Genomic DNA, 57,300 nt, shown 5'->3' with positions numbered 1-57,300 from the left:
ATAGCACTCGTAAGGCTGCGCCTTGCGCAGGTCCCAGGCCGCGCCGGAGCCGCGCACCATCACGCCCGAAAAGCCCCACTCCCAGGCCTGCTGCAGCGTCACCACGCCGATATCGACGTTGCGCTGCTTGAAGATGCGGTTGCCGGTCAGCAGCGTGTCGAGGTCGGCGACGACCTGCAGGAATGGATCGCACCAGGCGTCGATATCGTCGATCAGTTTCTGCGGCAGATCCTGGTGCACGCCGCCGACGCGGAAATAAGCCGCATGCATGCGCGAGCCGGAGGCGCGCTCGTAAAATTGCATCAGCTTTTCGCGCTCTTCAAATCCCCACAGCGGCGGCGTCAGCGCGCCGACGTCCATCGCCTGCGTGGTGACGTTGAGCAGGTGCGACAGGATTCGGCCGATCTCGCAGTAGAGGACGCGGATCAATTGGCCGCGTCGCGGCACCGTGATGCCAAGCAGCCTTTCCGCCGCGAGACAGAACGCGTGCTCCTGGTTCATCGGCGCGACGTAATCGAGCCGATCGAAATACGGGATCGCCTGGAGGTAGGTCTTGTGCTCGATCAGCTTCTCGGTGCCGCGGTGAAGCAGCCCGATATGCGGATCAACGCGCTCGACGACTTCGCCGTCGAGTTCCAGCACAAGCCGAAGCACGCCGTGTGCAGCCGGATGCTGCGGCCCAAAGTTGATCGTAAAGTTACGAAGGTTTTGCGGTTGCTCGTTCATGGTCAGGCCTTCGGCTCAGCCTTCTCATCGCCGGGCAGCGGATAGTCCGCGCCTTCCCAAGGCGAGAGGAAATCGAATTTGCGGAATTCCTGGTTGAGGCGGACCGGCTCGTAGAGCACCCGCTTCTCCTGGTCGTCGTAGCGGACCTCGACGAATCCGGTGAGCGGGAAATCCTTGCGCAGCGGATGGCCGTCGAAGCCGTAGTCCGTCAGCAGTCGCCGCATGTCGGGGTGGCCGGTGAAGATCACGCCGTAGAGGTCGTAGGTCTCGCGCTCGAACCAGTCGGCGCCGGGAAACACGTCGATGATCGAGGGCACCTGCGTGGTCTCGTCGGCTTCCGCTCGCAGGCGGATGCGCTCGTTCAGCGTCGGCGACAGCAGATGATAGACCACGTCGAAACGCTTCTCGCGGCTGGGATAGTCCACCGCCGTCACGTCCGTGAAGTTGACAAACCGCAATAAGGGATCGTCGCGCAGATACTTGACGACCTCGACGATCTTGCTCGCCTCGACCGTGACGGTGAGCTGGTTGAACGCGACCGTATGGGCAGTGGCCGCGCCCGGAAGCGCGCTAACAATCGTCTGCCCAAGGGTGTCGAGCTTGCCGTCGTCCATTACCTAAAACCTTAGCGTTCGATGGTCCCGATGCGCCGGATCTTCTTCTGCAACAGCAATATGCCGTAGAGCAGCGCCTCCGCCGTGGGCGGGCATCCGGGCACGTAGATGTCGATCGGCACGATGCGGTCGCAGCCGCGCACCACCGAGTACGAGTAGTGATAGTAGCCGCCGCCATTGGCGCACGACCCCATCGAGATCACGTAGCGCGGCTCGGGCATCTGGTCGTAGACCTTGCGCAGCGCCGGCGCCATCTTGTTGGTCAGCGTGCCCGCCACGATCATCACGTCGGATTGGCGCGGCGACGCGCGCGGCGCAAAGCCGAAGCGCTCGACGTCGTAGCGCGGCATCGACACCTGCATCATCTCGACCGCGCAGCAGGCGAGGCCGAACGTCATCCACATCAACGAGCCGGTGCGCGCCCAGGTGATCAGATCGTCGGCGGCGGCAACGAAGAACCCTTTGTCGGAAAGCTCGTGATTGACCTCGAGGAAGAACGGGTCGTTGGCCCCGACCGGCTTGCCGGTCGAGGGATCGAGAATGCCCTTTGGTGCCTGCGCGATCGCGGGCGAAGAGCCTATAGTTGTCGGGCTCAATCCCATTCGAGCGCGCCTTTCTTCCACTCATAAGCAAAGCCGACCGTGAGGACAGCAAGGAACACCATCATGGACCAGAAGCCGGTGGCCCCTAACTTGCCGAACGCCACCGCCCACGGGAACAGGAACGCCACTTCGAGGTCGAAGATGATGAAGAGGATCGCAACCAGATAGAAGCGGACGTCGAACTTCATGCGGGCATCGTCGAATGCGTTGAATCCGCATTCATAAGCGGAGAGCTTTTCCGGGTCCGGCTGCTGGAACGCGACCAGGAACGGTGCGATCAGGAGCGCCAGACCGATCAGGCTCGCCACCCCGATAAAGACCACAAGTGGCAGGTAATCTTGCAGGATGCCGTTCATCGGCGGTGCCTTTTCCTGCGGATTTGGCCGCAGATTCGTTAATTGGAATTATTCTTGGCTTAGCGCAGCGCAACAGAGGGCGCAAGACGAGCCGGTTTCACGTCTCCGTCCGCCGTTGACGTGTCGGCAGAACCCGAAAAAGTGTTGCGTTCCTGCCTCGCCCGACCAACGCGGGTCGGGCGGCATGGTGCCCAAATTTTCACTTCAAATCCTTTTCGTCGGCGAGCATTTGGGCGGCCGTGTCGGTCAGGCGATCGATCTGGTCGAACAGCACCGCCAGCTCTTCCTTGCCGAGCTGTTCCAGCAGGCGCCGGTTACGCTCCTGCGCCCCTGCCACAATTGCATCATGGGCGGCCAGCCCCGCCTTGGTCAGGCAAACCAGCGTCTCGCGGTTGTCCCGCGGGTTGACCGCCTTGGCGACCAGCTTGCGGGCGACCAGTTCCGCCAGCGCCCGGCTGATCTGGCCCTTGTCCATGCCGACCGCCTCCGCAAGCCGGATAACGCTCATCGGCGGCCGCCGCCCCAGCGAGGCCACCAGGCCGAATTCCACCGAGGACAAGCCCGCCAGCCGCTTGTAGCGCAGGATCGCGCCGCGCTTGAGCAGATTGGCCAGCACCATCAGCCGCGACGACATCATCGCGGTGATCGGCGCCAACTCCGCGACATCGGCGGCCGCAGGCGATGCCGCGGTCTGCTTTTCCGGCTTCCGGCTCATTTGCAACCTCTGCCAACAAAGCGTGCCGGTGCCAAGGACCATCGAGAACGATCATCAGATAAGCCCATCGAATGGGGTCATCGAATAGTTCTATCGAAATCGTTGATATTGTCATCGATCTGCATTTCACTTCCTAAAACAAGTCGAATGACCGCCGCACCAAAGCCGCGGCGGGAGGAAAACGGCATGACCATTACGCAGCGGGATCGCGATCTCGGGACTGGTTACGCCATGAAGCCATCGACGACCCGGACCGAGCTGACCTCGGTCGGCCGCGGCACGCCAATGGGCGAATTGCTGCGGCGCTACTGGCACCCGATCGGGCTCGTGTCCGACGGCACCAATATCCCCAGAAAAGTGCGCGTGCTCGGCGAGGACCTGGTGTTGTTTCGCGACCGGCATGCCCATGTCGGGCTGCTACACGCCCGCTGCTGCCATCGCGGCACGACGCTCTATTACGGCAAGGTCGAAGAAGACGGCATCCGCTGCTGCTATCACGGCTGGAAGTTCGACACCGAGGGCCGTTGCCTAGAACAGCCCTGCGAGCCCGAGGGTGGCCTGTTCAAGGACAAGGTGCGGCAGCCCTGGTATCCGGTCGAGGAACGCTACGGCCTGATCTTCGCCTATCTGGGGCCGGACGAGAAAGAACCGGTGCTGCCGCGCTACGAATGCCTGGAGAACATGGACGATGGCGAGTTCGTCGAGGCGGACGATTCATCGATCGGCGGCGGCGGTCCGGCCGTGATCCCCTGCAACTGGCTGCAGCATTTCGAGAACGTCGTCGATCCCTACCATGTGCCGGTGCTGCACGGATCGTTCTCGGGCCCGCAATTCACTGAATTGATGGCCTCGATGCCGCAAGTGAAGTTCGAGATGTCGCCGCGCGGCGTCACCGTGCGCTCGATCCGGCATCAGGACGACGGCAAGGTGTTTTATCGGGTGACCGAAGCCGCCCTCCCCACGCTGCGCGTCGTGGCCAATCCGCGGGTCGCGCAATTCGCCCGCGTCGAGTCGATCGGCTGGACGCTGCCGATCGACGATACGTCCTTCCGCATCTACGTCGCAGGCCGGGTGAAGAATTCAGGCGACATCGGAAGGATGCGCTCGAAATTCAACGGCAAGTTCTGGTGGGAGATGACCGAACAGGAGCACCAGCAATTCCCCGGCGATTACGAGGCGCAGGTCGGCCAGGGCCCGGTGACGCTGCATTCGGAAGAGCATTTCGGCCAGAGCGACCGCGGCATCCTGATGATCCGGCGGATGCTGAGCGAGCAACTCGCAGCGATCGCCGCCGGCCGCGATCCGATCGGCGTCTCCTTCGATTCAACCGCGCCGCCGGTCGAATTCGAGGCGGGCAATTTCATTCGCGAGGCGTGAGCGGCAGCTTCAGCAAAAAAGAACATTCAGGGGAAAGCATGGTTGATGTCGCGCCGCAGGCGGCCGCTCAAGTGGAAGCCACCGCAAGGCCCTCGCTCCGACGCTATTACGTGCTCGCGCTGTTGACCGTCATCTACGCGCTGAACTTCCTCGACCGCACCATCTTCAACGTTCTGACCGAGCCGATCAAAAAGGAATTCGCGCTCAGCGACACCACGATGGGGCTGCTGGCGGGCTTCGGCTTCGTGCTGTTCTATTCGCTGCTCGGCATCCCGATCGCGCGCATCGCCGACCGCTTCAACCGTCGTAACATCGTCGCAATCGCGCTGGCGTTCTGAAGCGCGATGACGGTGTTTTGCGGCACGGCCCAAAGCGTGGCCACTCTGGCGTTCTCGCGGATCGGTGTCGGCATCGGTGAATCTGGCGGCACGCCGGCCTCGCAGTCGATCATCGCCGATCTCTTCAGCAAGAACGAACGCCCGCGCGCGCTCGGCATCTATGCCATCGGTACCTATCTCGGCGTTTTTCTCGGCTATTTCATCGGCGGCTACGTCAACCAGCACTACGGCTGGCGCATGGCGTTCTATACCGCCGGCCTGCCCGGCCTCGCGCTCGCTGCCGTGCTGTGGCTGACCGTCGCTGAACCAAAGCGCGGCGCGATGGCGGAAACATTCAAGCCGGAACCGATCGGGCCGACGCTCGGCTTCCTCGCCTCTCAACGGACCTTTGTCATCGTGCTGATCGGGTTTGCCTGACGAGCTACACCAATTACGCCACATCAGCCTGGATTCCGCCGTTCCTGGCACGCGTGCATCATCTCTCCAGCGCCGAGATCGGCACCTATGCGGGCACCTTCAAGGGCCTGAGCGGGATGGCGGGCACGCTGGTCGGCGGTCTCGTGGTCGCGCTGGTCGGCCGCCGAGATGACCGCTGGGATTATGGGCGCCCGCGATCATGTCGGGCCTTGCGGGCCCGGTGTTTGCGCTGTGCATGCTGACGCCCGACTTCACCACCATGGTCGCGGCGCTGCGCTGACCTCATTCCTGGTCGGCTTCCATCTCGGGCCGATCTTTGCGGTGGCGCAGACCGTCGCCAGGTCGAGCATGCGGGCGCTAGCGTCGGCGATCGTGCTGCTGACCGCGACCTGCTTTGGCCAGGGCGTCGGTCCGCTCGCCGTCGGCATGCTCAACGACACCTTGAAGGTCGATTTTGGCGCGGAGGCCGTGCGGTATTCGCTGCTGTCGGCCGCGGTCACGACCACGCTGGGCTCCCTGTTGTTCATCTGGGCGGCCCGGACGATTCGCGGCGACATCCAGCAGGCGAGCTGATCCAATCCGGTCGCCACCGGCCCTTCCCTTTGTTTTTATTGTTGTTTTGATCCGCTAGCCCCGGTGTGAGCCGCGCTCGATCCCGGCCGCGTGGTCTATATGTGATCTACATCACGGATAATCGGGCGAAAAACCGGCCAAAAACGAGCCGAATGAAACCATTTTGCCGAAACCGCGAAACGATCCTGAAACAGACGGGGCGTACGTCTCTTTCCAACACAGGACGCCAAAGGCGTCCGGGAGGCATCACATGAACCACTCCTTTCACTCGGCGGATCGCAGTACCCACCTGAAGATCGTGGTTGTCGCATTGGTGGCCGGTATCGCGGTTGCGGCCTTCGGCATTTCGGCTCGGACCGGTTCGGAGTACAGCCAGACTGCCCAGGTCGTAAAAGCGGGCAAGCCGGTCGTCGTCACCAGCTCGAACACCTCGACGGTCCGTTAAGCGATATCGATATCGTTGGAATAAAAACGGCCGCCCTCGGGCGGCCTCTTTGTTTGCGGCAGTCTCGGAGATCAACGTCAAGCCATCGGGAAATGGCGCGAGAGACGGGACTCGAATCCGCGGCCTCCGCCGTGACAGGGCGGCGAAAAGCCAGCAAAATCAATGAGCGGCAAGACTATTTGAGGCCCACATTGCGTCAAGATGACCGAAAGTATTTCGCTGTTCCGGAGGGCCAACCGAGGCGGCAGCCAAATAGCCAAATATCGGTGTTGTCCTGAGGACGCTCGGGGAACTGAAATTAGGGTGGGCATGGAACCTGAAGTTCCCCAAAGAGTCGAATCCGCGCTTCCGGCTTTATAGCCCCCAAGCCCCAGCCGGGAGTGGGCGGCCCCGGTTAAAGTGCGCCGGGGCCGTTCGCCTTGTTGATTTACCGCGGTCAACGTGAAGTTAAAGGACACGACAATGGACGATGGATGCACCGAAAGCGGCGCTAAGATCACGATCGAACGTCGAGGACGTATCCTTCTGATCGGGATCAACCGACCTTACGCTCACAATCGTATTGACCCCGAGGCATATCATGCTCTTGCAAAAGTCTATTACGACTACGATCACGATAGTTCGCTGAGAGCGGCCGTCCTTTTTGGGCAGGGCGAAAACTTCTCGCGCGGCGTTGATGTCGACGCATTCACGGAGCTTGCCAAGACTGGAAAGCCGACCACACTCGTCGAAGGAGAGCTGGATCCCCTCGGAAAGATCAAGTGCCTGAGCAAGCCGCTGATTGTGGTCGCGCATGGCGATACATGGAACATGGGGCATGAACTCCTGCTCACCGCAGATATCCGGATCGCTGCCGCCGATGCTCGATTCGGCCAGGATGAAAACACTCATGGCCGCTTTCCGGGTGGTGGTGCGACGGTGAGGTTCGTCCGCGAGGCAGGTTGGGCGAACGCGATGAGATACATGCTGACGGGCGACCATTGGGGAGCGGACGAAGCGCGCCGCATTGGGGTCGTTCAGGAGATCGCGCCTGACCGCGAGAAGGCGCTTGCTCTTGGTATCGAGATCGCGGAACGGGTCGCTGGCTGCGCGCCGCTCGGCATCCGAACGACGCTCGCATCAGCGCACCTAGCGATAGATGGGGCAGAGAACGCAGCCTACCGCGAACTCGATGCACAATATGGCGCGCTATATCGCACGAACGACTTTCTGGAGGGGCGCAAAGCCGAGGCGGAAGGCCGCCTGCCGATTTATGTCGGCAACTAACGGGCGCCTCATCCATCGATCATTAGATGCGGTGGTTCGGCAGCGCTACCTGACAGTTCAGGCCAAAACCCGCCAGGCCCGGACGGGGAAAAATGCTGGCACAAATCGCACTACGGGTTTTGTAAACCGAAAGGTCGGGATTCAATAGAACAAAACCCAGCCAAAAGTATTTCCGCGGAGCCTATGGAAATACTTTTCCAAAAACGGGAACCAGCTAAGCCATCGAGAAAATGGCGCGAGAGACGGGACTCGAACCCGCGGCCTCCGCCGTGACAGGGCGGCGCTCTAACCAACTGAGCTACTCCCGCGGATGCCGTAATCAGATCCTGATCCGCGCAGAACCGACGGCATAAAGGCCCGCTCCCGCTTAGTCAAGGACGTTGCGAATCCCCGCGTCAGACGGGCGCTTCTGCGATTCCTGTGCAAATAACGGCCTGATTTCAGGTAAAACAGCGCCGGCGGCGATTATCCGAATCGTTTAAGGCCTGCTACGCTTGGGTTTCTTGAAATCCTCTCCGCTCCGGTCGTACCGGAACCGCGGATTTCAAGTCACCACGAACGCATTTTCCCCGCGCGGACCGGCATCGACGAACGCGCTCAAAGCCATTCAACCAATGAGGAGGGCCAGACATGGCGAAGAAAGCGGCGGCTCCAGCCACCATCACACTGAAGCATCTGGCAGCAGCTCTCGCCGAGGAACATGATCTGTCGAAAAAGGCCGCCGAGGCGATCCTGACCGACATGGTCGGCAAGATCACAAAACACCTGAAAAAGGGCGAGCGGATCAGGATCGTTGGCCTCGGCATCCTCCAGGTCCGCAAGCGCGCCGCCCGCACCGGGCGCAACCCCGCCACCGGCGAACCGATCCAGATCAAGGCCAGCAAAAAGGTCGCGTTCCGCGCAGCCAAGGAACTCAAGGAAGCCGTCTGACCCAACGCGTCCCCGATCGCACCAGAAGCGTCATTCCGGCGGGACCCGGAATGGCGCTTTTCTGTTATAGAGCGCTTTCCTTGCTCAACTTTTCCGGATCGTCATGCCGCGTTCGCCCATAGCCTTCACCCACGACGTCACCGAGCGCCTCCTGGGCTATGTCGTGATCGACACTCAATCCGATCCGGCCTCGCCGACCTGCCCGTCCACCGAGAAGCAGAAGAATTTGGGCCGCCTGCTGGCATCAGAGCTGCAGGCGATGGGGCTCGCCGACGCCCATCTCGACCAGCACGGCTATGTCTATGCGACGATCCCGGCCACTACCGAGAAGAAGGTCCCGGTGATCTGCTTCTGCTCGCACATGGATACTTCCCCGGATTGCACCGGGGCCAACGTCAAGCCGCACATCGTGAAGAATTATCAGGGCGGCGACATCGTGCTGCCGGGTGATCTCACCCAGGTGATCCGCTTTGCCGATCATCCCGCGCTCGCCGGCCAGATCGGCCATGACATCATTACGACCGACGGCACCACGCTGCTCGGCGCCGACAACAAGGCCGGCCTTGCCGAGATCATGGATGCGGCGCGGTTCCTGATCGAAAATCCGCAAATCAAGCACGGCACCATCAAGATCCTGTTCACACCGGATGAAGAGATCGGCCGCGGCGTCGACAAGGTCGACCTGAAAAAACTCGGCGCCGACTTCGCCTACACGATGGACGGCGAAAGTGCCGGGCATATCGAGGACGAAACCTTTTCAGCCGACGGCGCCACCATCACCATCGAAGGCGTCTCGACCCATCCCGGTTTTGCCAAAGGCAAGATGGAGCACGCCATCAAGATCGCGGCGGCCATCATCGACCGCCTGCCCAAGGATACCTGCTCGCCCGAGACGACTGAAGGCAAGGAAGGTTTTCTGCACCCGATCGGCATTTCGGGCGCGCTGGAGAAAGCCACCATCGGCTTCATCGTGCGCGATTTCACCGACGAGGGCCTGCAGCAAAAGAAAGCCCTGCTCGAAGGCATTGTCAAAGACGTGATGAAGGATTATCCGCGCTCGACCTACCGGATGGAGATCAAGCCGCAATACCGCAACATGAAAAAGGTGATCGACCGCCACCCCGAGACGGTCGAGTACGCCATCGAGGCGATCAAGCGCGCCGGGCTGACACCGGTGCGAAGCTCGATCCGCGGCGGTACCGACGGCTCACGGCTGTCGTTCATGGGTCTGCCCTGCCCCAACATTTTTGCCGGCGAACACGCCTTCCATTCGCGGCTGGAATGGGTCAGCCGTCAAGATATGGAGAAGGCGGCGGAGACCATCGTGCATCTGGCTATGATCTGGGAAGAGCGGTCGTAGCGAGTCCGCGCACCGCTCTCTCCCCCGTCATTGCGAGGAGCGAAGCGACGAAGCAATCCATTTTTCCGTTCTGCGGCGCTATCTAAGGATTGCTTCGCGGAGCCTGTCATCCGGCGGCGCCTCGCGCCGACCGGGTGGCTCGCAATGACGGAGGTGAACTACGACGCCCTTGCGGTCACAATCCAGACCGACGCCGGCAGCAGCACTGCGTCGCCCTTCGCGAACGGCGTGAGCGCTTCGCGAATGGAAGCGGCGACGGCAGCGCGAGCTTCTTCCGGCTGGCCGTCCAGCGCACGGCTCACCGGACCGATCTCCAGCGCGCCCTGCACTGCGCCGTCGAGGCCGCGGCCAATCGCTGCATCCAGCAACAGCGGACACGCTTCCATTTCGACGCCGGTAAAGCCGGCCGCGTCGAGGATACGGCGCACGCGCGCCTCCGAGGCAAACGCAAACGGCCCGGGATCTTCCGGCCCAAGCTGCGGCAGCTTTGGCACGTGCTTGTAGGCGGCCGCAAGCGGCGCCATGAAGAACGAATTTTCGCGCGGCTCGCGCCAGCAGGCGAACGCCATGCGCCCCGTCGGCCGCAGCGCTTTCCGCATGTTGGCGAACGACAGCGCGGGATCGGCAAAGAACATCACGCCGAACCGCGAGGCCAGCACATCGAAGCTGGCAAGTTCGAATGGATAGACGGTGGCATCCGCCAGAACGAAATCGATCGGCAGATCCTTCGGTGCAGCCTGCCGCGCGCGCTCCAGCATCGGGCCGGATACGTCGATGCCGAGCACATGGCCCGATGGCGCGACCTTCCGCGCAAACGCAATCGCGGTGGCGCCACTGCCGCAACCGATATCAATGACGCGGTCGCCCGGCTTCAGCCTGGCCCGGTCGACGACAAGGTCGGCGACCGGCTTGAGCAGTACGTCCTGCGCCGCCTGCCGCTCCGCCCAGCGCTGTCCGGCCGGACCGTTCCAGTAGGCGACCTGGTCAGCGTTTTGTTCGTGGCTTGCCGGTGTGTCCATGTGCGCGTTCCTTTTTCAATTTCGAACGTCCGTCGCACCTGTGCCAGGCCGTTGCCGTATCATTGCCGTGATGCCGCTTCGTTTGTTCATCTACCCCGAGATTTACAGCCATAGCTACACTTTCCTGGATTTCCTTCGGAACGATATCCCGCCTTTTGCGTGATCTATTGCCGCAAGGCACTGACCGGCACTAGCACCTGGAGGGATCAAGATGAATGGAACGCGCAAATATGCGTTCGGCGCCGCAGCGGCGGCCGCTCTTTTTATAATTCCGATTTCGGCCTTTTCTCAATCCATTGAGATTGGACCGGGAGGCGTCCGAGTAGATCGAGGAGGTGGGCGTTGCGAGCAATTAAGGCTTGCCTGCGAAAACAAGGACGCGCTGGGGGAGCGGGGCGAAGGCAATTGCCGTAGATATCGGGAAGCCTGCGGGCGACCCGTTCGCAGGGATGTGTGCGCCGAATTGAGATATGCTTGCCTCAACAAGGATGAGTTGGGTGAACGCGGCGAAGGAAATTGCCGTCGGTATCGCGAAACTTGTAGAGGTCGTCTGTAGAGGTCGCTCGCGGGATGGTCCGGCACCGCCCCGCGCTGGCCCGCTGGACCGTGCCAGTGTGCGACCTGATCGGCATTGCGAGCGTGGCTGGTGGCGACGTTGCCCCGCTCTTTTGTCGTGATTCAACTTCGAAAGAGTCCGCCTACGCTCTTCGAGCTTCGGCGAGACAGCCCTCGCCCTGCGCGCAAAGCATCTGCGCCACCACTTCCGCGAATGCTGGCATGCCCAGCGAAGCCCGCAGGGCGAAGGCTGGTAGGCGGCGAGAGATTCGAACTCCCGACCCTCTCGGTGTAAACGAGATGCTCTAACCAGCTGAGCTAGCCGCCCGTAAGCCGCCTGTTTAGCCTCTCAACCCCCTTTGGTGCAAGGTGGGATAACCGCGCTTGGTTGCTCTAGTCGCCCGGCCGCCCGGGTAGCGCCTCAAGATCGTGGATCCACGGCGCGGCGGAGCGGCACCAGATTTGCCGTGCCGGCTTGAGCCGATTGCGCTGGCGAATGCTGCCCCAGCGGATGCCCCAATCGTCCGGTCCGCCGTCTCCGCTGGTGAACAATGGCGAGCCGCAGACTTCGCAAAAGTGCTGAAAGCGCGTTCGGCCGTTATCACCCTTCTTCGGATAAACCTTTGCCGGCGCGCCGGTCATGCGGACCTGCTCGGCCGAACAGATCACCGTCACCCGGTACGGCGAGCCCGTCAGGTTCTGGCAATCGGTGCAGTGACAGATCGACACTTTTTCAGGGTCGATATCGGCCCGATAGGTCACCCGCCCGCAATGGCATTGCCCGTCGATTTCCATCCCTCATCAACTCCGTCCGCCGGGCCGAGGTTCAAGACGAAATCCCATCCGCACCAAACAAAAACGGCGCCCGAAGGCGCCGTTCTATCGTTTCAGTTCGATGATCCGTGGTGACCGATCGAGCTCAGTGGGCCGTCAGGCCACCGGCCGCTTCGTCCGAGGCATCCTGCTTGACCGGCACTTTGGTGTCCTCTTCCCAGACGATCGGCACTGGGGCGCGGACCAGCGCCTTGGCGACGACGTCATCGAGCCGAGCAACCGGGACGATATCCATACCGCCCTTGATCGCATCGGAAATCTCCGTGAGATCCTTGGCGTTGTCCTCGGGGATCAGCACTGTCTTGATGCCGCCACGCGCGGCCGCGAGCAGCTTCTCCTTCAAACCACCGATCGGCAGCACGCGACCACGCAGCGTGATTTCGCCGGTCATCGCGACATCGTGCCGGACCGGAATGCCGGTCATGACCGAGATGATCGCAGTGGCCATCGCGACACCCGCCGACGGTCCGTCCTTCGGGGTTGCGCCCTCCGGCACGTGGACGTGGATGTCGCGCTTGTCGAACAGCGGCGGCTCGACGCCGTAGTTGATCGCCCGCGAGCGGACGTAGGACGCCGCCGCCGAGATCGACTCCTTCATCACGTCGCGCAGGTTGCCCGTGACCGTCATCTTGCCCTTGCCGGGCATCATGACGCCTTCGATCGTCAAGAGCTCGCCGCCGACATCGGTCCAGGCCAGACCCGTGACGATACCGACCTGCGGCTCGCTCTCGATCTCGCCGAAGCGGTACTTCGGCACGCCGAGGAAGTCTTCGAGAGTCTTCTCGGTGACCTTGACCGACTTCTTCTTGGAGATCATCAGCTCCTTCACCGCCTTGCGGGCGAGTGTGGAGAGCTCACGCTCCAGGTTACGCACGCCCGCTTCGCGGGTGTAGCGGCGGATCATCAACAGCAGAGCATCGTCGTCGATCGACCATTCCTTGGAATCGAGGCCATGCTTGGAGATGGCGTTCGGGATCAGGTGCTTGCGCGCGATCTCGACCTTCTCGTTCTCGGTGTAGCCGGCGATCCGGATGATCTCCATGCGGTCCATCAGCGGCCCCGGAATATTGAGTGTATTCGCGGTCGTGATGAACATGACGTTCGACAGATCGTAATCGACCTCCAGATAGTGGTCGTTGAAGGTCGAGTTCTGCTCGGGGTCGAGGACCTCGAGCAGCGCCGACGACGGATCGCCGCGGAAATCGGCGCCCATCTTGTCGATCTCGTCCAACAGGAACAGCGGATTCGAGGTCTTGGCCTTGCGCATCGACTGGATGATCTTGCCGGGCATCGAGCCGATATACGTGCGGCGGTGACCGCGGATTTCCGCTTCATCCCGCACGCCGCCAAGCGAGACGCGCACGAACTCACGGCCGGTCGCCTTCGCGATCGACTTGCCAAGCGAAGTCTTGCCGACGCCGGGAGGCCCGACCAGACACAGGATTGGTCCGGTCAGCTTGTTGGCGCGCGACTGCACGGCGAGATATTCGACGATGCGGTCCTTGACCTTCTCGAGCCCGTAATGATCGGAGTCCAGCACGGCCTGGGCCTGCTCGAGGTCCTTCTTGACCTTGGACTTCTTGTTCCACGGAATCGACAACAGCCAGTCGAGATAGTTGCGCACGACGGTGGCTTCCGCGGACATCGGCGACATCTGGCGCAGCTTCTTCAATTCGTGCTGCGCCTTCTCCCGCGCTTCCTTGGAAAGCTTGGTCTTGGCAATCTTCTCTTCCAGATCGGCCAGTTCGTCGCGACCTTCGTCGTCGCCGAGCTCCTTCTGGATCGCCTTCATCTGCTCGTTCAGATAATACTCGCGTTGGGTCTTCTCCATCTGGCGCTTGACGCGCGAGCGGATGCGCTTCTCGACCTGCAGCACCGAGATTTCGCTCTCCATCAGGCCCAGCACCTTCTCCAGGCGCTGCGTGACGGACAACGTCTCCAGGATGGCCTGGCGATCCGCGATCTTGACGGCGAGATGCTGCGCGACCTGATCGCTGAGCTTGGCGAAGTCAGTGATCGCCTGAACCACGCCGACGACTTCGGCGGAGATCTTCTTGTTCAGCTTCACATAGCTTTCGAAGTCGGACACGACCGAGCGCGCCAGAGCCTCGGCTTCGACCGAGTTGGCGTCGGTATCGGCGAGCGCGATCGCGGTCGCCTCGTAATATTCGATGCGGTCGGAATACTTTTGCACACGCGCGCGCTCGAGCCCTTCGACCAGCACCTTCACGGTGCCGTCGGGAAGTTTCAGGAGCTGCAGTACGCTGGCGAGCGTACCGACTTCGTAGATGGAATCCGGGCTCGGATCGTCGTCGGACGCGTTCTTCTGCGTCGCGAGCAGGATCAGGGCGTCGTTCTTCATCACCTCTTCGAGGGCGCGGATCGATTTCTCGCGGCCGACGAACAGCGGCACGATCATGTGCGGAAATACGACGATGTCGCGGAGCGGCAGCACCGGATACGAATGGCTTTCGCCGAGAATAATGGTTGGCCGGGTTTTTGGAGTCGTCATGGCCTATTCCTTTTGTTTTGCCCCCTTGCACGCAGTCCGCATCGCTTGCGCAACCGCCACAAGGTGCTGGGAGTTCCGGGCCGGTCGGCCGCCTTCGCTGCCGCCTCTCACCGGATGATCTTTGCGACGAATCTCGAACGTGATTTCCGCCACCATGGGCATTAGGTGGCTATCGGGTATGGGGGTGTCAAGTCACGGAAAATGACCGCAAATTGCGGATCAGACGCGCGAAAAACGCTTACGCCACAGCGGCCGCCGAAAGGCCCGGCAGCCGCGCTATTGTAAGTGCTGAGTTCTGGCCAGCGCGAAGGTATCAGGCGCTGGCGCTGCTCTCGACGGCCCGGTCCGAACGGTCCGCATAAATGTAGAGCGGACGGGCAGTTCCCTCGACAACTTCGCGCGAGATCACAACCTCTTCGACACCTTCCAGGCCCGGCAGATCGAACATGGTCTCGAGCAGGATGCTTTCGAGGATCGAACGCAACCCGCGCGCGCCGGTCTTGCGCTCGATCGCCTTGCGAGCGACCGCGCCAAGCGCCTCGTCGGCGAAGGTGAGTTCGATGTTCTCCATTTCGAACAGTCGCTGGTATTGTTTCACCAGCGCGTTCTTCGGATCGGTCAGGATCTTCTTCAGCGAGGTCTCGTCGAGATCCTCCAACGTCGCGACCACCGGCAGGCGGCCGACGAATTCGGGGATCAAGCCGTACTTCAGCAAGTCTTCCGGCTCGACATGGCGGAAGATTTCGCCGGTGCGGCGGTCTTCGGGCGCCAGCACCTGGGCGGCGAAACCGATCGAGGTCGAGCGTCCGCGTGCGGAGATGATCTTCTCAAGGCCTGAGAACGCGCCGCCGCAGATGAACAGGATGTTGGTGGTGTCGACCTGCAGGAACTCCTGCTGCGGGTGCTTGCGGCCGCCCTGCGGAGGCACGGAGGCGACCGTGCCTTCCATGATCTTCAACAGCGCCTGCTGCACGCCCTCACCCGACACGTCGCGGGTGATTGACGGGTTGTCGGACTTGCGGCTGATCTTGTCGATTTCGTCGATATAGACGATGCCCCGCTGCGCGCGCTCGACATTGTAGTCGGCCGACTGCAACAGCTTCAGGATGATGTTCTCGACGTCTTCGCCGACGTAGCCGGCTTCGGTCAGCGTCGTCGCATCCGCCATGGTGAACGGCACGTCGAGAATCCGCGCCAGCGTCTGCGCGAGCAGCGTCTTGCCCGAACCGGTCGGACCGATCAGCAGGATGTTCGACTTCGCGAGTTCGACGTCGTTATGCTTGGTCTGGTGATTGAGGCGCTTGTAGTGATTGTGAACGGCAACCGAGAGCACCTTCTTGGCATGGCTCTGGCCGATCACGTAGTCGTCCAGCACCTTGCAGATTTCCTTCGGCGTCGGGATGCCGTCGCGCGACTTCACCAGCGAGGACTTGTTCTCCTCACGGATGATATCCATGCAGAGTTCGACGCATTCGTCGCAGATGAATACGGTGGGACCCGCGATCAGTTTGCGGACTTCGTGCTGGCTCTTTCCACAGAACGAGCAATACAGCGTGTTCTTGGAGTCGCTCGTGCCAACCTTACTCATTCCTGTCTCCGTCCGCCGTTCGATCCGTTACCCGATCGACCCATTCCGGCACTGTCACCGGACCTGAAGGTAGATAGAGCAAATTCCGTACCAAAAAAGCCCCTAACTCAATTATGCACCGTGCGAATCACGGCGTCTCGATTCCCCCGCGATCTTAACCCAATCCACACAGCCAACCATGCTGGCACCCGACTATCAAGAATTCGCTAATCGGGCTCGGAATTGCTACCCGTGACAATACCGTGATTTGTGGCGTTGGCACGGGGAGAAGTTGACGAAATCGACCGAGCGTTGCGGTATTGCCACGCCGCAAAACCGGCACGAAAGCGGAACTTTCGGCCTACGCGAGGGCATAAGCGCGGCTTTCGGCCCTATTTGCCGATTCAACCAACCGTTAGGGTCAACACGCGGTGTCGCGATCCGTATCCTTACGGGACCCTCACCGGCGTCACTTCTTCGGGGCGCTTGTCGATCACCTTGTCGACGATCCCGAAGTCGTGGGCCATATCGGCGGTCAAAAATTTGTCGCGCTCCAGCGCGTCCTCGATCGCCTTGTAGGTCTGGCCGGTGTGCTTCACGTAGATTTCGTTGAGACGCTTCTTGAGATTCAGGATCTCTTGCGCGTGCAGCATGATGTCGGTGGCCTGGCCCTGGAAGCCGCCGGACGGCTGATGCACCATGATGCGCGAATTGGGCAGCGAGAAGCGCATGTCCTTTTCACCAGCCGCGAGCAACAGCGAACCCATCGAGGCCGCCTGCCCGGTGCACAGCGTCGACACCGGCGGACGAATGAATTGCATGGTGTCGTAGATCGCAAGCCCCGATGTCACCACACCGCCGGGCGAGTTGATGTACATCGAGATTTCCTTCTTCGGATTCTCCGCCTCGAGGAACAGAAGCTGTGCGACGACGAGCGTCGACATGCCGTCTTCGACCGGACCGGTCAGGAAAATGATGCGCTCCTTCAGAAGCCGCGAGAAAATGTCGTAGGCGCGTTCGCCGCGGTTGGTCTGCTCGACCACCATCGGAACGAGGTTCATGTAGGTTTCAACGGGATCGCGCATGAATCACCCAAGGGTTCGAATAGAGAATAAGCGGGAACGAACATCCATTGGCAAGGCAGGCATGACTGCCGCATGCGGACGAACGTCCCGTGATGCAGACTTCAACTCAGCTCACACATATGAGCCAATTTCCTGGCTACAAGGCCGGGCAATTGCGGAGCCGAATGAGAGAAGTTCAAACTGATTCGCAGCCAATCTCATAGCGACGGGTGCTGTCACCACGCCGCTATCGCCGTTCATCATTAATGCCGGCCTGACCAAATCAATCAGGCTGCACTCTTCTCGTCGGCCTCGTCGTCCTTGAACAGGTCCTCGCGCGACACCTTCTTTTCGGTCACGTGGGCGAGTTCGAGGATGAAATCGACCACCTTGTCTTCATAGATCGGCGCACGAAGCTGGGCCAGCGCATTGGCGTTATTGCGATAGTAGTCCCAGACCTCCTTCTCGCGGCCGGGCATCGAGCGCGCCCGCTCGATCACCGCGCGGCTGACTTCGTCATCGGTCACGGTGATCTTGTTCTTCTCGCCGATCTCCGACAGCACGAGGCCGAGCCGGACGCGGCGGTCGGCGATCTTCTTGTACTCTTCCTTGGCCGCCTCTTCGGTGGTGTTCTCGTCGGCAAAGGTCTTGCCGGAGGATTCCATCTCGGCCTTGATCGAGTTCCACATCAGGTTGAACTCTTCCTCGATCAGCGACGGCGGCGCCTCGAATTTGTGGCTGTCGTCGAGCCGGTCGAGCAGCGCGCGCTTGACGCGCTGGCGCGTGGCTCCTGCGAACTCGGCGACCAGCCGCTCGCGCGCGGCCTCCTTCAGCTTGTCGAGCGATTCCAGGCCGAGCGTTTTTGCAAACTCGTCGTTGATCTCAGTCTCGCCCGGGGCTTCGATCAGGGTTGCCGTGGTCTCGAACTCGGCCGCCTGGCCGGCGAGCTTCTCGCTGGCGTAATTCTTCGGGAACGACACTTTCAGCGTGCGGGTCTCACCGGCCCCGATGCCGACGAGCTGTTCCTCAAAGCCCGGAATGAACTGTCCGGTGCCGATCACGACCTGGATGCCCTCGCCGGTGCCGCCGTCGAACGGCACGCCGTCGATAGAACCCTTGAAGCTGATGGTGACGCGATCGCCGGTTTCGGCCTTGGCGCCCTCGGCCTTGGCGGTATAGGGACGGTTCTGGTCGGCGATGCGCTTGATCGCCTCGTCGACTTCGGCGTCGGTCACTTCGACCACCGGCTTCTCCACCGAGAAAGTCTTGAAATCGGCGAGCTGGATCGTCGGCACCACCTCGATCGCCACTGTGTAGGTCAGGTCGCTCTTGCCGGCGAGCAATTCCTCGACCTCTTTCTGCTCGGTCGGCAACGTGATCTTGGGCTCGGTCGCGAGGCGGAAACCGCGGTCGGTGAAGATCTGCGTGTTAGTGTCGCGGATGGTCTGGTCGATGGTCTCGGCCATTACCGAGCGGCCATACACCTTCTTCAGATGGCTCACCGGCACCTTGCCGGGGCGGAAGCCATTGAGCTTCACCTTGTCCTTGAGGTCGACCAGCTTGGCATCCGCCTTGGCATCGAGATCCGATGCGGGAACGCTGACCTTGAACTCGTGCTTCAATCCCTCGGCGAGGGTTTCGGTGACCTGCATGGTGTCAATCTTCTTCCGCTTGCGCCGGGCCAAACGGCCGCGGCAGTGTCTAAGTTTGTTCGACGCGCAAGCCTTGCAGCCCTGCGCCGGTGGTTCGGCTGAACTTGGCTCCCCCAGTAGGGGGAGCAAGCCTTCCAGTATTCGTCATGCAAACGCTTGGATAGAGCGCTTGGTGCGGGCGGAGGGACTCGAACCCCCACAACTTTCGTCACTGGAACCTAAATCCAGCGCGTCTACCAGTTCCGCCACGCCCGCGTGAAAAGCATCCATACCCGGCCGCGATGCCGCGGGCGGCGGGCTTATAACATGAGCCTACACCTCCGCAGCAAAAAAATGGCCCTTTTTGACAGCCCCGGGGCAAGGCGTCACAGCTAGGACAGGCACATCAGAAATGGTCCATATCGGTCCGATGGCAAGCCCCAAATCAACGCTAGATCGACGCGAGCTGCTGGCCGGGCTGGGCGCCGCCGCGCTGGCCCCGATATGGCCGGTTTCCGGCGCAGCCCAGGCGCGTCCCCCGCTGACGTTACAGGCCACGCCGGAGACTCTCGCACTCCGGCCCGGCGGTACGGCCGCGCCAGTCTGGTCGCTGCAAGGATCCGACCTCGTCTTCAAGCGTGGCGAGCCGGCCGAGATCGCCTTTGCCAATGAGCTGCCGGTGCCGGTCGTCCTCAACTGGCGGGGTATGGACGGCGTTCCGGCTCACGCCCCCCTCACGGCGCGCGCAGCCCTCGCAAGCGGTGGCAAGACCACCTTGCAGCTTCCCCTGCGCCACGCGGGGACCTTCCTCTGCGACTCCGGGCTGCTTGGCGATCAACAGGTACAACCAACGCGGGCACGGCCGTTGATCGTTCGCGAAACCGAGCCGGTCGCTGTCGACCGCGACGAGGTGCTCCTGATCGAGGACTGGCGGGCAAGGCTCGATGGAACAGCGATCGCGCCGGGAATCGATCCGAAGGACACAGCGCCTCTCCAAACGATTAACGGCCGGACTTCGCTCGAACTCTCAGGTCGCACCAACGAACGGATCAGGCTCCGCATCATCAGCGGATGCCAACGCTCTGTTGTTGCTATCAAACTGGATGGGCTCGACGTCCGGGTCATGGCCATCGACAGCCAACCATCCGAGCCGTTCCGGGCCCGCAATGGCGCCCTGATACTGGCGCCGGGCGGGCGGGTCGACGCCTTCATCGATTTGACCGCTTCGGCAGGCACGACCAATACGATCCTGCTGCATGATGGCAAGGAAGCCCGCCCGATCGGCAGGCTTGTCGTCTCCAGCGAACCGCCGGTCCGCGCGGCCCCGCTGCCACCCGCCCCGCCGCTGCCCTCCAACGGCCTGCCCGAGCGGCTCGACCTCAAGGGGGCGATCCGGATCGATGTCGTGCTGGGCCGACCTTCCGGCGACTGGATGACGCCAGCCAACTTTGCCGTGAGTGCCCCACCCGCCTTCCGCGCCAGGAAAGGCCGCACCGTGGTGCTGGCGCTCACCAACCGCGCCGCGGTCACCACCGTTTTCCACCTCCACGGCCATCACTTCCGGCTGCTGGACCGGCTCGACGACGGCTGGAAGCCGTTCTGGCTGGATACGCTGGCGATCGAGCCCGGCCAGACCCAACGCATCGCCTTTGCCGCCGAACATGCCGGCCGCTGGCTGATCGAATCCGTCGCAACCGACTGGGCGGCACCGCGGCTGGTGCGATGGTACGCAGTCGAATGAGGAGCAAGCCATGAGCACACCGGTTCCCGCCATCCGCAGCGTCAAGGCGCGACCGCTCGTGGTGCCGCTCGCGCGCCCAGTGAAGAACGCCTTTGGCGTGATCGATGTCGGCCCGCTGGTCCTGATCGATGTCGAGACCGATCAGGGCGCTACCGGCCACTCCTACATTTTCGCCTACAGCAAGCTGACGCTGAAGCCGCTGGTGCACCTGATTGAGGAGATCGGGCGCGAACTCACCGGCAGACCAGTTGCGCCCTACGATCTGATGGCGGCGATGGACGCAAAATTCCGCCTGCTCGGCTGGCAGGGCCTAGTCGGCATGGCGGTGTCCGGCCTCGACATGGCCTATTGGGACGCGCTCGGCCAGTTGGCCGCCAAGCCGGTGGTTGAACTGCTCGGCGGGTCGCCAAAACCGATCCGGGCCTATGACAGCTATGGCGTGGTCGATCCGGTGGCGGACGAAAGGGCGCTGCGCCGCTCGCTCGAACAGGGATTTCGCGGCATCAAGATCAAGGGCGGCGACGGCGATGCCGCCAACGACGAGCGCGTGGTCAAGGGCGTGCGCGCCCTCATCGGCCCTGACATCGCGCTGATGATCGACTTCAACCAGTCGCTCGATCCCGCGGAAGCCACGCGCCGGATCGCTCGCCTCGCGCCCTACGATTTGCACTGGATCGAAGAACCCGTGCCGCAGGAAAACCTCTCGGGACACGCCAAGGTCCGCGAGACTTCGCCGACGCCGATTCAGGCCGGCGAGAACTGGTGGTTCCCGCGCGGCTTTGCCGAGGCGATCGCGCTAGGTGCCAGCGATTTCATCATGCCCGATCTGATGAAGTGCGGCGGCGTCACGGGCTGGCTGCAGGTCGCCGCCCAAGCCAAAGCCGCCAACATTCCGACGTCGAGCCATCTCTTCGCCGAAGCCAGCGCCCACATGCTGGCGGTGACGCCAACCGCGCACTGGCTCGAGTTTTTGGATTTCGCCAGCGTCATCCTCGCCCACCCCACCGAGATCGTCGATGGCACGCTCACCGCGCGTGGACCGGGGCTAGGGCTGGAGTGGAATGAGACGGCGGTGGCGAAGTATCTGGTATGAGAGCTGTCTCGTGTCCCGGACGCAGCGCAGCGTATCAAGCCGCAAGCGGCGCGCTGCGCAGCATCCGGGGAACGAAGGCGACTAATACTCAATCCCAAACTCATCATAGAGCCGGCGGAACACGGCCGGCAGCACTTCTGGCAAATCTTCTGCGATCAGGCCTGGCCCCGCCTCGCCCGCGGCTTCGCCGTGCATCCAGACGCCGATGCAGGCGGCTTCATAGGCCGGCACGCCTTGCGCCAGCAGCCCCGCGATTATGCCGGCCAACACATCACCGGCTCCCGCCGTCGCGAGCCAGGGCGGCGCGTTGGAGGCAATGCTGGCACGCCCGTCCGGCGAAGCCACCACCGTGTCCGGTCCCTTCAGCAACACCACCGCGCTGGAGCGCTGGGCGGCGTCGCGCACCCGCTCCAGCTTCGAACGGCCGGGGTGCTTGTTGCTGATATCGCTGAACAGGCGCGGAAACTCGCCCTCATGCGGGGTGAGAATGACCTGCGGGTCCTCGCTGGCCTTGATCGCTTCAAACAGCCGCTCCGGCGCTTCGGCAAAACTCGTCAGCGCATCGGCGTCGAGCACGAGGCCGCGTTTCGTCGAGAGGGCGGTGTGAACGAGATCGCGCGTGCGGGCGCCGATGCCGGCGCCCGGCCCGATCACGATGGAATTGAGCCGCCTGTCGCCCACGAGGTCGGCGAATTCGATCACGGTATCGACGGGACGCACCATGACTGCCGTCAGCGCCGCCGCATTGACGGCGAGCGCATCGCTCGGCGAGGCCACCGTGACGAGGCCAGCGCCTGCCCGCAGCGCGCCACGGGCCGCCAACCGCGCCGCACCCGTCGACGCCAGTTCCCCCGACAGCACGACGGCATGGCCGCGGGCATATTTGTGGCCGTCGATAGAAGGCACCGGAAAGGATTTTCGCCAGCTCTGCGGAACGTTCTCGAACGTCTGCGGCCGGATCTCCTCAAGCACATGCGCATCGATGCCGATTTCGGCGACGCGGACGCGGCCGCAATGCTTGCGCCCGGGCATCAACAGATGCGCCGGCTTGCGGCGGAAGAAGGTCACGGTTTCGGCGGCGTTGATTGCTGCACCCATCACCGCGCCCGTGGTGCCGTTGATGCCGCTCGGCAGGTCGACGGCCAGCACCGGCGCGCCATTGGCGTTGATCGCCTCGATCATCTCGAGCGGATCGCCCTTGACCGGACGATTGAGACCTGCGCCGAACAGCGCGTCGATGATCAGGGACGGCTTGCCGATCGCCTGTGGGTTAAACGGCAGCACCGGATATTTCCAGCCGCGCGCGGCGAGCGCGGCATCACCCTGCAGGCTCTCGCGCTCGCACAACAGGATAACGGAAACCTCGCGCCCGCGTGCGGCGAGTTCGGCGGCCGCCACAAAGCCGTCGCCGCCATTGTTGCCGCGGCCGGCGACCACGACGATCGGCCCCTCCTCGACGAGATCCATCGCAACCTCGGCCACGGCCTGCCCGGCGCTCATCATCAGCGCGAAGCCGGGCGTTCCGCCGGCGATCGTCAGCCGGTCGGCCCTCTCCATCTCGGTCGTGGTCAAGACTTCCATGCCGAATCCTCGATGCATCCGCCTTTTCTGAAGGCATATCCCCGTCGCGCCCGTGGCCCGCCACGCCCCGCCTGCACAGGAAATGATCGATTTGCCTATCTTGTAAGCTTCGCTATCATGCGAGCCGCCGGCGGACCTCTCTCACTTGCCTGTTAAAAGTCTGATAACGTTCCGAAATCAGCCGCATTAACAACTTGGCACAGACCCTGCTTTTGAGGAAGCCTGTTGGAAAGCCGAGCTCAGGATCGTCGCAGTCAGCGGCAATTATGAGCAGTTCCGGCTTTGCAATCATGAGCCGTTCCGGCTTTGCCGGATGCAAGGATCAAACCAGACGGCGCCAGGTAAGTTCACCAGGCTGCGAACCGAAACTATCTGCACACTGCAATTTGGAAATGCCCGGGAGGCGCTCAGTGAAGAAGATTGAAGCCATCATCAAGCCATTCAAGCTCGACGAGGTGAAAGAGGCGCTTCAGGAAGTCGGACTGCAGGGTATCACGGTCACCGAGGCCAAGGGGTTCGGGCGGCAGAAGGGACACGCCGAGCTGTATCGCGGTGCGGAATACATCGTGGACTTCCTGCCCAAGGTGAAAATCGAGATCGTGATTTCGGACGAGCTGGTCGAGAAGGCGATCGACGCGATCCGCCGCGCGGCCCAGACCGGGCGCATCGGCGACGGCAAGATCTTCGTCTCCAACATCGAGGAAGCGATCCGGATCAGAACCGGCGAATCCGGGCTGGACGCTATCTGAGCCGGGTGCTATCCGAAAGTTTGCGACTAAAAAACAAGAAAAGGGCTGCTCTGGCAGCCTGATTTCGTTCGCGGTGTCCTATCGATCGTCTGCGAAATGTCGCGCTCCGGAAACCGTCCCGTAAGCCAAAAGGGGTATTCATGAAGACCGCTAAAGACGTCCTGAAATCGATCAAGGACAACGACGTAAAATACGTCGACCTGCGCTTCACCGATCCGCGCGGCAAGTGGCAGCACGTGACCTTCGACGTTAGCATGATCGAAGAGGACACCTTTGCCGAAGGCCAGATGTTCGACGGCTCCTCGATCGCCGGCTGGAAGGCGATCAACGAATCCGACATGTGCCTGATGCCTGATCCGGTGACCGCGACGATCGACCCGTTCTTCGCCGAGACCACCATGGTCATCGTCTGCGATGTGCTGGAGCCGACCACGGGCGAGCCCTACAACCGCGACCCCCGCGGCATCGCCAAAAAAGCCGAGGCAATGGTGAAATCGTCGGGCGTCGGCGACACCGTGTTCTTCGGACCGGAAGCCGAATTCTTCGTGTTCGACGACGTGCGCTACCAGACCACCCCCTACAACACCGGCTTCAAGCTCGATTCCTCGGAACTGCCGATCAATTCGGACACCGAGTATGAGGGCGGCAATCTCGGTCACCGCATCCGCACCAAGGCCGGCTACTTCCCGGTCCCGCCGCAGGACTCGGTGCAGGACATGCGCTCGGAAATGCTCGGCGCGATGGCCAAGATGGGCGTCAAGGTCGAGAAGCATCACCACGAAGTCGCTTCCGCCCAGCACGAGCTCGGCATGAAGTTCGACACCATGACGCTGATGGCCGACCAGATGCAGATCTACAAATACTGCATCCACCAGGTCGCGCACATCTACGGCAAGACCGCCACCTTCATGCCGAAGCCGGTCTATGGCGACAACGGTTCGGGCATGCACTGCCACCAGTCGATCTGGAAGGACGGCAAGCCGGTGTTCGCCGGCAACAAATATGCCGACCTCTCGGAGACCTGCCTCCACTATATCGGCGGCATCATCAAGCACGCCAAGGCAATCAACGCCTTCACCAACCCGTCGACCAACTCCTACAAGCGCCTGGTCCCGGGCTATGAAGCCCCCGTGCTGCTCGCCTACTCCGCGCGCAATCGCTCGGCCTCCTGCCGCATCCCGTATACCGCGAACCCGAAGGCCAAGCGCGTCGAAGTCCGCTTCCCCGATCCAATGGCCAACCCCTATCTCGGCTTCGCCGCGATGCTGATGGCCGGCCTCGACGGCATCAAGAACAAGATCGATCCGGGTCCGGCGATGGACAAGGACCTCTACGATCTTCCGAAGGAAGAGCTGAAGCAGATCCCGACCGTGTGCGGCTCCTTGCGCGAGGCGCTGGAAAACCTCGACAAGGACCGCGCCTTCCTCAAGAACGGCGGCGTGTTCGATGACGACTTCATCGACAGCTTCATCGAACTGAAGATGACCGAAGTCGAGCGCTTTGAGATGACTCCGCATCCGGTCGAGTTCGAGATGTATTATTCGCAGTGATCTCGCGCGGCGCTCGCGCCGCCAGTATCACCGTCCGACAATGCAAAAGGCGCTCCCGAGGGGCGCCTTTTGTTTTTGCGAAGGAAAGTCAGGAGCTTGGCCGCCTCGTTCGTGTACTCATTCCGCCAACTGCCGCCGCGAATTCCGCTCATATGGCCGCAAGCGCTCCGGAACCTCGCAATGTCGCCGTGCGTTGAGTGGGTCCACCAAAATGCGTCGAAGGAGGACGCCCCGTGAACAAAACAACCCTGACTAGAACAACGTTGAATAGTCTCGCAACCACATGCGCTGCCCTGGCGCTCGCCCTTGCCACGGCTCCGGCCACGGCTCAGGACACCGGGCGGACGAGGGTCGGCACGCTCACCTGTAGCATACCGCCCGGTGTCGGCCTCGTCATCGGGGGGCAGCGGCAACTGAGCTGCATCTATGCGTCATCGAGAGGCAGGGGGCGCGAGGCTTATGAGGGCACCGTCAGCACGCTTGGCCTCGACATCGGCGCCACGACCGGCGGCCAGTTGGCCTGGGCGATTTTTGCGCCGACCACGCTGCGCCGGGCGGCATTGGCGGGAACCTATACGGGTGCAACCGCCGGCGGCACGGTCGGCGCCGGAGCGAGTGCCAACGTCCTGGTTGGAGGCTCGGACCGCACGGTCATGATGCAGCCGCTATCCGTGCAGGGGCAGACAGGCGTGAACATTGCGGCAGGCGTATCCACAATGGAGCTGCGGCCGGCGGCCGCTGCGCCCCCCGCGCGCCGCGCTCCCCAGTGACGACATCATCGCTGGTGAACTAGTCGGCGGCTTGCCGTCGCGACCATTGACGCAAGATGCGAAAGGCGCCTGCATTCGGGCGCCTTTTGTTTTTGGAGTAGGATGGGGAGCGACCTGTCCGCCGTAGCTCAACGAACGAAGGCGGAAGCGATACCCACATCACTCGCATGGGTCCCCGCACATCGCGGAGCCCGTCAGCGGTATCGGGTCGCCCATGTGGTCGATCGCGCGGTCGAGGCAGAGGCGCAGCATGCGCGCCAGTTCGGCCTTGCGATACGGCTTGGCAAGCAACAGCACGCCCTCGCCGAGGCGCTCGCTCGAACCAAATGCATCGAAGGTGTGGCCGGACGTATAGAGCACCCGGAGCGGCCGGCGCAGCTTGGCGACCTCCTCCGCAAGCTGCCGGCCGTTCATCGCGCCGGGCATGACGATGTCGGTGAACAGCAGATCGAATGCCACACCGGATTTGACCAGCTCGAGCGCCTGCGCCGCGCCGGCGGCGGCAATGACCGTGTAGCCGAGGCTTTCAAGCCGGCCGACGACATGCGCCCGCACCACGTCGTCATCCTCCACACAGAGGATGGTTTGCGTTCCGCCGCGCAGTTCGACGTCCGCTTCCGGCGGCGCGACAGGCGCGTCCAAGGGCTCGGTATCGGCCGTCTCGGTATCGGCCTTGGGGAGAAGAATGCGGAAGCAGGCGCCCTTGCCCTCCTCGCTCTCGACCGCGACGCTGCCGCCGGATTGCTTTGCAAATCCGAACACCATGCTCAGCCCAAGTCCCGTGCCCACGCCGAACTGCTTGGTCGAAAAGAACGGCTCGAAAATCCTGTCGCGTATCGCGGGTGGAATGCCGGCGCCGGTATCGATCACCTCGATCACGACATAGGCGCCCGCGCCGAGCCCGCCCATGTCGGCGTCATGCTCACCGCGCGTGAGATTTCCCGTCCTGAACAGCAGCCTGCCGCCATCGGGCATGGCGTCACGGGCGTTGATCGCGAGATTGACGAGGGCGGAGGAGAGCTGGCTCCCGTCGACCAAAGCCGGCCAGACCTGATCGCTCAATGCGGTTTCGATTTGAATCTGTCGTCCGAGCGTCGGCGCCAGCAGTTGCACCACTTCCTCGACCAGCGCGTTGACGTCGGTCTCGCGCGGGCGCAGCGGCTGTTTGCGGGCAAAGGCCAAGAGGTTGGCCGTGAGCTGGGATGCACGATCGGCGGCATCGCCGATCATCCGGGCGATCGAGGCGAGCGCCGGATCATGCTTGACGCCGTCGGTCAGGATTTCGATCGTGCCCGTGATCACGGTCAGCACGTTGTTGAAGTCGTGGGCGATGCCGCCGGTCAGTTGTTCGACCGATTCCATCTTCTGCGCCTGGAGCAACAGCTCCTCGGCGGCGCGCTTGGCGGTGATGTCCCTGACGAAGGCGTTGATGATGTAACGTTCACCGCGGTGCAGTGCTGTGAGCGATACTTCGGCGAAGAATTCGCGGCCGTCCTTGTGCAGCAACGGCGTTTCGTATCGCCCGCCAACGGGGCTGGCTGCCGCCTCGCTCAGGAAGCGATCGACCCATTGCCGATGCACGGCGCGCTGCGATTCCGAAAACACCAGTTCGTCCATGCTTCTGCCAACGGCCTCAGCGCGCGTCCATCCCATCAGGGCCTCGGCTTGTGGACTCCAGCCGAGGATGACGCAGCGCTCATCGGTCTGGACGAAAGCGTCGAGCGAACCCTCGATAATGGCTTGCGCCATGTCGCTGTCGATCAGCGTCTGGTCAGCGCGTCCCTCCTCTGCTCCGTTGCGTCCATCCGCAAGGCCCGCAACATCGGAAAGCCTGTGCCAAAGCCGCGCCGCAGCAAGAATCGCAAGCACGCCGGTGATTGCAGCGCTCGCCAGCGCGGCGCCGATGATGATCGCCAGCGGCCCCAGCGAGGGGGCACGCGTCGCCAGGAAATAGGTTACTGCGCTCACGACGCAGGACGTCACGAGGACCAGCAAGATCATCGCCGGCGCGAGACGTCCAGGTTGCGTCATGGCGGCTTTACCAGTGTCGAGATGATGGGTGACTTAGCCGACTTCCCGGAGCCGATCCCATCTTTTCGGCCCCGTAGGATTACGGATGAGGTCGCTCCGGACGTGCGTCTGTCCGGTCAGCTCGCCCGCTCGTGCGCCTTGAGCGCCGCCCCGAACGCCTCGAACAGCTTGCGATTGATCGGGTTGCGCTGCGGGTCATACTCGGCATGCCACTGCACGCCGAGCGCAAAGCTCGGGGCGTCCGCGATCCGGATCGCTTCGATGGTGCCGTCCTCGGCAATGCCTTCGATGACGACGCGCCTCCCCGGTTCAAGGATGCCCTGCCCGTGCAGCGAATTCACCCGGATGGTTTCGCAGCCGAGCAGGCTTGCAAAGGTGCCGCCGGGCGTGAGGTGGACGTCGTGGCGGTCGGCGAACACGACCGTGGGATCGGGATGAATCTCGCCGTTCTCCAGCCGCGGCATGCGGTGGTTCATGCGGCCGGGGATCTCGCGGATTTCCGGATGCAGCGATCCGCCGAAGGCGACGTTCATCTCCTGCAGGCCGCGACAGATGCCGAAGATCGGCACGCCGCGGGCAACGCAGGCCTCTGTCAGCGCCAGCGCGACGTCGTCGCGGTGGATGTCGTAGGGCTCGTGCCTCTCATGCGGCTCGGTCTTGAAGCGGGTCGGATGGACATTGGCCCGCGCGCCAGTCAGCACGATGCCATCGACGACGTCGAGCAGCGCACCGATGTCGGTAATCTCGGGCGACCCGGCAAACATCAGCGGCAGTGCCCCCGCCACGTCGGTGACCGCGCGCAAATTGCGCTCTCCGACCATCTGGGTCTGAAAACGATTTTCGACGCGATAGGCGTTCCCGATCACACCGACCACGGGCCGTCTCATCGCCAATTTTCCGCTGTCATCGTCCTGCGCAAGGACCTTCTAGATTGGGCCGCCATTGCAGACGATAATGCCCGCGAGCCGGCGGCGGATCAATATCCGGCAGCGGCCTGCGGGCCTGCCCTGCTATTTTCGCGTGAAAGCCTCGCGGGCGTCGATGCCGTCGGCCCCGGGCAAACCGGCCGCCCGGAGCGCCGCGGCAGCCGAATTGCCGGCATCACCCAGCCATGGCAATTTCGCCTGAATTCCACGCGTGACCGGCTGGCCCAGCGCGCCGCCGAAATCGACCGGCCAATATCCGTTCGGCACCACTTCAGCCGATATTCCCTGAAGGCGATAGCCACTGCCGAGCACCGCCTCGGCATCGTCGGGTGCTACCCGCCGCGCGGTGCCGGGGTTGGCTGGATCGGCAAAGGTCACGAGCACCGGGATCAGCGCGTCCTTTACCGGCACGACGCCGGTCAACCGGCTCATCTCGTTAAAAGAGACCCGCTTGCCGGCCGCCGCCGTGTAGGCGCGCAGAGCCACGTAGTTCACGTCGTCGAGGACGAGATTGTTGTCAACATGCGCAAGCAGCGCGACAAGGTTCTTGCCTTGCCCGAGATCGACGAAAATGGCGTCGCCGACTGTCCGGGTCTGACCGCGGCGGGTGTAGCTGCGATCGGGATGAACGGCCACCACGCCGGATGCCGATCTGCGCCCCTGCGGCGTCTCGACATCGACGGACAGACTATACTTGTGGGCGGGACGGTTGATTCTGATTTGGTCGCCGACCACCAGCGCCGCCAACAGCGCAATCGGGCCGAACCATTTGAAATTCATCTCATCCTCGCCGGCACCATATCGGATTCGTCTATCGCTTGGCATACCGGACGTGGCAGCGTCAAACCGGCGCGTGCGCTCCCGCTTGATCCCGACGGCGTTTTTGGCGAAAGACTGCAGACGACATTCTGCGAGAAGGAATCAACGTGACAGGTCCGGCTGACAATCGCCTTCAGGCCCGCAACGATCTGGCGTGGGCGATATCGGTCGGCGGCATCGGCGTGGTGCTGTTCGCCGCGCTGCTCGTGTTCACCTGGCACTTCGCCGCGACGCTGTTCCTGATATTTACCGGCATGCTGCTCGGTGTCGCGCTCAACGCCATGGCCAACCTGCTTGGACGCGTGGTGCGGCTGCCGCATGCGCTGCGCCTGACGGTGGTCTGCCTGGTGGTCGCGGGCATGCTGTCGGGCATCGTCTTCCTCGGCGGCACTACGATCGCCCAGCAGACGACGGCGTTGAGCAACACGCTCAAATCGCAGCTCGTCAACGTCAAAGGCTTCCTGGAGCGGAACGGCATCGACACCAGCTTTTTCGATTTCGGCACCCTGTCGTCGACGTCGGATGATGGCACGCCGGCGCCCGCCGCGACGCCGACGCCGCACACGCTTCCCAGCGCCGGCACGATTGCGGCCAGCGGCGGCGCCATCTTCAGCCAGAGCCTGAAACTGATTCTGGGCACCGCCAGCGCCGTCGGAAACTTCTTCATCGTGCTGTTTTTGGGGATTGCCTTCGCGACCCAGCCGAGCGTCTACCGCAATGGCCTGCTGTTCATGGCGCCCGTGAGGCATCGCGTGCGCGCGGTTGCGATCGTCGACCGGATCGGCGAGACGCTGGAGCGCTGGCTGATCGCGCAGATCATCACCATGGTTGCGGTGTTCCTGGTAACCTGGATCGGGCTGTCGATCATCGGCATCCAGAGCTCGTTCATCCTGGGCATCCAGGCAGGCCTGCTCGCCTTCATCCCGACCGTCGGCGCCATTCTCGGCGGGCTGATCGTAGTGCTGGCGAGTCTCGCGTCGGGATGGGTCGCGGGCCTCTCCGCCTTCATCCTGTTCCTCGGCGTGCACGCGCTGGAAAGCTACGTGCTGACGCCGATCATTCAGCGGCAGGCGCTGGATATTCCGCCTGCGACGCTGTTTGCGTTCCAGATCCTGCTCGGCGTCGTCTTCGGCATTTGGGGCTTGGCGCTTGCGCTGCCGCTGATGGCGATCGCGAAGGTGATGATCGATCATTTCAAGGCGGAAGCGGCGCCGCCGGCCGCCATCACGACGGCGGCCTGAACGGTGTCAGTCCGCCGTGGTCAGCACCGTCTCGGTATGCTCGACCTCGGGCGGCGAAGCAAAGTACGGCCCGACCAGCGCGCGCCAGGCGGTGAAATCTTCCGAGCCGCGAAAGTCCACGGTGTGATTTTCCAGCGTCTCCCACTTCGCCACCAGCCGATATCGCTGCGGCTTCTCGATCGATTTGTGCAATTCAAACCCCTTGCCGCCCTTGGCGCGCAGGAACAGCGGACGCGCCTTGGCGACGGCCGCTTCAAAATCCTTCTCGGTGCCCGGCTTGACGTCGATTTGTGCGATTTCGGTGATCATTGAGTTACGCCCTCTCGTGAGAATTAGCGTGTCTAACCCAGACGCCTCAAAAGCAAAAGGCGGATGCATGGACGTTGTTGCGATGCACGGTAGTCGTTGATGCCGCAAGCGTGAGGAAACCGCGCGCGGGACATGCTCCCGCCGCAACCCCGGTCTGGTGTAGGCTTGCGCCAACAACGAGCGACAACAAGCTCATGGTCGCGGGGAGAGAAACAATGAATCTCGGTCGGATCCTGTTCTCCTTCACCCTGGCTGCGGCGGCAAGTGCATTGAGCTTGATGACGGCGCCATCGCATGCGCAGCAGCCAGCGGCAGTCGCCATCGACAATGACGATATCAGCGGCGTGGTGCGCGGACCGAACGGGCCAGAGGCCGGCGTCTGGGTCATCGCTGAGACCACCGAACTGCCGACGAAATTCGCCAAGATCGTCGTCACCGACGACCAGGGCCGTTACGTGATCCCGGACCTGCCGCCGAACGTCAACTACGCGATCTGGGTTCGCGGCTATGGCCTCGTGGATTCACCCAAGATGCGGGCCAAGCCCGGCCAGCAGGTCAACCTCACGGCGGTTCCGGCGCCAAACGAGGCGGCGGCGGCCCATTATTACTCAGCGATCTATTGGTACACGATGATGAAGACTCCGCCGGCGAAGGATTTCGGCGGCAGCACGGAGATCCCGAAGGAAATCACGCAGGACATATGGCGCCAGCGGATGAACAATGTCGACTGCATCGGCTGTCATCAGCTTGGCCAGGAATCCACGCGCACGATCCCGGGCGGGTTCGGCGAATTCAAATCGCACGAGGAAGCCTGGATGCGCCGCGTCGCCGCAGGTCAAACAGGCGAATGGATGGTGAACCGACTCGCCGGGCAGATGGGCGGCGTGCCGTTCAAATATTTCGGCGATTGGACCGACCGGGTGGCCAAGGGCGAACTGCCGAAAGAAAAACCATCGCGGCCGGCCGGCATCGAGCGCAACGTCGTCATCTCGTCGTGGGAATGGGCGACCGAAAAGCACTTCGTCCACGACTTGATCTCCTCGGACCGGCGTTATCCAACCGTCAATGCCTACGGCCCGCTGTTCGGCGCGAACGAATATTCCTCCGACGACATGCCGATCCTCGATCCCAAAACGCACAAGGTGACGTTCTCAAAAATGCCCGTCGCCGATCCCAATGCGCCGGAGTCGTTCGGCCCGCCGCTCCATGGCACGGCCGTGCTCAATCCGGTCAGCCCGTCGGCCTATTGGGGTGAAGAGAAGATCTGGAGCCAGCGGGCCAACAATCACAACAGCATGTTCGACAAGAAGGGTCGCCTGTGGCTCGCGGCAGCGGTGCGCGGCATCGAAAATCCGGCTTACTGCCGCAAAGGATCTGACCATCCGTCGGCCAAGGCCTTCCCGCTGGAACGCTCGGGGCGGCAAGTTTCGGTATTCGATCCCAAGACCCAGAAGTACAGCTTCGTCGATACCTGCTTCGGCACCCATCATCCGCAGTTCGGCTACGATGCCGACGATACGCTTTGGCTCTCGGGAAGCGGTCCCGTCGCCGGCTGGGTGAACACCAAGCTATGGGACGAGACCGGCGATGCCGTCAAAGCGCAGGGCTGGGCACCATTCGTGCTCGACACCAACGGCAACGGCAAGGTCGACGAATATACCGACCCGGGCAAGCCGGCGGAGGCCGGCAAGGATATGCGGATCGCGGGCTCCGGCCCCTACGCGGTGATGCCGCATCCGACCGACGGCACGGTCTGGTACACCGTCAACGTGTTCGTCGGGCCGCCCGGCTTCATGCGGTTTGACCCCAAGACCAAGCTCTCGGAATTTTACGCTATTCCGAAGGAAGGCATCGGCGTCCGCGGGGGCGATATTGACAAGAACGGCGTGCTCTGGGGCTCGGGCTCGAACGGCAGCCTGATCCGCTTTGATCGCAGCAAGTGCAAGGCGCCGCTGAACGGGCCGGGCGCGACCGGCAACCACTGCCCGGAAGGCTTCGCCTACTTCAAATATCCGGGCCCCGGCTTCGAAGGATTCGAGAACTCCAGCGCCGAGGCGAGCTATTACACCTGGGTCGATCACCACAACACGGCCGGGCTCGGCGAGAACATCCCGATCTCCACCGCCAACCTCAACGACGGCTTCGTCGCCTTCAAGGACGGGCAGATGGTGATGCTGCGCATCCCCTATCCGCTCGGCTTTTTTGCCAAGGGCCTCGACGGACGCATTGACGATCCGAACGCAGGCTGGAAAGGCCGTGGTCTCTGGAGTTCGAGCGGCGACCGCACCCCCTGGTTGATGGAAGGTGGCAAGGGCTCAAAGCCGCGGGCGGTGCATATTCAGGTACGCCCCGACCCATTGGCGAAGTGAGGAGTAGCGGCTAGCCGAACAGCAGCGCCGTGCCGGCGATCATCAGCGCAAAGCCGATGAACAGGATGGCAGGCCAGCGCATTCTGCGCTGAACGTAACGCCCCTGTGCACGGCGTTCGGTGATGAGCGCCATCTCGAATTCTTCCGAGGTCGAGAACATGCAGCCAAACCCGCCGCGCGCGGAGGCTGCGGCCGCTTCGAGCGACATCAGGGCAGCCTGCGGGTTTCGTCTGCGGGATGAATCCATACGCAGATGATATGGATGGAATGGTAAACGGGAAGTTACCGCGGGACTCCCCATGGTGAGCGATCCAAAACTGTTGGATCAATCTCCCCAGATACCGCGTTGTTTGCGCAGGACGTTCAAGTCGTCGCCGGCACCTGGCGTTGCGAAGCTGCGCGCCCCGCGGTCTTGCGCCGCCACTTCTCGAGCGACAGCGGCAGCTCTTCCGCCGCCTCGACCCGGTTACGACCGCCGCGCTTGGCCTGATAGAGCGCGGTATCTGCTGCCGCCAGCAACACTTCGAGTTCCGTCCCTGCCGGCCCGCCGGCGACGCCGATGCTGACGGTGGTGTCGACGGGCCCCTCCTCGCAGACGATGTTGGATGCCTCGAACGCCTCGCGCACGCGCTCGGCCACGATCACGCCCTCTTCCAGCGGACACGCCAACAATGCCGCGAACTCCTCGCCGCCGATGCGCCCCGACAGATCGCTGATGCGCAAATTGCTGACCACGACAGTGGAGAACAATTTTAGAATTTCGTCGCCTGCGGGATGGCCGAAGCGGTCGTTTATGCTCTTGAAATGGTCGATGTCGAAAATCATCACCGTCACCGGCCGCCCCGCGGCGGCCTCGCGTTCGATCACGCGGTTGCAGGCTTCCGAAAAGCCGCGGCGGTTCAGCATTCCGCTCAAGGGATCGACCGAGGCCGCGGTCTTGTGCACCGTCACGGCGCGGTCGGACACCAGCATGAAGATCACGAACACGGTGCCGATCGCATACAAGATCAGTTCGATCGAGAATGCCGTCACCCAGATGCTACTGGCAAATGTCTCGTCATGCGGACGCAGCAGGCTGCCGAGCAGGATCGGCAGCGCCAGCACGCAACCATGCATTACGGGCACGGCGATCGCGGGCCAGCGCTTGTGCATCGTCCGGCGCCGTTCGCTCCATAATTCGGAAGCAGTCAGCCCCGCGTAGATCGCGACGATTGCCGCACTGACGACCAGCCGCATGGCGGGATTCAAGGATGGCAAAGCCAGCACTGTGCCGACCCAGGCGATCGCGCCGAGGGAAAGCCCCGGCAGGTTGGGCTTGCGGCCATGGAATACGCGCGCGGCGTTCCAGACCATGCCGCAGGCCACGAAACCAAGCGCATGCAGCGCGAGCAATACCGGCTCGCCGAGTGTGGCGCCGCCGATGGTCCAGATTGCCACCGACGATGCGCCAAGCAGATAGGCCGTCCCCCACCACTTCAAGGCTGGAATGTTTTCCTGCCTGCCGAACAGCATCAGCATGGCCCCGAGCATGCCTGCGACCATCGTAGCAAATAAATATAGCGTGGAAGTATCGAACGACATGGGCTCACCCGAACGCGTGTGATGCAACTTGTTCGGCGCACTCTGAAAATGCAATTTCGCGCCATCGCGTCAGGACACTAGGAGGGCCGTGTTCCAATTTCGTTTGTGCAGGTAAGCAAGTTTTCACGAAAATCCGTGGTAACGCATTACTAAATAGTAAGCAAAAAGGGCGCCGATCGGCGCCCTTTTTTCGTCCCGTGGATGCAGCAATCCGCTGCAAATTTTAGCGAAGCAATTAGCGCTTCGAGAACTGGAACGACTTGCGCGCTTTGGCCCGGCCGTACTTCTTGCGCTCCACGGTGCGCGAGTCGCGGGTCAGGAAGCCGCCCTTCTTCAGCACGCCGCGCAGATCGGGCTCGAAGTTGGTCAGCGCCTTCGAAATGCCGTGACGCACGGCACCCGCCTGGCCCGAAAGACCGCCCCCGGCGACCGTGCAGATGACGTCGTACTGGCCGGCACGCGCGGCCGCGACCAGCGGCTGCTGGATCAGCATGCGCAGCACCGGACGGGCGAAGTAAGTCTCGACTTCGCGGGTGTTGACCGTGATCTTGCCGGCGCCCGGCTTGATCCAGACGCGGGCGACCGCATCCTTGCGCTTGCCGGTGGCGTAGGCGCGGCCGTATTTGTCGACCTTCTTGACGTATTTCGGCGCTTCCGGAGCGGCCGTCTTCAACGACGCCAATTGGTCGAGCGACTGCATGGTATCCGACATCTTATGCGGCCCTCATGTTCTTGCGGTTCATCGAAGCGATATCAACCTTCTCGGGCTGCTGGGCTTCATGCGGATGTTCGGCGCCGGGGTAGACGCGCAGATTGCCCATCTGCACGCGTCCAAGCGGCCCGCGCGGGATCATGCGCTCAATGGCCTTCTCGACCACGCGCTCGGGGAAGCGTCCTTCGAGGATCGACTTCGCGGTGCGCTCCTTGATGCCCCCGATGAAGCCGGTGTGCTTGTAATAGACCTTGTTGTCGCGCTTGCGACCGGTCAGCACGACATGCGCCGCGTTGATGATGATGACGTTGTCGCCGCAATCGACGTGGGGCGTGTAGGTCGGGAGGTGCTTGCCGCGCAGGCGCATCGCGACGAGGGTGGCGAGACGGCCGACCACCAGACCTTTGGCGTCGATCAAGACCCACTTCTTCGTCACCTCGGCGGGCTTTGCCGAATAGGTTTTCATGTGAGGAAATCCGTGAAAATGGAAACCGGCGCCAGATGCGCCGAACTGGCGGGTTTCTAGAGAACCGAATGTTGACAGTCAACATCAACGTTTGGAAATTACGCTAACGAAAACAATTACTTAAAAATATGGTGCAATACTACCTTCCAAAAGCCTATGTGTTTGGAATGGAATAGGTCGCCGTCACATGGGCGATCGGATCGGGCGACGTGCCTGACAGCAGGTTGACCTCGCCAACCGCCAGCCGCTTGCCGAGTTTCAGCAGGCGCGCGGCGGCCAGCACGTCCTGTCCTGGCTGGCCCTTGCGCAGGAAATTGATGTTGAGATTGGTCGTTACCGCCAATCCCACCGGGCCGATCGCCGAGAGCAGCACCACATACATTGCGAAATCGGCCATCGCCATCAGGGTCGGCCCCGACACTGTGCCGCCTGGACGCAGCATGCGCTCGTCGTAGCACCGCCGCAGCAGGCAGGTCTCGCCGTCGGCGCTCTCGATCGTGATATCGCCATCGCTGAAGGCTTGCGGAAACTCCTCGCGGAGGAACTTCTCCAGCTCAGCCACGCTCATTTTCGCTGCCGCCATGCCACCCTGCCCCTCGATTAAGACTGCCTGTTACATTACGTTGTCATCAAAGCCAAAATGAAAATCTTGGAGTGGAAGCCTCAGAGATGCCCGCCCAAACTGCTCGCGCACCCACGCCGCAACCTCCGATCCTGCTGCAGGAAAATGTCGGCAGCATCCGCGTGCTCACGCTCAACCGGCCGGCGGCGCGCAACAGCCTGTCGGAGGGCCTGATCGCCGAGTTGCACGGCGCGCTGAAGGAAATCCACGACGACAACAGCGTCCGCGCCGTCGTCATCGCAGCCAACGGCCCGGCGTTCTCCGCGGGCCACGACATGAAGGAATTGACCGCGCGCCGCAGCGATGCCGATCTCGGGCGCGCCTATTTCGGGCAGATCATGAACGCCTGCAGCGCGATGATGCAGGCTGTCGTGCACCTGCCGAAGCCCGTCGTCGCCGCCGTGCAGGGCATCGCGACCGCCGCTGGCTGCCAATTGGTGGCGAGCTGCGATCTCGCGGTCGCCTCCGAGGCGGCAGGCTTCGCGACCCCCGGCGTCGATATCGGCCTGTTCTGCTCGACCCCCATGGTGGCGCTGTCGCGCAACATCCCGCGCAAGCAGGCGATGGAGATGCTGCTCACAGGTGAGCCGATTTCGGCGACGACGGCGAAGAATATCGGCCTTATCAACCGCGTCGTTGCCGCCGGCACCGAGCGCGATGCGGCGATCGCGCTGGCGCAGAAGGTCGCGCTCAAATCCGCCTATACCGTCAAGCTCGGCAAGGAGGCTTTCTATCGCCAGGCCGAAATGAGCCTCGCCGAGGCCTATCGCTACACGGCCGAAGTAATGACCGAGAACATGATGGCGCGCGATGCCGAGGAAGGCATCGGCGCGTTCATCGAGAAGCGTGAGCCAAAGTGGCAGGATAAGTGATTATTCGTCATTGCGAGGAGCGAAGCGACAAAGCAATCCACATCACGGCAAAACGGAAAGATGGATTGCTTCGCTGCGCTCGCAATGACGCAAGAGGATAGAATGAACCACGACAATTACGACGACAATTACATCCGCGGCATTCTCAACTCCGTGAAATCGATCGCGATGGTCGGGGCCTCGCCGGTCAATGTGCGGCCGAGCTACTTCGCGTTCAAATACCTGGCACAGCGTGGCTACGACATGATTCCGGTCAACCCCGGTCATGTCGGCAAAAACCTGGTCGGCAAGCCTTTTGTCGCCTCGCTGTCTGATATCGGCCGTGCCGTCGACATGATCGACATCTTCCGCAGCTCCAGCCACATCATGCCTGTCGTCGAGGAGGCCCTGACATTGTCGCCGTTGCCAAAAGTGATCTGGATGCAGCTCGGCGCGCGCGACGACGCGGCTGCCGCAAAAGCCGAAGCCGCCGGCATGAAGGTGGTGATGAACCGCTGCCCGAAGATCGAGTATGGTCGGCTGTCGTCGGAGATTTCATGGATGGGCGTCAATTCGCGCACGCTGAGCTCCAAGCGCGCGCCGATCCCGACGCAGGGCATGCGGCTATCGCTGAACCGGATGAGCGTCGGCGGCGGGGCAACGGCAGCGTCGGATCGCGCCGCAAAGAACAAAAGCGAGCCGACGTGAAGCAATGAGAAACAATTATTCCGAAGACGCGGCCTGACGAAGCCGGCCCGTTTCCAATCCGCCACATGTGAACGCCTCGCCTTGACGGCGGACACGGCTGCGATCAGCATCACCCACGCATTTCAAGCAAGCCAGAGAACAGGACGAAGAAGAATGACCGACCGTCTCCCGGGATTTTCGACCCTTGCCGTGCATGCCGGCGCGCAGCCCGATCCCACCACCGGCGCGCGGGTGACGCCGATCTATCAAACCACGTCCTTCGTATTCAATGATGCCGACCATGCCGCCTCGCTGTTCGGGCTGCAGGCGTTCGGCAACATCTATACCCGCATCGGCAATCCCACGACCGCCGTGCTGGAAGAGCGCATTGCGGCGCTGGAAGGCGGCACCGCGGCGCTTGCTGTTGCCTCGGGACACGCGGCGCAGGTCGTCGTGCTGCAGCAATTGCTGATGCCGGGCGACGAATTCATCGCCGCGCGAAAACTCTATGGCGGCTCGATCAACCAGTTCACGCATGCGTTCAAGAGCTTTGGCTGGAACGTCGCGTGGGCCGACCCCGACGATATCGGCAGTTTCGAGCGCGCGGTGACGCCGCGCACCAAGGCGATCTTCATCGAGTCGATCGCCAACCCCGCCGGCAGCATCACCGACATCGAAGCGATTGCGGAAGTGGCCCGCAAGGCCGGCGTGCCGCTGATCGTCGACAACACGCTGGCAACGCCATATTTGATCCGCCCGATCGATCACGGCGCCGACATCGTCGTGCACTCGCTGACGAAATTCTTGGGCGGCCACGGCAATTCGCTCGGCGGCGTCATCGTCGATGCCGGCACCTTCGACTGGTCGAAGGACAACAAATATCCGATGCTCAACGAACCGCGGCCGGAATATCACGGCATCAGGATCCAGGAGACGTTTGGCAATTTCGCCTTCGCGATCGCCTGCCGCGTGCTGGGCCTGCGCGATCTCGGCCCGGCGCTGTCGCCGTTCAACGCCTTCATGATCCTGACCGGCATCGAGACGCTGCCGCTGCGCATGCAGAAGCATTGCGAGAACGCCAAGGCGGTCGCGGAATTTCTGGCCGGGCATCCCGCGGTGGCCTCGGTGAACTATGCGGGCCTCGCCAGCGACAGGTACAACAAGCTCGCGCGCAAATACGCGCCGAAGGGCGCCGGTGCCGTATTCACCTTCAGCCTGCGGGGCGGCTACGACGCCGGCGTCAGCCTGGTGTCGAACCTGAAACTGTTCTCGCATCTGGCCAATGTCGGCGACACCCGCTCGCTGGTGATTCACCCGGCCTCGACCACGCACAGCCAGCTCGACGACGACGCCAAGGTAAGAAGCGGCGCGGGGCCTGATGTGGTGCGCCTGTCGATTGGCATCGAGGACAAGGAGGATCTGATCGCGGATCTGGAGCAGGCGCTGAGCGCGTGATGCAAATGGGCACGGTCGGGTCGCCCCGCAGCAGATCGTCATACCCGCGAAAAGCGGGTATCCAGTACGCCGCGCCCTCTCTGTCCGGGCTAAAAACTGCGCGGGCGATGACGTCCGAGTGAGGTCCAACCACCTTCCAGGCTCTGCAATCACAAGCCTCTCATTAACGGTCATTCCGGCATAAAGTGACCGTGATCCGCCCCCGAGTGATTCGGAGCCAACCATGCTGCGCTGGACGATGTCATTGCTGATTGCAACGTTCGCGATCGGAACCGCTGTCGCCGCCGACGCCGCTGCCGCCACCAAGCGCGCCGCGGTTCGTGCCGCCAGCAAATTGCCGCCGGGCCTACCTCGGGCGCATTACAATTACCGAACCACCGTTGCACCTGGCTCCGCACCGCTCTATGTGCGGCGCGGCCGCCAACTGGTGGTCGTCGCGGAAGACGAGCCCGAGGTGCTGATCAAGCCGGTGGGAGTGGTGCCCTACGTGCCGCTGATCAGGGGCACGCCATTGCTGCCAGGGTCGTCGACGCTGCCAGGCTATTACGGAACCAGCCATTCCTACAGCTATGACGGCCCTTATTATGGCGGCTCCTATACACCCTACTGGGCTCGCCTGCCCTATGCCTGCGGTGTGTACGGATATTGCTAACGGCGCATCAGCGACGGAGACGGAAAACAGAGGTGGCAGGGGCATCGACAAAAAGCAGGGCAGCCGGTTCTGCCAACGCGGTCACGGCGGATCTGGTCGCCGTCCTCGTCGCCGTCACCGAGGGCGAGCCCAAAATCATGACCATCGCAAACGATGGCGCGTTGCCGAGCGGCCCATTCGAATTCGCGCACCGTTCGCTGCAGACGGGATTGCGGGCTTGGGTCGAGGCACAGACCGGCCATCCCCTCGGCTATGTCGAGCAGCTCTACACGTTTGCCGATCGTGGGCGCGCCGGAGATGCCAAGTCACCACATTCGATCTCGATCAGCTATCTGGGCCTGACTCGCGAAGACAAGGTCGGCCAGGGTTTTGAGGCGCACTGGTCCGGCTGGTACGAGTATTTTCCATGGGAGGATCGCCGGGCCGGTCTCCCCGCTTCGCTGGCCAAGACATTGGCGTCGCGGCTGCGGGCGTGGGCGAAATCCGCTGAGACCACCGGCCTGCAGCGCCAACGCTGGCAGCGCGCCGCCATCACGTTTGGCCTCGACGATCGCGAATGGAACGAGGAGCTGGTGCTGCAGCGCTACGAACTGCTCTATGAAGCCGGCTTGATCCCGGAAGCCGTGCGTGACGGCGCTGCCGCCACGACCGTCATCCCTGGTCGGCCGATGACCGGAGATCATCGCCGCATTCTTGCCACCGGCATCGCGCGCCTGCGCGCCAAGATCAAATACCGCCCCGTGGTGTTCGAACTGATGCCGGCGGAATTCACCCTGCTGCAACTGCAACGCAGCGTTGAGGCACTTGCAGGTCGGCTGGTGCACAAGCAGAATTTTCGTCGCCTGATCGAGCAGCAGCAACTCGTTGAGGAAACTGGCGCAATCGCCGCCGACACCGTCGGCCGCCCCGCCAAATTGTTCAGGTTCCGCCACGGCGTGCTGGCGGAGCGGGCAATCGCCGGAACCAAACTTCCCTTATCGCGCACTTGACTTCGATTATGCTCAGGATAAGTATAAGCCACGATATACTCACGGAGAGTATAAATGGCCAATCTCAGCTCCTCAGCGCTCACGCGCACCGCGCCGCTTTACGATCGGGTCAAACGGGTCATCCCGCCGCCTGAATGGGCCGTCTTTGCCGAGGATGTCGACGCCATTCTGGCGCTCAAACGCGAGCGCAATGCCGTCGTCCTGGCGCATAACTATCAGACACCTGAAATCTTCCACGGTGTCGCCGACATCGTCGGCGACAGCCTGCTGCTGGCGCGCGAAGCCACCAAGGTCAATGCCGACGTTATCGTGCTGGCCGGCGTGCACTTCATGGCCGAGACGGCCAAGCTGTTGAATCCGGAAAAGACCGTGCTGATCCCCGACCTCGCAGCCGGCTGTTCGCTGGCAGATTCCATCACCGCGCAGGATGTCCGGCTGATGCGCCAACGCTATCCCGGCGTTCCCGTCGTCACCTATGTCAACACCTCGGTCGCGGTGAAGGCGGAATCCGACATCTGCTGCACCTCCGGCAACGCTCTCAAGGTCGTGGAGTCGCTGGGCGTGGAGCGGGTGATCATGCTGCCGGATGAGTACCTCGCCCAGAACATCGCCGCGCAGACAAACGTGAAGGTCACCGCATGGAAGGGCCATTGCGAGGTGCACGAGCTGTTCACGGCGTCCGACGTCCGGCAACTGCGCGAAAATCATCCCGATGTGACCATCCTGGCGCATCCGGAGTGCCCGCCCGAAGTGGTGGCGGAAGCCGATTTCTCCGGCTCGACGGCCGCGATGTCGGAATACGTCGGCAAGCAGCGGCCGCCTCGCGTCGTGCTCCTGACGGAATGCTCGATGAGCGACAACGTCGCGGTGCTCCATCCCGAATTGGAGTTCATCCGGCCCTGCAATCTCTGTCCGCACATGAAGCGGATCACACTGAAGAACATCCGCCATGCGCTGGAAACCGGCCGGCATGAGGTTACGATCGATCCCGCGATTGCGAACCCTGCCCGTCGCGCCGTCGAAAGGATGCTGGCGGTATGAGCACGGAGATTTCAGCGCTTAACCACCGTCCCGTCATCATCGGCGGCGGCGCCGCCGGACTGATGACGGCGCTTCAATTGGCGCCCGAGCCGGTCGTGTTGCTGTCGAAGGCACCGCTCGGCGCGGAAGCCTCGAGCCTGTGGGCGCAAGGCGGATTGGCCGCAGCGATGGGCGACGATGACGACCCTGCCCTGCACCTGGCCGATACGCTGGCCGCTGGCGCGGGCCTGTGCGACGAGGCCATTGCGAGCCGGCTCGTTCAGGCCGCGCCTGCCGCCGTCGAGCATCTCGCCAGGCTTGGGGTTGCCTTCGACCGGTGGCCTGACGGTGGGTGGCGGCTTGGCCTCGAAGCCGCCCACGGCCGCAACCGGATCGTGCACGCCACCGGCGACGGCACGGGCCGCGAGATCATGCGCGCGCTGATTGCAGCAGTACGCCGCTGTCCGTCGGTCGCGCTGCTGGAGGGCGTCGAGGCGCGCAGCCTGATCGTCGAGGATAACGCCATCAGGGGCGTGCTCGCGGTGAACGCGCAGGGATCGCTGGTGATCGATACCGGTCGCGTCGTGATCGCGACGGGCGGCATCGGCGGACTGTTCCTTGACAGCACTAATCCTGCCGGCTGCTACGGCCAGGGGCTGACGCTGGCGGCGCGCGCCGGCGCGCTGCTCGCCGATCTCGAATTCATCCAGTTTCACCCGACCGCCTTCGACGGGCCGTCGCGCCCGATGCCGCTCGTGACCGAGGCCGTGCGCGGGGACGGCGCCATCCTGATCGACGATTCCGGGCAGCGCTTCATGATGGACCAGCCCGGTGCCGAGCTCGCGCCCCGCGACATTGTCGCGCGCGCGGTCTGGCACCGCCGCGCGGAAGGACATCGTGTTTTCGTCGACGCGCGCAAGCATCCGGGAGCGGAATTTGCAGAACGCTATCCCGTCATCTCCGCCTTCTGCAAAATGGCCGGGATCGATCCCGCGGCCGATCCGATTCCGGTGAGGCCGGCGGTGCACTACCACATGGGCGGGATAGCCGTTGATAGCGAAGGCCGCAGCAGCGTGGACGGCCTCTGGGCCTGCGGCGAAGTCAGCCGCACCGGGCTGCATGGCGCCAACCGGCTCGCCAGCAATTCGCTGATGGAAGCCATCGTCTGTGCGCAGTGGGTTGCAGAGAGCGTCTCGGGCGCGAGCCACGGCCCGCTGAAAGTGGGCGTGGCCAACGCACCTGCGCCCGCGTCCGATCCTTCGGCCATACGGCCGATCCTGTCGCAAGGCCTTGGCGTGCTCCGCGACCGGCACGGCATAGAGCGCGCGATCCGCAGCCTCCATCCGCTCGCCAACGGCAGAAGTGCGGCAGCCGATCCCGCGCTGGTGGGATTGATGATCGCGGTCGCCGCCTGGCGGCGCGAGGAAAGCCGCGGCGGGCATTTTCGCACCGACTTCCCCGATGTCCTGCCTTCGGCCGTATCCTCATCCATCTCGCTTGCGGACGCCCTCGACGCCGCGCGCGAGATTGCTGAAACCGGATCTCTGTTTGCCGGGAATGCCCAGCCATGACACTAACCCCGCTTCTGCCTGTCGTGTACGAGCCGCTGGTTCGGACCGCCCTGCTCGAAGACTTAGGCCGCGCCGGCGACATCACGGCAGATGCGATCGTTCCGGCGGACAAGCGCGCCTCGCTGGTGCTGCGCGCGCGCCAGCCCGGCGTGGTGGCCGGGCTCGACATCGCGCGCTGTGCATTTCAGTTCGTCAATCCTGCCATCCAACTCGAAGCGGAGCGCCCTGACGGCAGCGTGGTGGCGCCGGGAGACGTGATCGCCGCGATCGAGGGGCCGGCACGCGGACTATTGACCGGCGAACGGACGGCGCTGAATTTTCTCTGCCACCTCAGCGGCGTCGCGACCGCAACGGCCTCGCTGGTATCGGCCGTACAAGGCACCAAGGCGCGCATCGTCTGTACCCGCAAGACGACGCCCGGGCTGCGCGCGCTGGAAAAATACGCGGTCCGCGCCGGCGGTGGCAGCAATCACCGTTTTGGCCTCGACGACGCCATTCTGATCAAGGACAACCATATCGCACTGGCTGGCGATATCAGGACCGCGATCGAACGCGCAAAGGCGCATGCCGGCCACCTCGTCAAGATCGAGGTCGAGGTCGATACCCTGGCGCAACTCGAACAGGCCCTTGCGATCGGCGTGGACGCCGTCCTGCTCGACAACATGACGGTTGAGGAGCTGCGACAGGCGGTGGCGATGACCGGCGGTCGGGCGATCACCGAAGCCTCCGGCCGCATTACGGCCGAGACGGCAAAAGCGATCGCCGCGACCGGTGTCGACCTGATTTCCGCCGGCTGGCTGACCCACAGCTCGGCCGCGCTGGATATCGGGCTCGACTATCTTGGACTCAATCGGCAGCGATGAATTACTCGGCCGCGCGCATAGCGGCCCTGTCCTCGCGCATCAGGCGGTTGTTGCGCTGGACCACCGAATAGCTCGCCAGCGCAAACAGGACCACCAGGCCCTGGATCGACAGCGCTTCCATGGAAGGATTCAGGCCGATTGCGGTCAGAAACGCCGACCCCTTCACCTCGGTTACCGTGATGATCGCCTGTTCCTGGAACTCCTGCACCGCCTCACCGATGAACTTGATCGCCATCACAAACAGGAACGCCGAGGTGACGATGAACAGCGGCCGCAGCGGAAGCTTTCGCGCGATCAGGTTGATGAAATAAAACAGCACGGCGAGGCCCACCGCCGCGGCGGCAAGGCCGGCGAACAGGCCAGCGCTCCAGCCGCCCTCGGTCTTCGCCAGCGCATGAATGAACAGCACGGTCTCGGCGCCCTCCCGGAACACCGCGAGGAAAGCCAGCGCGCCGACCGCCCACACCGTGTCCTGCGACAGTGCGCGGTCGGCTTTATGCGCGAGATAATCCTGCCAGCCGCGCGGGTCCTGCTTCACCATCAGCCAGCCGCTGACATAGAGCATCAGGGCGGCGGCGGCGAGAATGATGACGCCCTCGAGGATATCGCTGTGGTCGCCGGAGTTCAGCACCGCAAATAGCCAGGCGGCGACGAAGCTGGCGCCGACCGCGGCGAGCGCGCCGCCGTACAGCGCCCGAATGCGGTGGGCGGCACCGGCCTTGATCAGGTAGCCCGCGAGTGCCGCGATCACCAGCATGGCTTCGAGCCCCTCGCGGAGCAGGATGATTGCGGCCTGGATGAAAGCTGACGACATGAATCTGAACCTTTGTTTTGGCTCGTTTTATCGTCCAAACGATTCAAGTAAAGCGGTCGCACGCCACCCAAATGCATCAAGGCCCTTGCGCAGCAAGAAACCCCTGCAAATCGGGCACTTCCGGCAATAGCAACAGATTAGAATTGCTCAATTTCAGCCGGGCTGCCCGACCGGCATCACCAGCTTCTGCCGGTCGCGCTCGGTACGCCGCACAACCAGACGCTCTGTCTGCAAAACCGCCAGCGTCAGGACCACGATGGCGACGGCCTGATGCGCCAGCGCGAGATCGATCGGCACCTGCTGGAGCAGCGTCAGAATGCCGAGCCAGGCCTGCAGCGCGATCGCCGCCACCAGAGACCAGGCGCCGCCGACCACGGCAACACCGGCCCGTGACCTCACGCTATCGACCGCATGAAAGACCGCCAGCGCCAGCAGCGCGTAGGCGGTCATGCGGTGCTCGAACTGCACGGTGAGCGTGTTGTCGAACAGGTTGCGCCACCACGGCTCCTCGAAGAACAGCCGCGCCGCGGATGGAATGAAGGCGCCGTCGATCTCGGGCCAGGTGTTGTACACCCGGCCTGCGCGCAGGCCCGCGACCAGCGCGCCGAAATAGAGCTGTAAGAAGGTCAATCCCAGCAAGGCCACGGCGGTTATCTTCAGTCGTGGCGCCGCAGCAGGTTGCGGACGCGCACGCATCCGCCGCAGCGTCCAGATGATCGACGCAAAAATGATCAGAGCGAGCACCAGATGCGTCGCCAGCCGATATTGAGATACCTCGGTCCGCTGGGACAGGCCGGAGGCGACCATCCACCAGCCGACCGCCCCCTGCAGCGCACCGAGGCCGAAGATCAGCCACAACCGCTTTTTCAATTCAGCGCTGAACGCACCACGCCACAGAAAGTACAGGAACGGCAGCAGGTAGACCGCGCCAATCACGCGCCCGAGCAGGCGATGGCTCCATTCCCACCAGAAGATGGTCTTGAACTCGGCAAGGCTCATGCCGGCGTTGAGTTCGCGGTATTGCGGGATGGCCTTGTAGCCCTCGAACGCCTGCGCCCATTGCGCCTCGTTGAGCGGGGGAAGCGTGCCGGTAACCGGCTTCCACTCCACGATCGACAATCCGGATTCCGTCAGGCGGGTGGCGCCGCCGACCAGCACCATGACCGCAATCAGCGCGGCAACCACGATCAGCCACCACCGGACGGCGCCGGCATGTGGGGCCTGCTGTGTGGAACTGGCGGTCATAAAACCCGTCTTGAAATCCGTCCTGGCTCGCCCCGAAGGCGCGCTTGATTGAACTGGCGCGCCCCTTATAGTCCGCCCCTTCCCGCGCGCAACCCGCCACGAGCCTGATATATCCGCCATGACGATACGCACCCGCAAATTCTTCGGAACCCTCGCTTTGCTGGTGCTGGTCGTGGTGTGGTCGCTGTTGGGGATGACCATCGCCCAGACGCCGTGGCTGGCCAGTTCAGGCCTGCTGCAGGCGATCTTCTATGTCGTGGCCGGGCTTGGATGGGTGCTGCCGGCGATGCCGATCGTGAGCTGGATGTCGCGGCCCGATCGCGCGGCTTAGAAGATTCTTGTTTTGACGCGTTTTCTTCACGCGAACCGGTATCCACTTCGCTTGAAAACGCTCTAAACCCAATTGTCCCGGGTCTGCCTGACCGCAGGAAACATCATCCCTGACAGCAACACCCGCATCGTGCGCAGCGAACCCTGCCGTCCGTCCCAGGCGATCCGCGGCAATGCATGCAGATCCGTGTATCCTTTGGCTTCGACGACGCCTGGGATCGTCGATACCGCGCTGGCGAAACCTGCCTCCTGCGCCATCACGACATGTTCCCTGCGCCAGGATTGCCGGTCACCGAACGGATAGGCGAAATGGCTGACGGGCTGGCGCAAGGCGGTCTCCGCAACCGCCTTGCCCATCGTCATTTCGCGCTGCGCGTCCGCCCCTTTCAGGTTGGACAGTGGGGGATAGTTCACCGTTGCGCTGCCGATCGTCACCAGCGGATCGGCGGCGAGCTTGGCCAGATCGTCCCAATCCAGTGAGTCCGCGCGCGACAGCGCCGCGATATCGACGGAGTAGCGCGTGCAGAGGTCGTGGATCGCAAACGAAAGATCCGGCGGCGGCAGTGTCAGCATCCAGTTCGCCAGAAATTCGAACGTGTCATGCTTCTCATGCGTGCTGCCCGTTGCGAAACGCCGCTCCTTGCGGTCGATCACCAGGCTGATGCGATCCTCGCACGCGATCATCTCTTCCAGAGCGAGCCACCAGGCTTCGCCGAGCCCATCCGGAAACGCGGTCGGCAGGTAGAGGGTGAAGGGCACGCCGTGCTTCGACAACACCGGATAGGCGTGCGTGATGACATCCTTGCAGCCGCCGTCGAAGGTCAGGCAGGCAAACCGGCTGGGCCTTGGCAGCGTGACCGCCCGCCGGCACACCTCGTCCATCGTGATCAGGTCGAAGTTCCAGCGCTTCAGCGCGCGGATCGTCCGGTCGAGAAATTGCGGCGTGATTTCACGCCACCGATTGGGCTGAAACGGCCGGGATTCTCGCGGACGCACGCGCTCGAACCGCAAAATGACGCCGGAGCCACCGCTCTGCCGCTGCTTCAGCCTGAAGTAGCCGCTGAAATAGGCGAGCTCCATCCAGGCCCACCGCAAAATTCCGAAATCCGACGCCAACGTACCGCCCTCAGCATGCGGTTCCGCTGCCCCGCCGCGCCCGCATCGTATTACCCTTTGTTGACATTTCCCTGCGAAGGTCGGCCAAAGCCGAAATTGTAAGCAAATTCATATAACACGGGCTCTGCGATGACCATGGCTGCCGCGATTGAAGACCAGACGGCGGATGCAGATGGGTGGTCGAAGGCGAGCCGCATCGCCGGCATCGACATCGTTCACCACCTCGCCGCGGCCGAAGGCGTCTGGCGCAACCTGGAAGGCGCGCAAACCTTCTTCACGCCGTATCAGCGGTTCGACTTCCTCAGCCCCTGGCAGCGGCAGGTCGGCGAGCGCGAAGGCCTCGTTCCCTTCATCGTGATTGCCTACGACGCGGAACGCCGTCCGCTGCTGCTGCTTCCGCTCGCGCTCAGGCACGCCTATGGCGCGCGCTGCGCCAGTTTCATGGGCGGCAAGCATTCCACCTTCAACATGGCGCTGTTCGACCGCGATTTCGCCGCAAGCGCAACGCAAGCTGATCTCGAGGCCTTGATATCGGCGATATCGCAGCGGTCCGAAGCCGACGTCCTCGCGCTGCACCAGCAACCGGTTCGCTGGCGCGATCTACCCAACCCGCTCGCCTTGCTGCCGCATCAACCTTCGGCCAATGATTGCCCGCTATTGGCGATCGAGCCTGACGCTGCGCCCGCCGCGCTGATCAGCAACTCGTTCCGGCGCCGCCTCAAGGGCAAGGAACGCAAGCTGCAGTCCCTGCCCGGCTATCGCAGTCATATTGCGTCGTCAGAGGCCGACATCACCCGGCTGCTCGACTGGTTCTTCCGCGTCAAGCCGCTGCGGATGGCCGAACAGAAGCTGCCGAACGTGTTCGCCGATCCCGGCATCGAGGAATTCGTCCGCAGCGCCTGCACCGCGCCGCTCGCCGGCGCCGGGCACGCCATTGACATCCACGCGCTGGAATGCGACGAGGAAGTGATCGCGATCTTTGCCGGCGTCGCCGACGGGCATCGGTTCTCGATGATGTTCAACACCTACACGATGTCGGCGAATTCGAAGTACAGCCCCGGCCTGATCCTGATGCGCGACATCATCGACCACTATGCCGCACAGGGTTACCGCGCGCTCGACCTCGGTATCGGATCGGACGACTACAAGCGGCTGTTCTGCAAGAGCGACGAGCCAATCTTCGACAGCTTCATCCCGCTCAGCCAGCGCGGCAAGCTTGCCGCCAGCGTCATGTCGGGCCTCAACCGCACCAAGCGGCTGGTGAAGCACAATCCAGCGCTGCTGGAGATGGCGCAAAGGCTGCGCAGCGCGTTTGTCTAGATTATCTAGCGTAGGATGGGCAAAGGCGCGCTTGCGCCGTGCCCACCCTTTCACGGCGTTCTCTTGAATGGTGGGCACGCTTCGCTTTGACCACCCTACGAATTCGTTCAAGCCGCCACCACGCGCGGAGCGGCTTCGACGGCGTCCGACGACTCGCACGGTTTGCTCAGCATCGTCACTTCAAAGAAGCCGACCGCCTTGAGCTGATCGCACATCAGCGCGCGCGCATCCTGCGCCATCGACGCTTCGGGCACCACGACCGCGCGCGCCTGCGACGTCAGGAGTTCGGCTGGCAGATCGGACGCGGTGCCGGCATCCAGCAGCACATGATCGTAGACCCGCAGCAGCGCGTCGATCGCAAGCGTCAGCCGCGGCGATTGAAGCTGCGCACGGTCGAAGTCGGGGCGTCCGGCGCTGACGAGATGGACGCGCGACAGCCGATCCTTGGTGATAATCTGCGCAAACGAGGCTTCGCCCTGCATCAGTTCGGCAAGCCCCGGTGCTACCGGATCGACCGACGCCGCCGTCATCGTCGGCGAGGATGCGACGAGATCGACCACCACGACCTTTGCCTGCTGCGCCATCAGCCGCGCCAGCGTGAGTGCGGTCAGCGTGATGCTCTCGCTCGATGCGGTGCCGAGCACGGCCACCTTGCGCGCTGCAGCGGCTGCGCCAACCAGCTCATCAGCCAGTTGCTCGATCTCGCTGTCGCCCGCCGCAGCATCCATGCGCGGGGCGTCGGCATGCGGCTCATTCAACGTTGGCTCTGAAACGTGATCCGCTTCAGCGAGGTTCGCCACAGGCAGTTCGGGCGCGATCGCCGGCGCACGCACCGGTTCCGGCGCAGAAGCCAGGAGAATTTCGGGTGCGATTTCGGGCGCAATTTCTTCCGGCGAAGCCGCACCGAGTGCCCGAGGCGCGGTCATGCGTAGCAATTCGCCGGTCGCGATCGCGCCCGAAGTGAGCAGCAGGGTCGCCAGCGTCGCGATCAAGACGATCGGCAGCTTCTTCGGATAGGCCGGGGTGTTGGAGACAGTAGCGCGGGAGATGATGCGACCATCGGCCGGCGCCGCCTCGATATTCTCGCGGGTGTTCGCCTCGCGGTACTTGGCGAGATAGGATTCCAAGAGGTCCCGCTGCGCTTTGGCCTCGCGCTCGAGGGCGCGGAGCTGCACGTCCTGCCCATTGGTCGAAGAAGCCTGCTTTTTCAACTGATCGAGGCTCGCCGTCAGGCCTTCGACCCGGCCGCCGGCGATGCGGGCATCGTTCTCCAGCGAGCGGGAAACCTTGCCCGCCTCCTCACGCAACTGCCGATCGAGATCGGCAAGCTGGGCCTTCAATTCCTTGATGCGGGGATGACCACCGAGCAGCGTCGAGGATTGCTCGGCGAGCTGCGCGCGCAGCGTCACGCGCTGCTCGGACAGCCGGCGTACCAGTTCGGAATTGAGCACCTCGGAAGCCTCGATCGGCTTGCCGCTCTGAAGCATCTCCTTGATCAGCCGCGCCTTGGATTCGGCATCCGACCTCAGCGCGCGGGCGTTGTTCAACTGCGTATTGATCTCGCCCATCTGCTGGTTGGACAGCGTGGTGTTGTTGGTGCCCACGAACAGGCTCGACTTGGAGCGAAAATCCTCGACCCGCGATTCGGCCTCGGCCACGCGCTTGCGCAAGTGTTCTATTTCACCCGAGAGCCACTGGCTGGCAGACTTCGCTTGCTGTTGCCGCGCGTCCTGCTGCAGCACCAGATAGCCTTCCGCGATCGAGTTGGCGACGCGCTCGGCGAGTTCGGGATCGCGCGACTGGAATTCAATGACGATGACCCGCGACTTGTCGACCGCATAGGCCGTGAAGCGCTCATAATAGGCCTCCAGCACGCGCTCTTCCGGCGTCAACGAAAACGGATCGCGCCCGATGCCGACCAGCGCCAGCAGCGATTTCAGCGGCGAGAACCCCTGCAGCACCGGATCGAATTCGGGACGCTCGGCTAGCTTGTTCTTTTTGATGATCTCGCGGGCCAAATCGCGCGATTGCACCAACTGCACCTGGCTAGTGACGGCCTCGGCGTCGAGCGCACTGCGCTCCTCGTTGCGCTCGCCGTTCGGCCGCAGGAAAACGTTCTCGCGCCCGTCGACCAGGATGCGTGCTTCCGACTTGTAGCGCGGCGTGATCATGTTGACCGCGGCCAGCGACAGCACCAGCGCCAGCAATGTCGGAACGATGATCCAGCTCCGCCTGCGCATCAACGCCTGACCAAGCGCATGCAGATCGAGATCGCCGGAATCAGATGCGGCGAGAGGCTTTTGAGCCGAAGCCACAGGCCTTGCCATCGCCCGCTGCACCACCGGCTTGTCCTTGCCTGCACGCCAGAACGCCAAACGCATCGCACACTCCCGCGGACACAACTATCGGTCCACTCGATCGGGGCGATTACACTTCATTATGGTTGCTGCTGGGTTAACTTTGCCTCGTCTGCGGGCCCGAGCAGCACCTCGCGCGCGCAGTCATTTTTTGTTAACCATCAAAGCCCTTAATCGCGGAATACTTTTCCAGGATACCTGTAATGCGAGGCATGCTCGCCCCTATTCCATATCTGATCGCTGCGCTGACGCTTGCGGGCTGCCTGGCCCGAACCGCGCAGGCTTCTGTCGCATCTGAAGGCGATTTCGATGCCTGTCGTTGACGGTCAGCCGCTTCGTATCCTGCACGCAACGCGCGCGCCGGTCGGCGGCATCTTCCGCCACATCCTCGATCTCGCCAACGGCCAGGTCGATCGGGGCCATCACGTCGGCATCATCGCCGATAGCCTCACCGGCGGCGAACGCGCCGAGCAGGCGCTGGCGGAAATCGCCCCGCGCCTCAAGCTCGGCGTTCACCGCACCGCCATTCGCCGCGAGCCGCTGCCGTCCGATTTTCTGGTGTGGGCCCGGTTCCAGCGCATGATCCGCCAATTGAAGCCGGACGTGCTGCACGGTCACGGCGCCAAGGCCGGTGCCTTCATGCGCCTAAAGACCGCTTCCCGCGACAGGATCAGGGTCTACACCCCGCACGGCGGCTCGCTGCACTTTCCGCTGTCGACGCTGAAGGGCAACATCTATGCCCGTGTCGAACGCGCGCTGATGAACGATACCGACCTGTTCCTCTTCGAAAGCGCGTTTGCTCGCAACACCTACCAGCGCACCATCGGCACGCCGAAGGGACTGGTGCGATGCGTGTTCAACGGCGTCACCGCCAGTGAATTCGATCCCGTCGTCAAGGCGGAGGACGCCACCGACCTGATCTATGTCGGCGAGTTCCGACACATCAAGGGCGCCGACCTTCTGATCGATGCGGTAGCGCGGCTGCGCGTCGACGGCCGTCCGGTGACGCTTACGCTCGCAGGCGACGGCGAGGAAAGCGAAGGCCTCAAAGCCCAGGTCGCGCGGCTCGGCCTCGGTGAGGCCGTGCGCTTCATCGGTCACGTCAAGGCGCGTTACGGCTTCTCCAAGGGCTCGCTGCTGGTGGTTCCCTCCCGCGGAGACTCAATGCCCTACGTCGTGATCGAGGCGGCGGCTGCCGGCATTCCGATGGTCGCCGCCAATGTCGGCGGCATCCCCGAAATTTTCGGCCCGCATGGCGATGCCTTGTTCGCGCCGAGCAACGCAGCCGCCATGGCCGATGCCATCGAAGCCGCGCTGAAGGATCCGGCCGCGACGAAGGAGCGAGCCAAATCGCTGCGCGAACGAATCGTCCAGCATTTTTCGCAGAAGGCGATGGTCGAGGGCGTTGTTGCCGGCTACCGCGAGGCGTTTGCCAATCGTTAACCGTTCTTTACCAACGTAACTGTTTCTTCCGATTTGTCCCGTAAGCCGTGGTGTGGGGGAATTCCGCACCTGTGGGCACGTTCCTATGTGCCCGCTCAAGAACGGGATGAGGACAGTGGAACGGATTAACGCACGCTCGATGCTCGATGCCGCGGCGACCGCCAGCGCCGACCGTCCGCCGATCGAACGGCGCCGCAGGCTGTCTCCGGCAGCGCTCGCCGTCACCCATCAGAAAGTTGGCCGCGCCTATTCGCCGATCGTGATCGCAGGCGTGGTTCGCGTGATCGATTTCGCGATGTTGAGCGCGATCGGTACTGCGCTCTATTTTGGTTACGTCGTGCCTCTCAGCGGCTTTTCCTGGGAATTTCTTGCGGCGATCTTCGGCGTGGCGGCAACGGCCGTGATCTGCTTCCAGGCCGCCGATATTTATCAGGTGCAATTATTCCGTGGCTATCTTCGCCAGATGACGCGGATGATTTCATCCTGGGCATTCGTGTTTCTGCTGTTCATCGGCGCATCCTTCATCGTGAAGCTCGGCAGCGAGATTTCGCGGCTGTGGCTTGCGGCGTTTTTCGTGAGCGGCCTCGCAGCGCTGGTCACGGAGCGCGTGTTCCTACGCTCGCTGGTGCGCCGCTGGGCCCGTCAGGGCCGGCTCGATCGCCGCACCATCATCGTGGGCGCCGACCAGAACGGCGAGGAACTCGTCCAGGCGCTCAAGACGCAGGATGATTCCGACATCCATGTGCTCGGCGTGTTCGACGACCGCAACGACGACCGCGCGATGGACACCTGCGCCGGCAGTCCCAAACTCGGCAAGGTCGACGACATCGTCGAGTTCGCGCGCCGCACCCGCATCGACCTCGTGCTGTTCGCACTGCCGATTTCGGCCGAGACGCGCATTCTCGATATGTTAAAGAAGCTGTGGGTGCTTCCGGTCGATATCCGACTGTCGGCCCATACCAACAAGTTGCGCTTCCGTCCCCGCTCCTATTCCTATCTCGGCAAGGTGCCTACCCTGGACGTGTTCGAGGCGCCGATCACCGACTGGGACCTCGTGATGAAGTGGCTGTTCGACCACGTCGTCGGCTTCGTGATCCTATTGCTGGCGCTACCGGTGATGGGGCTGGTTGCGCTCGCGGTGAAGCTCGACAGCCCCGGGCCGATACTGTTCCGCCAGAAGCGTTTCGGCTTCAACAATGAGCGCATCGACGTCTTCAAGTTTCGCTCGATGTACCACCATCAGGCCGATCCGACCGCCTCCAAGGTCGTGACCAAGAATGACCCGCGCGTCACCCGCGTCGGGCGCTTCATCCGCAAGACCAGCCTCGACGAATTGCCGCAGCTCTTTAATGTCTTGTTCAAGAGCAATTTGTCGCTGGTCGGTCCCCGCCCGCACGCCGTGCAAGGCAAGTTGCAAAGCCGCCTGTTCGACGAAGCCGTCGACGGCTATTTCGCGCGCCACCGCGTCAAGCCAGGGATTACCGGCTGGGCGCAAATCAACGGCTGGCGCGGCGAAGTCGATACCGACGAGAAGATCCAGAAGCGCGTCGAGTTCGACCTCTACTACATCGAGAACTGGTCGGTGCTGTTCGATCTCTACATCCTGCTCAAGACGCCGATCGCGCTGATGACCAAGAGCGAGAACGCGTATTGAAGGATCGCCAGCCGGCGGCGCTTTGCGCCGACCGGGTGGCTCGCAATGACGGAAGCAGCGGTTCGATTTTTTTGTTGAGTTGCGTGAGTGTGTAATGGCGTATGCGGCGACAGCCGGGGAATCGCTTCCATCGATAACGGCCGCGCCCGGCGTGCTCGCGCTGCAGCGCGCGTTGGTTTGGCTGGTGGGTGCATCCATCGCCATCGTCTTCATCGAGCCGAGCCCCTATGAGCTGGCGACGCTTGCCGCCTCGGTGATCTTCTTCGCAACGGGCGCACGGATGCGGCTGGTATTCACGCCGCTGCTGTTGCTCTTGTTCCTGCTCAACCTCGGCTACAGCATCAGTGCGGTCGCCGTAATGGATCGGCCCAATGTGCCGAGCTGGATTGCGACTTCCTGGTATATGGCGATCACGGTCATCTTCTTCGCGATGGTGATCTCCGAGGATACCGCGGCGCGGGTCGACATGCTCCGGCGCGGCCTCATCGTCGGCGCGATGGTTGCGGCGCTCGCCGGCATCGCGGGTTACTTCAATCTCGTCCCCGGCGGGCGCGACCTGCTGACGCTGTATGACCGCGCCCGCGGCACCTTCAAGGACCCGAACGTGTTTGGCGCGTTCCTGGTCCTGCCGGCGCTGCTCGTGCTGCAAAGCGTGGTCACGGACAAATTCGGCAAGGCGTTCCGCAGCGCGATCGTGTTTGGCATCATATCGTTGGCGATTCTCCTGGCGTTCTCACGCGCTGCGTGGGGCATGCTTATCATCACCTCGGGCTTCGTGCTGGCATTGATGGTGCTGACCAGCCGCTCGCAGTCGCAGCGCTCGCGCATCATCGTGATGGCGCTCGTTACCGTAGTGCTGGCAGCCGCCCTGGTCGCGGTGCTTCTGTCCTTCGATTCGATTGCGCAGCTATTCAAGGAGCGCGCCAGCCTTGACCAGAGCTACGACGAAGGCCGCTTCGGCCGGTTCGGCCGGCACATCCTCGGCGCAGAAATGGCGTTGGGCCTGCCATTCGGCATCGGTCCGCTACAGTTCACCCGCTACTTCCCGGAAGACACCCACAATTCGTACCTGAACGCGTTCATGTCGGGCGGTTGGCTCTCCGGCGTCTGCTATCCGGCACTGGTCTTCGTCACAGTTCTGACGGGCTTCCGTTATGTCTTCGTCCGCGCGCCCTGGCAGCCGGCCTATCTGGCAATCTTCGCAGCCTTCCTCGGCACGGTCGGCGAGAGCTTCATCATCGATACCGACCACTGGCGGCACTTCTGGATGATGCTGGGAACGATGTGGGGCATGTTCGTCGCCGCCGAACGCTGGAAGGCGGCCGATTCGGCGCAGGCGTAAGCGTGTAGCGTGGGCAAAGGCGCGTTGCGCGGCGCCCACCAGCTAACCGCCCGCACATTGACGGTGGGCACGCTGCGCTTTGCCCACCCTACGAGGCTGTGAATCTTTTCATGGCGGAGGGTCGGCGGCC

General features: G+C 62.9%; 50 protein-coding genes, 3 tRNA genes and 1 pseudogene (1 of these 54 only partly in view). 26 read left to right on the top strand and 28 right to left on the bottom strand.

Features of this window, described 5'->3' with window-relative positions; translation table 11 throughout:
• The 5 genes from CQ13_RS18555 to CQ13_RS18535 all read right to left on the bottom strand — a co-directional run.
• Positions 1-726, bottom strand: partial view of an NADH-quinone oxidoreductase subunit D gene (locus tag CQ13_RS18555; RefSeq protein WP_057844280.1) — the 5' portion only. It extends 471 nt beyond the left edge of the window; 726 of the gene's 1,197 nt are visible here — the first part of the coding sequence; the start codon lies at positions 724-726; its stop codon lies off the left edge, out of view.
• A 2-nt stretch (positions 727-728) separates the two neighbouring features.
• Entirely contained in the window at positions 729-1,340 is a 612-nt protein-coding gene (locus CQ13_RS18550; RefSeq protein WP_057844279.1) for an NADH-quinone oxidoreductase subunit C, read from the bottom strand.
• Between the two features lie 11 nt (positions 1,341-1,351).
• Positions 1,352-1,942, bottom strand: a complete 591-nt coding sequence (locus tag CQ13_RS18545) for a NuoB/complex I 20 kDa subunit family protein (RefSeq protein WP_057844278.1) — start codon at positions 1,940-1,942, stop codon at positions 1,352-1,354.
• Positions 1,933-2,298: an NADH-quinone oxidoreductase subunit A gene (locus CQ13_RS18540; RefSeq protein ID WP_028345777.1), complete on the bottom strand. Its 366-nt coding sequence runs from the start codon at positions 2,296-2,298 to the stop codon at positions 1,933-1,935. Before CQ13_RS18540 ends, CQ13_RS18545 begins: the two co-directional genes overlap by 10 nt.
• A gap of 199 nt (positions 2,299-2,497) precedes the next feature.
• Positions 2,498-3,013, bottom strand: coding sequence for a MarR family winged helix-turn-helix transcriptional regulator (locus tag CQ13_RS18535; protein ID WP_057844277.1), 516 nt, complete (start codon positions 3,011-3,013; stop codon positions 2,498-2,500).
• Positions 3,014-3,199: 186 nt separating this feature from the next.
• Between CQ13_RS18535 and CQ13_RS18530 the strand changes: the two genes are divergently transcribed.
• The 4 genes and pseudogenes from CQ13_RS18530 to CQ13_RS18515 all read left to right on the top strand — a co-directional run bounded on the left by CQ13_RS18530 (position 3,200) and on the right by CQ13_RS18515 (position 7,429).
• Positions 3,200-4,390: an aromatic ring-hydroxylating dioxygenase subunit alpha gene (locus tag CQ13_RS18530; RefSeq protein WP_057844318.1), complete on the top strand. Its 1,191-nt coding sequence runs from the start codon at positions 3,200-3,202 to the stop codon at positions 4,388-4,390.
• Positions 4,391-4,428: 38 nt separating this feature from the next.
• Positions 4,429-5,718, top strand: a pseudogene (locus tag CQ13_RS46820) (spinster family MFS transporter).
• 250 nt (positions 5,719-5,968) lie between these two features.
• Positions 5,969-6,163, top strand: a complete 195-nt coding sequence (locus CQ13_RS18520; protein ID WP_028345774.1) for a hypothetical protein — start codon at positions 5,969-5,971, stop codon at positions 6,161-6,163.
• Positions 6,164-6,625: 462 nt separating this feature from the next.
• Entirely contained in the window at positions 6,626-7,429 is an 804-nt protein-coding gene (locus CQ13_RS18515) for an enoyl-CoA hydratase-related protein (protein ID WP_057844276.1), read from the top strand.
• Between the two features lie 231 nt (positions 7,430-7,660).
• On the opposite strand, the gene CQ13_RS18510 is transcribed toward CQ13_RS18515, so the two are convergent.
• Positions 7,661-7,737, bottom strand: a tRNA-Asp gene (locus CQ13_RS18510).
• Positions 7,738-8,059: 322 nt separating this feature from the next.
• Between CQ13_RS18510 and CQ13_RS18505 the strand changes: the two genes are divergently transcribed.
• A complete protein-coding gene (locus CQ13_RS18505) occupies positions 8,060-8,359 on the top strand; it encodes an HU family DNA-binding protein (protein ID WP_057844275.1) in 300 nt (99 codons plus the stop codon).
• 103 nt (positions 8,360-8,462) lie between these two features.
• Positions 8,463-9,719 (top strand): peptidase T, encoded by a 1,257-nt coding sequence (gene pepT / locus CQ13_RS18500; protein ID WP_057844274.1) that lies wholly within the window; start codon positions 8,463-8,465, stop codon positions 9,717-9,719.
• Positions 9,720-9,877: 158 nt separating this feature from the next.
• On the opposite strand, the gene CQ13_RS18495 is transcribed toward pepT, so the two are convergent.
• The 8 genes from CQ13_RS18495 to CQ13_RS18460 form a co-directional block, all read right to left on the bottom strand.
• On the bottom strand, positions 9,878-10,738 hold the full coding sequence (locus CQ13_RS18495) for a class I SAM-dependent methyltransferase (RefSeq protein WP_057844273.1): 861 nt from the start codon (positions 10,736-10,738) through the stop codon (positions 9,878-9,880).
• Between the two features lie 806 nt (positions 10,739-11,544).
• Positions 11,545-11,621 (bottom strand) — tRNA-Val (locus CQ13_RS18490).
• 65 nt (positions 11,622-11,686) lie between these two features.
• Entirely contained in the window at positions 11,687-12,088 is a 402-nt protein-coding gene (locus CQ13_RS18485; protein WP_057844272.1) for a GFA family protein, read from the bottom strand.
• Positions 12,089-12,212: 124 nt separating this feature from the next.
• A complete protein-coding gene (lon, locus tag CQ13_RS18480) occupies positions 12,213-14,639 on the bottom strand; it encodes an endopeptidase La (protein WP_057844271.1) in 2,427 nt (808 codons plus the stop codon).
• Positions 14,640-14,952: 313 nt separating this feature from the next.
• A complete protein-coding gene (gene clpX / locus CQ13_RS18475; RefSeq protein WP_028345767.1) occupies positions 14,953-16,227 on the bottom strand; it encodes an ATP-dependent Clp protease ATP-binding subunit ClpX in 1,275 nt (424 codons plus the stop codon).
• A 428-nt stretch (positions 16,228-16,655) separates the two neighbouring features.
• Positions 16,656-17,291, bottom strand: a complete 636-nt coding sequence (locus tag CQ13_RS18470; RefSeq protein ID WP_057844270.1) for an ATP-dependent Clp protease proteolytic subunit — start codon at positions 17,289-17,291, stop codon at positions 16,656-16,658.
• A 266-nt stretch (positions 17,292-17,557) separates the two neighbouring features.
• On the bottom strand, positions 17,558-18,922 hold the full coding sequence (gene tig / locus CQ13_RS18465) for a trigger factor (RefSeq protein WP_057844317.1): 1,365 nt from the start codon (positions 18,920-18,922) through the stop codon (positions 17,558-17,560).
• A 170-nt stretch (positions 18,923-19,092) separates the two neighbouring features.
• Positions 19,093-19,177 (bottom strand) — tRNA-Leu (locus CQ13_RS18460).
• 136 nt (positions 19,178-19,313) lie between these two features.
• Between CQ13_RS18460 and CQ13_RS18455 the strand changes: the two genes are divergently transcribed.
• Entirely contained in the window at positions 19,314-20,642 is a 1,329-nt protein-coding gene (locus CQ13_RS18455) for a multicopper oxidase family protein (RefSeq protein WP_156433745.1), read from the top strand.
• A gap of 10 nt (positions 20,643-20,652) precedes the next feature.
• Positions 20,653-21,735 carry an enolase C-terminal domain-like protein gene (locus CQ13_RS18450; protein WP_057844268.1) on the top strand — a complete coding sequence of 361 codons (1,083 nt, stop codon included), beginning with the start codon at positions 20,653-20,655 and terminating at the stop codon, positions 21,733-21,735.
• Between the two features lie 81 nt (positions 21,736-21,816).
• Here CQ13_RS18450 and CQ13_RS18445 read toward each other — a convergent pair whose 3' ends face one another.
• Positions 21,817-23,316 (bottom strand): bifunctional ADP-dependent NAD(P)H-hydrate dehydratase/NAD(P)H-hydrate epimerase, encoded by a 1,500-nt coding sequence (locus CQ13_RS18445; RefSeq protein WP_057844267.1) that lies wholly within the window; start codon positions 23,314-23,316, stop codon positions 21,817-21,819.
• Between the two features lie 410 nt (positions 23,317-23,726).
• On the opposite strand from CQ13_RS18445, the gene CQ13_RS18440 reads away from it, so the two are divergent.
• From CQ13_RS18440 to CQ13_RS18430, 3 genes are all read left to right on the top strand, one after another.
• A complete protein-coding gene (locus tag CQ13_RS18440) occupies positions 23,727-24,065 on the top strand; it encodes a P-II family nitrogen regulator (RefSeq protein ID WP_027537227.1) in 339 nt (112 codons plus the stop codon).
• Between the two features lie 140 nt (positions 24,066-24,205).
• On the top strand, positions 24,206-25,615 hold the full coding sequence (gene glnA / locus CQ13_RS18435; protein ID WP_028345760.1) for a type I glutamate--ammonia ligase: 1,410 nt from the start codon (positions 24,206-24,208) through the stop codon (positions 25,613-25,615).
• 233 nt (positions 25,616-25,848) lie between these two features.
• Positions 25,849-26,385 carry a DUF992 domain-containing protein gene (locus CQ13_RS18430; protein WP_245309221.1) on the top strand — a complete coding sequence of 179 codons (537 nt, stop codon included), beginning with the start codon at positions 25,849-25,851 and terminating at the stop codon, positions 26,383-26,385.
• 159 nt (positions 26,386-26,544) lie between these two features.
• On the opposite strand, the gene CQ13_RS18425 is transcribed toward CQ13_RS18430, so the two are convergent.
• The 3 genes from CQ13_RS18425 to CQ13_RS18415 form a co-directional block, all read right to left on the bottom strand.
• Positions 26,545-28,416: a PAS domain S-box protein gene (locus CQ13_RS18425; RefSeq protein ID WP_057844266.1), complete on the bottom strand. Its 1,872-nt coding sequence runs from the start codon at positions 28,414-28,416 to the stop codon at positions 26,545-26,547.
• Positions 28,417-28,532: 116 nt separating this feature from the next.
• Positions 28,533-29,303: a gamma-glutamyl-gamma-aminobutyrate hydrolase family protein gene (locus CQ13_RS18420; RefSeq protein ID WP_057844265.1), complete on the bottom strand. Its 771-nt coding sequence runs from the start codon at positions 29,301-29,303 to the stop codon at positions 28,533-28,535.
• A 123-nt stretch (positions 29,304-29,426) separates the two neighbouring features.
• On the bottom strand, positions 29,427-30,122 hold the full coding sequence (locus CQ13_RS18415) for a hypothetical protein (protein ID WP_057844264.1): 696 nt from the start codon (positions 30,120-30,122) through the stop codon (positions 29,427-29,429).
• Between the two features lie 146 nt (positions 30,123-30,268).
• Between CQ13_RS18415 and CQ13_RS18410 the strand changes: the two genes are divergently transcribed.
• The gene (locus CQ13_RS18410) at positions 30,269-31,402 is read left to right on the top strand and encodes an AI-2E family transporter (RefSeq protein WP_057844263.1); all 1,134 of its coding nucleotides are present in this window, start codon (positions 30,269-30,271) and stop codon (positions 31,400-31,402) included.
• Positions 31,403-31,408: 6 nt separating this feature from the next.
• On the opposite strand, the gene CQ13_RS18405 is transcribed toward CQ13_RS18410, so the two are convergent.
• Positions 31,409-31,711, bottom strand: coding sequence for an antibiotic biosynthesis monooxygenase family protein (locus CQ13_RS18405; RefSeq protein ID WP_057839131.1), 303 nt, complete (start codon positions 31,709-31,711; stop codon positions 31,409-31,411).
• Between the two features lie 215 nt (positions 31,712-31,926).
• Here CQ13_RS18405 and CQ13_RS18400 point away from each other — a divergent pair, with 215 nt between their 5' ends.
• Positions 31,927-34,080 carry a carboxypeptidase-like regulatory domain-containing protein gene (locus CQ13_RS18400; protein ID WP_057844262.1) on the top strand — a complete coding sequence of 718 codons (2,154 nt, stop codon included), beginning with the start codon at positions 31,927-31,929 and terminating at the stop codon, positions 34,078-34,080.
• 10 nt (positions 34,081-34,090) lie between these two features.
• Here CQ13_RS18400 and CQ13_RS18395 read toward each other — a convergent pair whose 3' ends face one another.
• The 5 genes from CQ13_RS18395 to CQ13_RS18375 all read right to left on the bottom strand — a co-directional run bounded on the left by CQ13_RS18395 (position 34,091) and on the right by CQ13_RS18375 (position 37,422).
• Positions 34,091-34,327, bottom strand: coding sequence for a hypothetical protein (locus tag CQ13_RS18395; protein ID WP_057844261.1), 237 nt, complete (start codon positions 34,325-34,327; stop codon positions 34,091-34,093).
• A 116-nt stretch (positions 34,328-34,443) separates the two neighbouring features.
• Positions 34,444-35,661 (bottom strand): GGDEF domain-containing protein, encoded by a 1,218-nt coding sequence (locus CQ13_RS18390; protein WP_057844260.1) that lies wholly within the window; start codon positions 35,659-35,661, stop codon positions 34,444-34,446.
• A 235-nt stretch (positions 35,662-35,896) separates the two neighbouring features.
• A complete protein-coding gene (gene rpsI, locus CQ13_RS18385; RefSeq protein WP_057844259.1) occupies positions 35,897-36,373 on the bottom strand; it encodes a 30S ribosomal protein S9 in 477 nt (158 codons plus the stop codon).
• A 1-nt stretch (position 36,374) separates the two neighbouring features.
• Positions 36,375-36,839, bottom strand: a complete 465-nt coding sequence (gene rplM, locus CQ13_RS18380) for a 50S ribosomal protein L13 (protein ID WP_057839142.1) — start codon at positions 36,837-36,839, stop codon at positions 36,375-36,377.
• A 154-nt stretch (positions 36,840-36,993) separates the two neighbouring features.
• The gene (locus tag CQ13_RS18375; protein ID WP_057844258.1) at positions 36,994-37,422 is read right to left on the bottom strand and encodes a PaaI family thioesterase; all 429 of its coding nucleotides are present in this window, start codon (positions 37,420-37,422) and stop codon (positions 36,994-36,996) included.
• 86 nt (positions 37,423-37,508) lie between these two features.
• Here CQ13_RS18375 and CQ13_RS18370 point away from each other — a divergent pair, with 86 nt between their 5' ends.
• The 8 genes from CQ13_RS18370 (at position 37,509) to nadC (ending at position 45,549) form a co-directional block, all read left to right on the top strand.
• Positions 37,509-38,333, top strand: coding sequence for an enoyl-CoA hydratase (locus CQ13_RS18370; protein ID WP_057844257.1), 825 nt, complete (start codon positions 37,509-37,511; stop codon positions 38,331-38,333).
• 102 nt (positions 38,334-38,435) lie between these two features.
• Entirely contained in the window at positions 38,436-39,020 is a 585-nt protein-coding gene (locus tag CQ13_RS18365; RefSeq protein WP_057844315.1) for a CoA-binding protein, read from the top strand.
• 153 nt (positions 39,021-39,173) lie between these two features.
• Entirely contained in the window at positions 39,174-40,454 is a 1,281-nt protein-coding gene (locus CQ13_RS18360; RefSeq protein ID WP_057844256.1) for an O-acetylhomoserine aminocarboxypropyltransferase, read from the top strand.
• Positions 40,455-40,677: 223 nt separating this feature from the next.
• Positions 40,678-41,106 (top strand): hypothetical protein, encoded by a 429-nt coding sequence (locus CQ13_RS18355; RefSeq protein ID WP_057844255.1) that lies wholly within the window; start codon positions 40,678-40,680, stop codon positions 41,104-41,106.
• A 32-nt stretch (positions 41,107-41,138) separates the two neighbouring features.
• The gene (locus CQ13_RS18350; RefSeq protein WP_057844254.1) at positions 41,139-42,095 is read left to right on the top strand and encodes an NUDIX hydrolase; all 957 of its coding nucleotides are present in this window, start codon (positions 41,139-41,141) and stop codon (positions 42,093-42,095) included.
• A gap of 54 nt (positions 42,096-42,149) precedes the next feature.
• Positions 42,150-43,136, top strand: a complete 987-nt coding sequence (gene nadA, locus CQ13_RS18345; protein ID WP_057844253.1) for a quinolinate synthase NadA — start codon at positions 42,150-42,152, stop codon at positions 43,134-43,136.
• Positions 43,133-44,686 (top strand): L-aspartate oxidase, encoded by a 1,554-nt coding sequence (locus CQ13_RS18340; RefSeq protein ID WP_057844252.1) that lies wholly within the window; start codon positions 43,133-43,135, stop codon positions 44,684-44,686. Before nadA ends, CQ13_RS18340 begins: the two co-directional genes overlap by 4 nt.
• Positions 44,683-45,549, top strand: a complete 867-nt coding sequence (nadC, locus tag CQ13_RS18335; RefSeq protein ID WP_057844251.1) for a carboxylating nicotinate-nucleotide diphosphorylase — start codon at positions 44,683-44,685, stop codon at positions 45,547-45,549. Before CQ13_RS18340 ends, nadC begins: the two co-directional genes overlap by 4 nt.
• A 1-nt stretch (position 45,550) precedes the next feature.
• Here the strand turns inward: nadC and CQ13_RS18330 are convergent, their stop codons facing one another.
• Together CQ13_RS18330 and CQ13_RS18325 are read right to left on the bottom strand one after the other, a co-directional pair.
• On the bottom strand, positions 45,551-46,363 hold the full coding sequence (locus CQ13_RS18330; protein WP_057844250.1) for an FTR1 family iron permease: 813 nt from the start codon (positions 46,361-46,363) through the stop codon (positions 45,551-45,553).
• Positions 46,364-46,516: 153 nt separating this feature from the next.
• The gene (locus CQ13_RS18325) at positions 46,517-47,608 is read right to left on the bottom strand and encodes a COX15/CtaA family protein (RefSeq protein WP_057844249.1); all 1,092 of its coding nucleotides are present in this window, start codon (positions 47,606-47,608) and stop codon (positions 46,517-46,519) included.
• A gap of 118 nt (positions 47,609-47,726) precedes the next feature.
• Between CQ13_RS18325 and CQ13_RS18320 the strand changes: the two genes are divergently transcribed.
• Positions 47,727-47,939, top strand: a complete 213-nt coding sequence (locus tag CQ13_RS18320) for a DUF2842 domain-containing protein (RefSeq protein WP_057844248.1) — start codon at positions 47,727-47,729, stop codon at positions 47,937-47,939.
• Between the two features lie 62 nt (positions 47,940-48,001).
• Here CQ13_RS18320 and CQ13_RS18315 read toward each other — a convergent pair whose 3' ends face one another.
• On the bottom strand, positions 48,002-49,054 hold the full coding sequence (locus tag CQ13_RS18315; protein ID WP_057844247.1) for a polysaccharide deacetylase family protein: 1,053 nt from the start codon (positions 49,052-49,054) through the stop codon (positions 48,002-48,004).
• Between the two features lie 129 nt (positions 49,055-49,183).
• Here CQ13_RS18315 and CQ13_RS18310 point away from each other — a divergent pair, with 129 nt between their 5' ends.
• On the top strand, positions 49,184-50,374 hold the full coding sequence (locus CQ13_RS18310) for a GNAT family N-acetyltransferase (RefSeq protein WP_057844246.1): 1,191 nt from the start codon (positions 49,184-49,186) through the stop codon (positions 50,372-50,374).
• A gap of 107 nt (positions 50,375-50,481) precedes the next feature.
• On the opposite strand, the gene CQ13_RS18305 is transcribed toward CQ13_RS18310, so the two are convergent.
• Positions 50,482-52,755: a GumC family protein gene (locus CQ13_RS18305; RefSeq protein ID WP_057844245.1), complete on the bottom strand. Its 2,274-nt coding sequence runs from the start codon at positions 52,753-52,755 to the stop codon at positions 50,482-50,484.
• Between the two features lie 285 nt (positions 52,756-53,040).
• On the opposite strand from CQ13_RS18305, the gene CQ13_RS18300 reads away from it, so the two are divergent.
• From CQ13_RS18300 to CQ13_RS18290, 3 genes are all read left to right on the top strand, one after another.
• Positions 53,041-54,174 (top strand): glycosyltransferase family 4 protein, encoded by a 1,134-nt coding sequence (locus CQ13_RS18300; protein WP_057844314.1) that lies wholly within the window; start codon positions 53,041-53,043, stop codon positions 54,172-54,174.
• Positions 54,175-54,313: 139 nt separating this feature from the next.
• Entirely contained in the window at positions 54,314-55,828 is a 1,515-nt protein-coding gene (locus CQ13_RS18295) for an undecaprenyl-phosphate glucose phosphotransferase (protein WP_063800103.1), read from the top strand.
• Between the two features lie 94 nt (positions 55,829-55,922).
• Entirely contained in the window at positions 55,923-57,170 is a 1,248-nt protein-coding gene (locus CQ13_RS18290) for an O-antigen ligase family protein (RefSeq protein WP_057844244.1), read from the top strand.
• Positions 57,171-57,300 lie beyond the last annotated feature (130 nt).

Origin of the sequence: Bradyrhizobium retamae, from assembly GCF_001440415.1 — a bacterium.
Lineage (GTDB): Bacteria > Pseudomonadota > Alphaproteobacteria > Rhizobiales > Xanthobacteraceae > Bradyrhizobium > Bradyrhizobium retamae.
This window is presented reverse-complemented; position numbering and strand designations above follow the sequence as displayed.

Coding starts and splice junctions, on each gene's coding strand:
- CQ13_RS18550 (WP_057844279.1), bottom strand. CDS start 1,340: ATGGACGACGGCAAGCTCGACACCCTTGGGCAGACGATTGTTAGCGCG.
- CQ13_RS18545 (WP_057844278.1), bottom strand. CDS start 1,942: ATGGGATTGAGCCCGACAACTATAGGCTCTTCGCCCGCGATCGCGCAG.
- CQ13_RS18540 (WP_028345777.1), bottom strand. CDS start 2,298: ATGAACGGCATCCTGCAAGATTACCTGCCACTTGTGGTCTTTATCGGG.
- CQ13_RS18535 (WP_057844277.1), bottom strand. CDS start 3,013: ATGAGCCGGAAGCCGGAAAAGCAGACCGCGGCATCGCCTGCGGCCGCC.
- CQ13_RS18530 (WP_057844318.1), top strand. CDS start 3,200: ATGACCATTACGCAGCGGGATCGCGATCTCGGGACTGGTTACGCCATG.
- CQ13_RS18520 (WP_028345774.1), top strand. CDS start 5,969: ATGAACCACTCCTTTCACTCGGCGGATCGCAGTACCCACCTGAAGATC.
- CQ13_RS18515 (WP_057844276.1), top strand. CDS start 6,626: ATGGACGATGGATGCACCGAAAGCGGCGCTAAGATCACGATCGAACGT.
- CQ13_RS18505 (WP_057844275.1), top strand. CDS start 8,060: ATGGCGAAGAAAGCGGCGGCTCCAGCCACCATCACACTGAAGCATCTG.
- pepT (WP_057844274.1), top strand. CDS start 8,463: ATGCCGCGTTCGCCCATAGCCTTCACCCACGACGTCACCGAGCGCCTC.
- CQ13_RS18495 (WP_057844273.1), bottom strand. CDS start 10,738: ATGGACACACCGGCAAGCCACGAACAAAACGCTGACCAGGTCGCCTAC.
- CQ13_RS18485 (WP_057844272.1), bottom strand. CDS start 12,088: ATGGAAATCGACGGGCAATGCCATTGCGGGCGGGTGACCTATCGGGCC.
- lon (WP_057844271.1), bottom strand. CDS start 14,639: ATGACGACTCCAAAAACCCGGCCAACCATTATTCTCGGCGAAAGCCAT.
- clpX (WP_028345767.1), bottom strand. CDS start 16,227: ATGAGTAAGGTTGGCACGAGCGACTCCAAGAACACGCTGTATTGCTCG.
- CQ13_RS18470 (WP_057844270.1), bottom strand. CDS start 17,291: ATGCGCGATCCCGTTGAAACCTACATGAACCTCGTTCCGATGGTGGTC.
- tig (WP_057844317.1), bottom strand. CDS start 18,922: ATGCAGGTCACCGAAACCCTCGCCGAGGGATTGAAGCACGAGTTCAAG.
- CQ13_RS18455 (WP_156433745.1), top strand. CDS start 19,314: ATGGTCCATATCGGTCCGATGGCAAGCCCCAAATCAACGCTAGATCGA.
- CQ13_RS18450 (WP_057844268.1), top strand. CDS start 20,653: ATGAGCACACCGGTTCCCGCCATCCGCAGCGTCAAGGCGCGACCGCTC.
- CQ13_RS18445 (WP_057844267.1), bottom strand. CDS start 23,316: ATGGAAGTCTTGACCACGACCGAGATGGAGAGGGCCGACCGGCTGACG.
- glnA (WP_028345760.1), top strand. CDS start 24,206: ATGAAGACCGCTAAAGACGTCCTGAAATCGATCAAGGACAACGACGTA.
- CQ13_RS18425 (WP_057844266.1), bottom strand. CDS start 28,416: ATGACGCAACCTGGACGTCTCGCGCCGGCGATGATCTTGCTGGTCCTC.
- CQ13_RS18420 (WP_057844265.1), bottom strand. CDS start 29,303: ATGAGACGGCCCGTGGTCGGTGTGATCGGGAACGCCTATCGCGTCGAA.
- CQ13_RS18415 (WP_057844264.1), bottom strand. CDS start 30,122: ATGAATTTCAAATGGTTCGGCCCGATTGCGCTGTTGGCGGCGCTGGTG.
- CQ13_RS18405 (WP_057839131.1), bottom strand. CDS start 31,711: ATGATCACCGAAATCGCACAAATCGACGTCAAGCCGGGCACCGAGAAG.
- CQ13_RS18400 (WP_057844262.1), top strand. CDS start 31,927: ATGAATCTCGGTCGGATCCTGTTCTCCTTCACCCTGGCTGCGGCGGCA.
- CQ13_RS18395 (WP_057844261.1), bottom strand. CDS start 34,327: ATGGATTCATCCCGCAGACGAAACCCGCAGGCTGCCCTGATGTCGCTC.
- CQ13_RS18390 (WP_057844260.1), bottom strand. CDS start 35,661: ATGTCGTTCGATACTTCCACGCTATATTTATTTGCTACGATGGTCGCA.
- rpsI (WP_057844259.1), bottom strand. CDS start 36,373: ATGTCGGATACCATGCAGTCGCTCGACCAATTGGCGTCGTTGAAGACG.
- rplM (WP_057839142.1), bottom strand. CDS start 36,839: ATGAAAACCTATTCGGCAAAGCCCGCCGAGGTGACGAAGAAGTGGGTC.
- CQ13_RS18375 (WP_057844258.1), bottom strand. CDS start 37,422: ATGGCGGCAGCGAAAATGAGCGTGGCTGAGCTGGAGAAGTTCCTCCGC.
- CQ13_RS18370 (WP_057844257.1), top strand. CDS start 37,509: ATGCCCGCCCAAACTGCTCGCGCACCCACGCCGCAACCTCCGATCCTG.
- CQ13_RS18365 (WP_057844315.1), top strand. CDS start 38,436: ATGAACCACGACAATTACGACGACAATTACATCCGCGGCATTCTCAAC.
- CQ13_RS18360 (WP_057844256.1), top strand. CDS start 39,174: ATGACCGACCGTCTCCCGGGATTTTCGACCCTTGCCGTGCATGCCGGC.
- CQ13_RS18355 (WP_057844255.1), top strand. CDS start 40,678: ATGCTGCGCTGGACGATGTCATTGCTGATTGCAACGTTCGCGATCGGA.
- nadA (WP_057844253.1), top strand. CDS start 42,150: ATGGCCAATCTCAGCTCCTCAGCGCTCACGCGCACCGCGCCGCTTTAC.
- CQ13_RS18340 (WP_057844252.1), top strand. CDS start 43,133: ATGAGCACGGAGATTTCAGCGCTTAACCACCGTCCCGTCATCATCGGC.
- nadC (WP_057844251.1), top strand. CDS start 44,683: ATGACACTAACCCCGCTTCTGCCTGTCGTGTACGAGCCGCTGGTTCGG.
- CQ13_RS18330 (WP_057844250.1), bottom strand. CDS start 46,363: ATGTCGTCAGCTTTCATCCAGGCCGCAATCATCCTGCTCCGCGAGGGG.
- CQ13_RS18325 (WP_057844249.1), bottom strand. CDS start 47,608: ATGACCGCCAGTTCCACACAGCAGGCCCCACATGCCGGCGCCGTCCGG.
- CQ13_RS18320 (WP_057844248.1), top strand. CDS start 47,727: ATGACGATACGCACCCGCAAATTCTTCGGAACCCTCGCTTTGCTGGTG.
- CQ13_RS18310 (WP_057844246.1), top strand. CDS start 49,184: ATGACCATGGCTGCCGCGATTGAAGACCAGACGGCGGATGCAGATGGG.
- CQ13_RS18305 (WP_057844245.1), bottom strand. CDS start 52,755: ATGCGTTTGGCGTTCTGGCGTGCAGGCAAGGACAAGCCGGTGGTGCAG.
- CQ13_RS18300 (WP_057844314.1), top strand. CDS start 53,041: ATGCCTGTCGTTGACGGTCAGCCGCTTCGTATCCTGCACGCAACGCGC.
- CQ13_RS18295 (WP_063800103.1), top strand. CDS start 54,314: ATGCTCGATGCCGCGGCGACCGCCAGCGCCGACCGTCCGCCGATCGAA.
- CQ13_RS18290 (WP_057844244.1), top strand. CDS start 55,923: ATGGCGTATGCGGCGACAGCCGGGGAATCGCTTCCATCGATAACGGCC.